The sequence below is a fragment of the uncultured Parvimonas sp. genome, from assembly GCF_963524015.1.
GTDB lineage: Bacteria > Bacillota > Clostridia > Tissierellales > Peptoniphilaceae > Parvimonas.
The window spans coordinates 1-57,671 of the sequence record NZ_CAURDT010000005.1; the positions used below are offsets into that span (position 1 = coordinate 1).

Genomic DNA, 57,671 nt, shown 5'->3' on the forward strand with positions numbered 1-57,671 from the left:
ACAGAAATATATTGAAAAAGAAAAAGTAAACAAACAAATAAATAAGTATGGCTGTGATGGCTAGGAGGATACACCTGTTCCCATCCCGAACACAGAAGTTAAGTTCCTAAACGTCGAAGGTACTAGTACATCTCGTACTGGGAGAATAGAAAACAGCCAAACAAACCACTCGAAAGAATGGTTTTTTGTTTATATAAATAATTAATTTTGTTTATTGTTGTGAAAGCTCAGAGCTTAACGGCAAAGAAAAGTAAATAAACAAGTATGGCTGTAATGGCTAGGAGGATACACCTGTTCCCATTCCGAACACAGAAGTTAATGACCTAACAGCAATCTGTGATTGCGTCGTAGGTCAGATACTAAGAAACTCCATTTGTGAAACAAATGGCAAGTTTCGACAGTGAAAGCTCAGAGCTTAACGGCAAAGAAAAGTAAATAAACAAGTATGGCTGTAATGGCTAGGAGGATACACCTGTTCCCATCCCGAACACAGAAGTTAAGCTCTTAAACGTCGAAGGTACTAGTACATCTCGTACTGGGAGAATAGAAAACAGCCAAACTCCTAGGTAGCTCAATGGTGGAGCACCCGGCTGTTAACCGGTAGGTTGTGGGTTCGAGCCCCACCCTGGGAGCCAATTGTGCCGGGGTGGCGGAACTGGCAGACGCACAGGACTTAAAATCCTGCGATGTTAACTCATCGTACCGGTTCGATTCCGGTCCTCGGCACCAGTTTTAGGCCCCATGGTCAAGCGGTTAAGACATCGCCCTTTCACGGCGGTAACCCGGGTTCGAATCCCGGTGGGGTCACCATTTAATTTTTATGTGGCGGAGTAGCTCAGTTGGCTAGAGCATGCGGTTCATACCCGCAGTGTCAGGGGTTCAAATCCCTTCTCCGCTACCATTTTTATATTAAGGTTATATTTGGGCGCATAGCTCAGTTGGGAGAGCATCTGCCTTACAAGCAGGGGGTCATAGGTTCGAGCCCTATTGTGCCCACCAAATATGGCCTGGTAGTTCAGTTGGTTAGAATGCTAGCCTGTCACGCTAGAGGTCGTGGGTTCGAGTCCCATCCAGGTCGCCAATAAATATGCTGGTGTAGCTCAATTGGTAGAGCAACTGACTTGTAATCAGTAGGTTAGGGGTTCAAGTCCTCCCACCAGCTCCATATTTGCGGGAGTGGCTCAGTGGTAGAGCATCGCCTTGCCAAGGCGAGGGTCGCGAGTTCGAATCTCGTCTTCCGCTCCAAGAACTCAGAATTTATTCTGAGTTTTCTATTATGTGCCATTAGCTCAGCTGGATAGAGCGTTTGGCTACGGACCAAAAGGCCAGGGGTTCGAATCCTCTATGGCACGCCAAACAAAGTGATTACAGTTTTGTGATTGCTAATTTTTAACTAAAGAATCAAATAAATTATATTTGACTCTTTTTTTTTGCAAAAATTGGGTATAAGGAAATTGATTAACATTATCTTAGAAGCAGAATTAGTACATTGATATTATTTAGATTTTTTTATTAATAAATGCCATTTTATATTGTATTTTAGTAGCTTTAGTGATATAATTGTTAAGACACTATTTAAGGAGGCGATTTTATGAAACCGATTATTGGAATTTCAGGTAGTATTTTGATTAATAAGGGTAATACTTTTTCAGGATATAGAAGATCTTATGTAAATCAAGATTATGTAGAAGCTATATTAAGAGCAGGTGCTATTCCTTTTATTATACCATTTAATGAAGATTTGGAAAGTACTAGAGAAATGGTTGAACAAGTTGATGGAATTATTTTATCAGGTGGACATGATGTAGATCCACATAATTATGGAGAAGAACCATTACTAAAAATTGGAGAAGTTTTTCCTGAAAGAGATGCTTTTGATATGGAAATATACAAAACTGCCATTAAGTTAAAGAAACCTATTTTTGGTATTTGTAGAGGTTATCAAATAATTAACGTTGTTAATGGAGGAACTTTATATCAAGATTTATCTTATGCAGATTTTGTTAAACTTAAACATAATCAAGGTGATAATCCAAGTCAGGCTACTCATTTGGTAGAATTAAAAGATGGAACATTTTTGAGAAATATTTTAGGTGAAGAATATAAAGTAAATAGTTTTCATCATCAAATAGTAAAAGATGTTGCACCTGGATTTAAGATTGTTGCAAAAAGTTCTGATGGAGTTGTTGAATCTATTGAAAAAATAACAGAAGATTGTTTTGTAATTGGGCTTCAATGGCATCCAGAAATGCTATCTTTAAATTGCAAAAAATCTCAAGAGATTTTTAATTCATTTGTCAAAAAAGTCATAGAATACAAAAAGTAGGAGGTGTATATTTTTATGACTAATAAAAATAAGATGGGCTTATTTAGTATTATTCTTTTAGGATTTAATGGTATTATAGGTTCTGGTATTTTCTTGTTACCTAATAAGGTTATGGCACAAGTTGGGCCAGCTGCTGTTTTAGTAACATTATTTGATGCATTATTAGTTATTAGTATTGCAGTATGTTTTGCCGAAGTTGGTGGAATGTTTAAAAAGAATGGAGGTCCTTATGTATATGCTAAGGAGGCCTTTGGTGAGTTTGTTGGTTTTGAAGTAGGTTTTATGAAATGGGCTATAGCTATTATTGCTTGGGCTACAATGACTGTTGGTTTTGCTGAAGCCTTAATGGGATTATTACCTAAGGGAACATTTGCTAATGAGAATATTGCAAAAGCTATTATAGTTACTATTATTGTTGTTTTACTTACTTTAGTGAATTTATCAGGTATTAAGACTTCAAAGATTTTAAATAATATTGTAACAACTGGAAAGTTATTACCACTTATTATTTTTATTGCAGTAGGTTTGTTCTTTATAAATGGATCAAACTTTACTCCGTTCTTTGTTCCTGGAAAAACTGCTAGTGGACAAACTATGTCAGCTGGTGCTGCTATTGGTGCTGCTGCATTAACAATATTCTACGCATTTACTGGGTTTGAAAGTATAGCTGTTGCTGCTGAAGACATGGACAATCCAGAAAAAGATGTGCCAAAAGCTATTTTATTGGTTATCTTTATTTGTTCGATTTTTTATGTGTTAATTATTGGAATAGCAATAGGAATTTTAGGAACAGATTTAGTTACTGCAAAAGCTCCTATTCAAGAAGCTTTCCAAAGAATTATTGGTAATGCTGGAAAATACTTAGTTGGTGCTGGTACATTAGTATCAATAGGTGGTATTAATTTAGCTGCATCTATAATGACACCAAGAAGTGGTTCAGCTCTTGCTGATGATGGTTTAATTCCTAGAGTTATTGCTAAAAAGAGCTCAAAGGATGTTCCATATATTGCAATAATTATTACAGGCGTTATAACTTTAGCTTTAGGCTTATATGGATCATTAATAGGTTCATTTGCAATATTAGCTGCTATAAGCGTTGTATCAAGATTTGTACAATATGTACCAACTTGTTTATCAGTAATTGTTTTAAGGAAGAAACGTCCGGATTTAAAACCATCATTTAGAGTTCCATTTGGACCAGTAATTCCAATTTTAGCAGTAGTTGTAAGTTTCTGGTTATTATATAATTCAGATATGCAAAAAATAGTAATTGGACTTGGTGGATTGGTTATTGGAGCTGTTGTTTATTTTTTAATGAAATTATTAAATAAAGAAAATGCATAGTAAAAATAAAAAATAGAGAGGAATTTATTTCTTCTCTATTTTTTATTTTTAGTTTATGGTAAAATATATCTAGAGGTGATTTTATGAAAAATACTTTTTTAAATATAAAATATATCATAGAAAAATTTTTAGTTTTATTTTTGATTTCAATCATAAGTTTTAGCTTTATTTCAAAAGTTTCATATGCAGATGATAATTTTGATAGGGCTAATAGAATTTATGATATGGATTATAGAAGTTTTTTTATAGGAAATATAACTGATGATTCTAATGGAAAATTTAAAATAAAAGTTACCACTATTTTCCTAGGCGAAAATCTTAATGAAATAGAAGTTCCTAAGTTTAAAGAATATAGCTATAGTAGATTAACTCCAGCAAAAGGAGATTATTTTGTAGGAATTTTGAAGAAAGATAATACTTTAGATTTGACTTGGATATTTAAAGCTACTTCTGGTAATTATAAAACACTATATTTAGCAAATGATAAAGATCCTGAAAATTCAGAAGTTAAATTATTCCAGAATATGATTAATAAAGGTGATTATGTACCTAATCTTGATGAAATTGAAAAAAATAAGAGATTAGAGGCTAATAAATATTCAAAACCAAAAGATGATTTTAGTAAAAATTATGATGAGTTGACTGAAGAAGAGAAACAAAACAGACTAGAGGCGGTAAATGAAAAGTCTGAGAAAGATTATAAAGAACGAATGGAAGCTATCTCTAATTTATTAAAAAATCCTGTTGTGCTTATTGTTCCGTCAATTCTGTTTTTATTAATTTTTTATGTTGTTCGTTCAAAAAGAAAATTTTTAAAAGAAATGGAAGAACGTATTGAAGATGAATACAATGACAAAGAATAATTCTATAAATAGTGATTATGAAGCTAAGAAATTATTGAATTTTAGTGTGAAATTTTCTTATTCTTTGCTTTATAATGGAGCTGAAGTTTATAGAGTAGAGGATAGTATAAATAGAATTTGTAAGTCTTTTGAAAACATAAAGGCTGTTAACACTTTTGCTTTAAGTAATATGGTAATTATTTCATTTGTATTTAATGGAACTACTTATACAAGTATGAGAAGATTAAATGATTCTGGAAAAAATTTGGAAAAAATAGCTTTGCTAAATGAGTTATCAAGAAATATAGTTTCTGGAAAAGTTGATATTGATGAAGCATTTAAAGAATTGAAAAATATAAAAAATAAAAGTTCATATAGTAATGTAGCTATTGTTTTGTTAGTTACTATATCTGCACCGTTTTTAGCTTTTATTTTTGGTGGAACTTTAAGCGATTTTATTCCAGCTTCTATGGCTATGCTTGTTGAAATGCTATTTTTGATTTATGTAGAAAAATTAAAGTTACCATCATTCTTGACAACTTTTTTATCTGCAAGTGCAGTAGCACTTTTTACAATGACTATGTCTAGGATTATTCATATTGAAAATGTATCAAGTATTTTGATTGCAGGAATTGTTCCACTGTTTCCAGGAATACAAATAACAAATTCAATGAGAGATATTTTATCAGGAGATATTTTGTCAGGAATAATTGGAATAATGTCTGCTATATTTACAGCAGTTTCTATTGCTGTTGGTGTAGTTCTAATTCTTAGACTTTTTGGATAGGTGATTTTATGGATTTATTTTTAAATATAATTTGTGCGGTTGTATCTAGTATTGCATTTTCAATATTTTTTATAGTACCAAAGAAAGCTATTATTTACTGTTCTATTACTGGAACTATCAGTTGGATTGTTTATTATTTTTGTAGTAAACATTTTGGAAATGCGGTTAGCAATTTGATTGCATCTATAGTTGTAGGGTTATTTGCAGAATACTTTTCTGTAAGGTTAAAAATGCCTTCTACAGTATTTTTATATGTTGGAATTGTAATGTTAGTTCCAGGGTATGGAATGTATCATACTATGGAATATTTTGCAAAAAATGAGTATTTATTAGCTTTAGATATTGGAATAAGCACAGTTGTGCATGCAGGTTCTATAGCAATTGGAGTTTTAGTTTCAGCGGTATTTTCCAAATCGATTAAGAGAGTAAAATTTGATAGAGTTAATAAAATTAACGAAATAACTGAAATAATAGGAGAGTTCTCAGAAAAACAATAAAGAAAGTTTAATTCGAATAGACTTTTTTATGAAAAATTTTTTTGTAAAAAGGTTGATTTTTTTAGTTAAATAATGTATAATACTTAATGTTGTTTTATGGGAGTAGATGAGTTCTGGTGTGCTCTCTGGTCTTCAAAACCAGCATGAGGAGTTTGTAGCTTCTTAGGTGGGTTCGATTCCCACATATTCCCGCCAGTTTTTTTAAAATACAATTTAGCACTTGACTATTCTTTTACGATGAAGTATAATTATGTTAAGCTGTTATTTGGTATAATTATGTTAAGATGTTATTTAATAAATGGAGGTGTGTTATGTCAAATTTAAAAAAATTGCAATCAAAACAATTAGACGAGTTTTTTGAAGCAATATTAATGTTAAAATCTAAAGATGATTGCTATGCTTTCTTTGAAGATGTATGTACTTTACGTGAATTAAATTCTATTTCACAAAGATTAGAAGTTGCTAAACTTTTAAAAATAAGAAAAACTTATAACGAAATAGAACTTGAAACTGGAGCATCAACTGCTACAATTAGTAGAGTAAATAGATCATTACAATTTGGTGCAGAAGGTTATGAATTAGTTCTTGATGCGTTAATTGCTAAAGATTTAAAAACTAAAAAATAATTGATTTTAAGTAAAATAGATACTATTTTAAAATAGTATCTATTTTTTTGTTATAGATTTTAAAATTTATTGAAATATTAAAGATACAATGCTATAATATAATTGTTAGTTTTAAATTTATAAGGGGGTATTGTCATTATGATTAATGAAAGAATTAGTAAATTGAGAAAGTTGATGGCTAAAAGAAATATAGACGCCTATATTGTACCTAGCTCAGATCCGCATCAATCAGAATATTTAGCGGATTATTACAAAACTAGAGAATTTATAACAGGTTTTACAGGTTCTGCAGGAACTGCTGTTATTACTACAAAGAAATCAGGTTTATGGACTGATGGTAGATATTTTATTCAAGCCGCTAAAGAATTAGCTGTTGGAGAAGTTGAACTTTATAAAATCGGTGTTCCTGATTCAATTTCTATTGAAGAATTCTTGTTAAAAGAGTTTCCAAGTAGAGGAGCAAAGATTGCTTTTGATGGTAATAATACTTCTGTTGCAGAATATGAAAATTTAATGAAAAAGTTACCTAATTTTGAGTTTATAACTGATGTTGATTATGTGGGAGATATTTGGAATGAAGAAGGTCGTCCTACAAAACCAGATAGTAAAGTTTATATTTTTGATGAAAAATATTCTGGAGAGTCAACTTCTAATAGAATAGCAAGACTTAGAGAAATGATGAAAGAAAAAGGAATAGATTATCATTTTATAGGCTCATTAGATGATATTGCTTATGTTTTAAATATTAGAGCTAATGATGTTCAATGTAATCCTGTAGTAATTTCATATTTATTAGTTTCTGAAAATGCTTGTAATTTATACATTGATAAATCTAAATTATCAGAAGAAGTTGCAAATTATTTAAAGGAAAATAATATTTCTATCAAAGCTTATGAAGTTATAGGAAGAGATATTTCTGATATTGAAGCTAAAAAGACTTTGTATTTAGAAACAAAAAAGACAAATGTAGCAGTTTATTCATCAATCGGAAGAGGAGTAAATGTTGTTACAGGCTTAAATCTTACTTCAATAATGAAATGTCATAAAAATGAAATTGAAATAAAAAATACTAAGAATGCATTCATTAAAGACGGAGTTGCACTAGTTAGATATTTAAATTGGTTGGAAACAGGTGTTTCAACAGGAACTATAACTGAAATGATTGCATCAGAAAAGTTATTTGAATTTAGAAAACAACAAGATTTGTTTATTGAAGACAGTTTTGAAGCAATTTCTGCTTATGGGGCAAATGCTTCAATGCCACATTACAAACCAAGTCATGAACATCCTGTAAAAGTTGAACCAAGAGGATTATATTTAATTGATAGTGGTGGACATTACTTAGATGGAACAACTGATATAACAAGAACAGTTGCACTTGGAGAATTAAAAGAAGAAGAAATTTATCATTATACATTAGTTTTAAAGGCACATATTGCTTTAATGGAAGCTAAGTTCTTAGAAGGAACTAATGGTGGATATTTAGATGCTTTCACAAGATATAATCTATGGAAGAATAGAATTAATTTCAATCATGGTACAGGACATGGAGTTGGTCATGTTTTAAATGTTCATGAAGGACCTCAAAGAATAGGTACTGCAGGAAATGAATATCCAATGGAAGTTGGAATGATAACTTCTGATGAACCAGGAATTTATATTAGTGGTAGTCATGGAATTAGAATTGAAAGCATTATGGTTTGTGTTAAAGATGAAATGACTGAATTTGGACAATTCTTAAAATTTGACAATTTAACAGTTGTGCCTATTGATACAAGACCTGTAGATAAATCATTAATGAGTGAAGAAGAAATTACTTGGTTAAATGATTATAATAAGATGTGCTATGAAAAATTATCTCCATATTTAAGTGGACATGATTTAGAATATTTAAGAGAACAATGCAAGGAAATTTAACGGAATTTGATATAAATTATGAATTAAAAAAACTACCTGATTTACCAGGGGTTTATATAATGTATGATAAGGATGATAACATTATCTATGTTGGGAAATCTGTCTCTTTAAAGAATAGAGTTAGGTCATATTTTACTACTAATCACAAATACAAAAAAGTTCAAGCTATGGTAGAACATATTCATAGATTTGAATATATAATTGTAAATAACGAAACGGAAAGCTTAGTTTTAGAAGCAAATTTGATTAAGAAAAATAGACCTAAGTATAATATAAATTTAAAGGATGATAAACAATATCCTTATATAAAAATTACAAATGAAAAATTTCCTAAAATTTTAAAAGTTAGAGATGTTAAGGAAGATAAGGCTCAATATTTTGGGCCTTTTCCTACAATTTCAGACTTAGAAAAATTGATGGAATTATCAATATTGATTTACAATATAAGAGATTGTAAGTTGAACTTTGATAAAGGAAAGTTTTTACAGAGACCTTGTATGAGCTATTATTTGGGAAGATGCTCAGCACCATGTACTCAAAATATAGATAGAGAAAATTATAATAATGATGTTAAAAGAGTTATTAAGTTTCTTTCAGGAGATACAACTGAGATAAAAGAAATTTTACTAAACAGAATGAAAAAAGCATCAGCAAAAGAAGAATATGAACTCGCAATGAAATATAGAGATTTTTTGAGTGAAATAGATTATTTATTTACTAAGCAGATTTTTAATATCAAGAAATTTAAGGAATATCATTTGATTTCTTATGCTTATGCTGAGAATATTTTGGTTGTTGCAATTTTTATTGTAAATGATGGACTTGTAGTTGATAGAAAACATTTCATTGTTGAAAATATTTTGGACTTGGAAGTTGAAGAGCTATTCTCAAATGTTATAAGACAATTTTACATAAGTCATCATAACAAGGTTAAAGAAGTATATATTGATTATTCGGACGAAAAATTTTTAAATGAAATTTCATTATTCTTAGCAAATATTTTTTCTGAAAAATCTATTTCTGTAAAAAATCCTAAAAAAGGTGTTAAATTTGATCAAATGAAAATTTTGCAAAAAAATGCAAATGAAATTTTAACTAAACAAATTTTTGACAGTAAAAATATAAATATAAAATATTTACAAGCTATTAATTATCTAAAAAATATTTTGGATATTGACAATCTAAACAGAATAGAATGTTATGATATTTCAAATATTTCAGGTGATTTTAATGTTGGGAGTATGGTAGTTTATAAAAATGGTTTTAAAAGCTCAAAAGATTATCGAAAGTTTAAGATAAAAACAGTTGTAGGGCAAGATGATTATTCAAGCCATAGAGAGATGCTCACAAGAAGATTTAATAGATTTTTAGATGAAAAAATAAATTCTGCTGGAAGCAGTTTTTCAGAAAAGCCGGACTTAATTTTAATGGATGGTGGAAAGGGACATGTTAATGTAGCAAAAGAAGTTCTTTTAGAAAAGAACTTGGATGTTCCTGTTATTGGACTTGTAAAAAATGACAAGCATAGAACTAAAGGAATAATTTTTGAAGACAATTATATCGAATTAGATATAAATACAAATATATATAGATTTTTATTTGACATACAAGAAGAAGTTCATAGATTTGCTATTAACTATCATAGAAGTTTACAGAATAAAAAATTACAAAATTCTGTTCTTGATGAGATAAAAGGTGTTGGAGAAATTAAAAAGATTAAACTATTATCTCATTTTGGAAGCATTTCTTCGATAAAAAAAGCAAGTGTTGAAGAACTTCTTATGGTTGATAAAATGGATAAGAAAACAGCAAAAAATATTTTTGAATTTTTTAATAATGAGGGATAATATGAAAAAAAGTGTTCTATTGAAAGACTTAGTTGAAAAACTTGGATTTGAGATTGTTTATAAAAGCGATGATTATGATAAAATAGAAATAGATATTAATGAAGTTAATAGACCTGGGCTTCAACTAAGTGGTTTTTTTGATACTTTTTCATATAAAAGAATTCAAATAATTGGACTTCCGGAGCATGAATATTATAACAAATATTTACCCTTTGATGAAAGAAGAAATATTTTTGATAAGTTCTTTTCATATCCGATTCCCGCTTTGATTTACAGTTATGGAATTAATATACCTTATGAAGTTTATTCTTTGGCAAAAAAACATAATAGAACAATTTTAAGAGTAGATTATGGAACTACAAAACTTATTTCCAAGTTGAATTTATTTTTAGAATATGCCTTAAGTGAAGAAATAAGAGTTCATGGTGGATTACTTGAAGTTTTTGGTATGGGAATTTTAATTCTTGGTAAAAGTAGTATAGGGAAAAGTGAAACTGCTCTTGAACTTATTGCTCGTGGACATAGATTGGTGGCAGATGATGCTGTAGATATAAGAAAAATAGATAATAAACTCTATGGGGAGTCACCTGAAAATATTCGACATTTTTTAGAGATTAGAGGGCTTGGAATATTGGATATTGAAAGGTTATATGGATCAGGGGCAATAAAAAGATCTACAGAGATTGATTTTGTTATTGAGCTTGAAAATTGGATAGATAACAAAGAATATGATAGATTAGGTCTTGATGATAAATACAAAAGTATCCTGGGTCTTGAACTTCCATATATTGTAATTCCTGTAAAACCGGGTAGAAATATAGCACTGATTGTTGAAGTTGCAGCAAGAAATATGCGTCAAAAAATGTATGGATATAATGCTGCAGAGGAATTAAATAAAAGAATAATGGAAGAAATAAAAAATAAATCAAATTAGGTGGTAAATATGTTATTTAGTAAATTAAATTGTATTGTAAGATATGACGAACCTTTAAAAAATCATACTACATTCAAAATTGGTGGAAATTGTATAGCTTTAATTGAACCAAGAGAAGTTTCCGATATAGTTGAAACTATAAAAATATGTAGAGAAAATAGTATTAAATTTTTTGTAATTGGAAATGGATCAAATTTACTTGTTCCAGATGAAGGCTATAATGGAGTTATAATAAAATTAAAGGGTGAATTTTCAACAATACAAGTTGAGGGCGAATATTTAATAGTAAATTCTGGTGCAAAATTATCAGAAGTTTATACTGTAGCTTATGAAAATTCTTTAACAGGATTTGAATTCGCTTCAGGAATTCCTGGAACAATAGGTGGAGCAATCTATATGAATGCAGGAGCCTATGGTGGTGAAATGAAAGATATAGTGGAATCCGTTCAAGTTTTGGACTTAGATAATTTTGAATTAAGAGAATTAAAAAATGAAGAGCTTGAATTTTCTTATAGAAAAAGCATAATTCAAAGGAAAAACTATATTGTAACTACTATTAAGTTGAAATTACAAAAAGGAAATAAAGAAGAAATAAATGCTGTCTATGAAGATTTAAGAGAAAGAAGAAATTCAAAACAACCTTTGAACTTCGGTTCTGCGGGAAGTACATTTAAAAGACCTGAAGGACATTTTGCTTCAAAATTAATCGAAGATGCTGGACTTAAAGGATATCATATAAATGATGCTTGGGTTTCCGAAAAACATTCAGGCTTTGTTGTTAATAAAGGAAATGCGAGTTATAAAGAGGTTATGGAGCTTATTGAATATGTTCAAAAAGTTGTTTTTGAAAAATTTGGAGTTAAGTTGGAAACAGAAGTAAGAATTTTAAAGGATTAGGTTATGGAAGCAGTTATAATTACAGGAATGAGTGGAGCAGGAAAAACATTGGCATTAAACCATTTTGAAGATATGGGTTATTATTGCATGGAAAATCTCCCTCCAAAATTTATTGTAGATTTTGTTGAATTAATAAATAATTCTACAAAGTCTATTGAAAAGTTGGCTATAGTTATTGACGTTAGAGCTAGGTTTTTTGAAGACTTATCAGAAACAATTCAAAATTTGAAAAAAATGGATTGTGAACTTAAAGTCTTATTTTTAGATGCAAGTAATAGAACTCTTATTAATAGATACAAGGAATTAAGACGTCCTCATCCTGTAAACCCGAATGGTGCACTTTCAGATTCCATAGAGCTAGAAAGGGAATTACTTAATGATATAAAAGATAAATCTGATATTATCATAGATACTACAAGACTTTCTGCTATAAGTTTTAAAAATAAATTGAATTCAATTTTTTTCAATGGTAATAAAAAAGATTTAGTTATAAATATAGAATCATTTGGATTTAAAAATGGAATTTTGGTTGAAGCTGATTTAGTTTTTGATGTTAGATTTTTACCTAATCCATATTATATTGAAGAACTAAAAGAACTTAACGGAAAAGATGATGAAATTCAAGATTATGTTATGGGTTTTGGTGACTCAAAGATATTTTTAAATAAGGTTGTTGATTTATTGGAGTTCTTAATACCTAAATATAAGGCTGAAGGAAAAAATATGCTTACTATTGGAGTTGGATGTACAGGTGGAAAGCATCGTTCTGTTTGTTTAGCTGAAAAAATTTATTCAGAACTTAAAAAAGAACATTCTAATGTTAATATTTCTCATAGGGATGAAAGACTATGGTAGATGATACTAGAATTGTAACCATAGGAGGAGGAACTGGAAGTTCTACTATTCTTAAAGGTTTAAAAAAATATTTTAAAGATATTACTGCAATTGTAACCGTCGCTGATGACGGTGGAAGTTCCGGAATGCTTAGAGATGATTTAGGAATTATTCCACCTGGAGATATTAGAGCTTGTTTGATTTCTTTAGCAAATACTGAAAAATCAATGGAAAGATTGATGAAATATAGATTTAAAGAGGGAAATCTTAAGGGACAAAGCTTTGGAAATTTATTTCTAGTTGCAATGGCAGATATTTATAAAGATTTTATGTTAGGTATCCAAGAAACTTCTAATATTTTAGCAATAACCGGTAAAGTTTTACCAGTTACTTTAGATAATATAAAATTATTTGCAGAGCTTGAAAATGGAGAAATAATTGAGGGAGAAAGTAATATAACAGCTTTAAACTTAGAAGATGAAAATAGTAGTAGAATAAATAGAGTTTTCATTTCTCCTAAATATGCTAAACCACTTAATGAAGTTGTTCATGAAATTTATAATTCTGATGTAATTTTAATAGGTCCTGGAAGTTTATATACTTCTGTAATTCCTAATTTGTTAATTTCTGAAATAAGTGAAGCATTAACAAATACTAAAGCAAAAATTTGCTTTATTTTAAATGTTGTTAATCAATCAACAGAAACCTTCGATTATAAGGTTACTGACCATTTAAACGCAATTTATAAGCATTGTGAAGGAATTAAAATTGACACAGTTATAGTAAATAATGAAATAATTCCTGAAGAAGTTGACTTAAAATATAAAAGAAAAAGTGCAAGTCAACTGTTACTAAGTGATGAAGAAAGAGAGTATTTAAAAAAATTAAAAATAAGGGTTTTAGAGGACAATTTAGTTAATAAATCTTCAGGCTATTCAAGACATAATGAAGATAAACTTGCAAGATTGATTTTAGAAAATTTTTAAATAATAGTTAAATTTAGAATATTTTAAATTTGTAAATTTTAGATTGGGTTTTCTCCCAATTTTAAACAAAAGTAATTATAAATTGATTATAGATGAGTTTGATAATTTTTTTGATTTGGGAGTACTTAACTTTTCCGTTAATTATTTTTTACCATCTGGTCGAGGTCGATTCTCAGACCTAAGATTATCATCAGAGGAAATGTTTTATACATATAAAAGTATTCTAGACAAATTGGCTAACAAATTAAAAAAAGATAATATATTGATATTTGAGAAAAATATGTATTATTTTATAAAAAAGATGATAACTAAAAAAATGCTTACATGTGTATGTCTTCCACTTGAGGAGCTGGAATTTCACAGTTTGCTTTGTCTAGCGATAGAAACGTTTATCCTTGTGCGGATTTTTGTGAAGATAAAAAATTTTCGTATGGAAGTGTTAAATAAGATTTTTGGGATAATATGTTAAATAATCAGACATGGAAAGAATTAAGGTATAATTATCAAAATAATATACTTGAATGGAAGTTATGTGAATTTAATAAAGAATGTTCAGCTTGTTGTTCTGCAAGAAGTTATTATAATAATTCAAAAATTAAATCTATAGATCCAGTATGTGAGTTTAACAAATTAATGATTGTTTTTTTGCGAGAAGAATTATCCAAAAAAGGAGATATTTACTTTTGGTGGAATAGTTTGAATACTACTTTAAGTTTGAGAGGAGATAAATTTGGAAAATATAATTAAAGTTAATAATCTTTCAAAGACTTATAGATATAATAATATATTTTTAAATGCTGTTAATGACATATCTTTTAATATAAAAAAAGGAGAGTGTGTTGGATACATAGGTAAAAATGGATCGGGGAAAACTACAACTTTAAGAATATTATCAGGTATAATACATCCTTCAGAAGGAAATGTTGTAGTTGATGGAAAAGTGCCGTATTTAGAGAGAGTTAATCATGTTAAAAATATAGGAATAATGTTTGGTAATAAGCCTCAACTTTGGCCGGAGCTTTCTCCTAATGAGGCTTTCCATATATTAAGGGATATATATGAAGTTGAAAAGAAGTTATTTAAACAAAATTTTGAAGAAATAGTTTTTATGTTAGGACTAGAAGAATTAGTAAATAAACCTTTAAGAAAAATGAGTTTAGGACAAAGAATAAAATGCGAAATAGCTTCAATATTTTTACATAATCCAAGTATAATTTTTTTAGATGAACCAACAATTGGACTTGATATAGAAACAAAAGAAAAAATAAAGAAGTTTATAAAATTTTTGAATTCAGAAAAAAATGTAACGGTATTATTTACATCTCATGATTTAAATGATATTTCAGACGTATGTAAAAGAATTATCATCATAGATTCTGGAAAAATAATAGAAGATAATACTACTGAGGGTATAGTTGAAAAATATGGTAAAAATAGAATTATAGAATTCAAAAATATACAGCATGAAACGAAATTAGAGATGATTTCAATAGTTAAAAAATTGGATTCATATTGTAAAATTATATACGAAGGTAAAAATGAATTACATATAACTATTAGAAACAGCAAAAATACTTCATTAGTTTTACATGATTTACTTTTTGACACAAATATAGAGATTAATTTTAGAGAATGTAGTTTTGAAGACTCTATTTATAAAATTTTTACTGGTAAGGAGAAATCAGAATGAATTTAAGAAAATACTTAGCTTTTGTAAAACTAATTTTTATTAGGCTATCTAAATACAAGTATGAAATTATATGGAATTTTTTAAGCTCTGTAATTTTGATAATTTTCTTGATATCATTTTGGAAAAGTGTGTATGTAAGTGGAGGTACAATAAATGGATATGATTTTAATGATATTTTAAAATATACATTATTGTCTCAAATTATATATGCATTGACTACTAATAGAATAGATAGAGTTATTTCTAAACAAATACAAGATGGAAGTATATTGAATTCATTAACAACACCAGTAAATTTATTTTTTAAGTTCTGGTTCATTAGAATTGGAGAGGTTGTGTGGGTTTTTTTAACTCAAATAATTTTATTCATTTTAACAATTTTTATATATTTTGATGTTAGTGTGAAAAAAGTTGAACATTTGGTTTTTTTTGTGATATTAATTTTTATATCTATATATTTGAATTTTGTTATAAATTATATAGTTGGACTTTTTTCGTGTTGGATAATTAGTGTTGAAGGAGTTACACATTTTAAAGACTTTTTATTTTCTATTTGTTCTGGATTACTTATTCCTTTAGAGTTCTTTGAAGATAAGTACAGGAATATAATTGAGTTTCTTCCTTTCAAATATATTATTTATATGCCTATAAATTCATTAAAAGTAAATTCAATTGAGAATTTTTATAGTATACTTTATGGAATTATTTGGTGTTTGGTGCTTTCCTATATACTATTTAAATTTCAAAATAGAGCTTTAGAAAAATTAAGTATCTTTGAGGGGTAGTTATGAAAACTTTTAAATTATTTATTTCAATTAGAAAATTAGAACTTAAATTAAGATTAAGTAATAAATTTGATTTTTTTATATTTATTTTATCAGATTTTTTTACACAACTACTTACTTTTATATTTATACATACTTTATTTGAAAATATACCTAATTTAAATGGGTGGAGTTACGAACAAATACTATTAATTTTTGGTTTATATCAATTTTCTTACGGATTATTTGGATTTTTATTTTGGCCACTTTATGACTTCTCATATATTTTGGTATCTGGGAATTTAGATGGTATTTTAGTTAAGCCGATAAATGAACTACTACAATTATATGGCAAAGGAATAGGTGATGTAGGAGGAGTTTTTCTAGGGTTAGTTATTATTATAAGATTCATAAATATTTCTCAAATAAGTATAATAAGACTTCTATTGATTATAATTCCAATGACATTTATGAATATATTAATATTTGTGTGTTTATTTACAATAGTAGCAAGTCTTTCATTTTGGTTTGAAAATATATCTAATTCATTAATTAGAATAATCCAATCATTGACAATATATTCAAAATATCCATTAAATATTTTTAATAAATTTATAAAAATTATTTTTACTTTTATTATTCCTTTTGGATTTATGGGATATTATCCTGTTGCTATTTTATATGGGAAAGAACAATTATATTATATTTGTATTGAGGTGCTAGTTTGTCTATTTTTAGTATTGTTTACTAAGTTTATTTGGAAAAAAGGAATAAAAAAATACAGTGGGGTGAACAGTTAGTGGATTTGTTAAAGTATATAGAAATTTTAAATGATTTTCAGGAATTACAAATTGCAAGAATAAGTTAGCCAATTGAAAAAACTTCAAAAGGTGTTTTATAGTTAAATAGTTTTTTTGGATAGTTATTTATCCAATCTTCAATAAATGCTACTCTTTCCTGAGTAGTATTTTTTATTCCTTTTGGTAAAAATCTTCTTATCAGTCTATTGTGGTTTTCATTACTTCCTCTTTCATAACTGCTATATGGATGTGCATGATATATTTTTTCATAGTCAAATACTTCATATAATCTTGAAAACTCTGAACCATTATCCGCTGTTATACTTTTTATTTCATAATCTTTTATTACTTCTTTTAAAGCCTTATTTACTGATTTAACTGTCTTATCTTCAATTAACCTTATTATTTCATATCTACTTTTCCTATCTGTTAATGTTAATAGGCATTGTCCTTTTTCCTTTCTTAATATTACTGTATCTATTTCATAATGTCCTACTTCTTCTCTATTATTTATCTCTTATGGTTTTTCTTCTATTGATTTGCCTAATATTCTTACTCTTTTTTCTTCATCTTTCCATTTTTCTATTAATTTTCATAAATCTATTGTTAAATGCTTATATTTTGTATTACAATTATTGTGCATCTCATTGAGGTTCCTTTCTTTAGTTTTTTGCTTAACTATTATTTTATCTCTTTGAGATGTTTTTTATTTGTTCATTTGTGGCTAATTTAATTTTACAATATACGTTGGGATCTACCCAATCTTTTTTTTGCATTTTTAAGTTATTATTTTTAATAACACAAGCCATAAAATAGATAAAAATAGTGGAAAGAAAGTTCATTTTATGGTAAAATTATATATTGAGTAATTATAAATTAATTATTTTAGGAGAGAGTATGAGAGATTTATATGAAATTTTAGGGGTTGAAAAAAATTGTAGTAAAGCAGAGTTAAAATCTGCATATAGAAAACTTGCAAAAAAATATCATCCGGATGTTAATCCTGATAATAAAGAAGCAGAAGAAAATTTCAAAGAGGTAAATTTCGCTTATGAAATTTTAAGTGATGATAATAGAAGACAAAAATATGATACTTATGGCGAAGCAAGCTTTAATGCTAATGCATCTGGAGGCGGAGGCTTTGCAGATATGGAAGATATTTTTGAAAGTATTTTCGGGAATTTTGGAGGATTTGGAGGTTTTGGTGGCTTTAGTTCGACTAGAAATTCCAATCGCCCAAGAAAGGGAGAAGATACTGAAGTTTATTTAGATTTAGATTTTTTTGAAGCTGTAAATGGTGTAGAAAAAGAAATTTTTGTAAATGTAAAAACTGTTTGTAATGTATGTTCAGGTACTGGTGCAAAACCAGGAACAAAGAAAGTTACTTGTAAAAAATGTAATGGACGTGGAAGTATTAGAGTTCAAAGACAAAGTTTCTTTGGAACAGTTGTTTCTGAAGAATTATGTAATGAATGTAATGGTACAGGAGAAATTGTAGAAGAAAAATGCGAAAAATGTAAAGGCAAAAAGTATGTTTTAGTCAGAAAGAAATTTACTGTTAAAGCTCCAAAGGGTGTAAATACAAATAACATAATGACTTTAAAAGGACAAGGTAATTGTGGAGAAAATGGTGGACCTAATGGAGATGTTTATGTTATTTTCAAAGTAAAATCTCATGAACTATTTGTAAGAAATGGTAATAATGTTTTTTATGAACTACCTATTTCATTTACAGAAGCAACTTTAGGGGCAGAAGTAGAAATTCCAACTTTAGAAGGAAAAGAAAATTATACTATTCCCGAGGGCACAGAGACTGGAACTGAATTTACTTTAAAAGGCAAAGGAATTTCTGATGTAAACGGCTATGGGAAAGGAAATTTAACCTTTAGAGTTAAAATTATTACTCCAAAGAATTTAACTGATAGACAAAAGGAACTTTTAAGAGAGTTTTCTAGTGAGAGAGAAGAACATTTGACAGAGCATAAGAAAAACTTTTTTGAAAAGGTAAAGGAGCTATTTGAATAATGGACTGGACTGAAATTGAGGTTGTAGTAAAAAATCAATTTGAAGACAATATAGTTGGAATACTTTATTTATTTGATATTGATGGAATAAATATAAAAGACTCAAGAGATTATGAGAAATTTGCAAAAGAAAAGCCTTATTGGGTAGTTTTAGATGAGGATGATTTTGAAAAAAGTGATTTTATTACTGTTAAGACTTATTTAAAAAATGACGATGAAATTGAAGAAAATTTGCAAATTTTACAAGAGAGAATTTCAGAATTTGAAAGAGAATACGACGAAAAAGTCATTTTAAAAATAGATTCTAAAATAAAAACTGAAGATTGGGCAAATGAGTGGAAAAAATATTATAAACCTACAAAAGTTGGGAAAAATTTTATTATAAAACCTACTTGGGAAGATTATAATTTAGCTGAAAATGAAATTATGATCGAATTAGATCCGGGTATGGCTTTTGGTACGGGAACTCATGAAACTACATCTTTATGTTTAGAAGCTATCGAAAAGATAGATTTAAAAGATAAAACTGTTTTTGATATAGGTTCAGGAAGTGGAATTTTATCTGTTGGAGCTTTGAAACTTGGAGCAAAAAAGGTTGAAGCTGTAGATATTGATATCTTAGGAGTTGAGGCAACTTTAGATAATGCTAAGCTAAATAAAGTTGAGGATAGAATCATTGTTCATCATGGAGATTTGTGTGAAAAATTAAATTCAAAAGCAGATGTAATTGTTGCTAATATTCTTGCACATATTTTAGTAAAATTATTGGATGATATAAGTAAATTTATAAAAGATGAAGGAATTTTTATTGGCTCCGGAATAATAGAAGAAAAATATTCCGATGTTGAAAACGCCTTGATAAAAAATAATTTTGAAATTTTGGAAGTAAACAAAAACAAAGATTGGGTTTGTGTAATTGCAAGGAGAAAGAATGCATAGATTTTTTACTGACGAGTCTATCTTAGATGGAAAAGTTAAAATATATGGAGATGACTATAATCATATAAAAAAAGTTCTTAGAATTGCAGAAGATGAAAAAATTGAGGTAGTAGTTTTAGGGGAGCTTTATATTGGGAATATAGAGATTTGTGATAAATATATTTCTGTTTATAATTTGGAAAAAATTTCAGAAAATACTGAATCAAAAATTAAAATTCATCTATTGCAATGTTTGGCAAAGGGTGAAAAAATGGATTTAATAGTTCAAAAAGCTGTTGAACTAGGAGTATACGATATTACTTTGGTTAATTCAAAAAGATGTATCGTAAAATTTGACGAAAAAAAAGAGAGTAAAAAAATTGAAAGATTACAAAAAATTTCTTATGAGGCATCAAAGCAATCAAAGAGATTAATTGTTCCGAAAATAAATGAATTAATACAAATTAAGGATATTATAAATTTTGTAGGAGATAATTACTTACTTGTAGCTTATGAAGAGGATAAAAATATTTCTTTAAGGGATGTAATTATGAAAATAAAAACAGAAAATTCTGGTAAGGATATATTTATTTTAATAGGTTCGGAGGGCGGTTTTGAAAGAGAAGAAGTTGAGTTTTTAATTAATAATGGAGCTTTCAGCATTGGCCTTGGAGCTAGAATATTGAGGACGGAGACTGCAGGCATAAATTTACTTTCAATTTTGCAATATGAATTTATGTAGGAGGTTTATGAATAAAGTTAGTTTTTTAACTCTGGGTTGCAAAGTTAATCAGTATGAAACTGAAGCTATGCAGGAGTTATTTAAGAAACGAGGGTATGAGATTTGTAATGAAAATGATATATGTGATGTCTATGTTATAAATACTTGTACAGTTACTAATTTGAGTGATAGGAAATCAAGACAATTTATTTCTAGAGCGAAAAAATTAAATAAAGATGCTATTTTAGCTGTTGTTGGTTGCTATTCGCAGGTTGCTCCTGATGAAATTTCTGCGATTGAGGATGTAGATGTAATAATCGGAACTAAAAATAGAGCTAGAATAGTTGAATTATGTGAAGAATCAAAGAAATCAAATTTAAAGTTTAATATTGTTTCAGAATTTACAAAGGATTGTGGTTTTGATGTATTGTCAATAGAAAATCAAGAAAGTAAAACAAGGGCATACATAAAAATTCAAGAGGGTTGTAATATGTTTTGTACATATTGTATAATCCCTTATGCAAGGGGACCTATCAAGTCAAGACCAATTGATGATATATATGAAGAAGCTGTAAAACTTGCGAATAATGGATATAAGGAAGTCATAATAACAGGGATTCATGTTGGTTCTTATGGACTTGATTTAGGAAATGATATTAGACTTATTGATGTTATAGAAAAATTATCTACAATAGAAAATCTTGACAGAATAAGACTTAGCTCCATAGAAGCGGGAATTATTTCTGAAGATTTCTTAATTAGATTAAAAAATTGTAAAAAAGTTTGTGAGCATTTTCATTTGTCTTTACAAAGCGGTTGCGATAAAATTTTAAAACTTATGAATAGAAGATATACAACTGATATGTATAGAAAAAAAGTTAGAATGATAAAAGAAATTTTTCCAAATGTTGCTCTTACAACTGATATTATTGTTGGATTTCCAGGAGAAAATGACGAGGATTTTCAAGAGACATTAAATTTTGTAAAAGAAATAGGATTTTCTAAAATTCATGTTTTTAAATATTCAAAGAGAAAGGGAACTCCTGCTTTTAATTTTAAGGAACAGGTTGATGGAAACGTAAAGAAATTTAGAAGTAATGAATTAATCCTATTAGCAAAGGATATGACGACAGAATTTTTGAAAAAAGAACTTTCAGAAAAACATGAAGTTTTATTTGAAGAAAATATTAATGGAAATAGACTTGTAGGTTATACAAGAAATTATATAAGATTTTCTGCTCCTTATAATGAAGATATGAAAAACAAAGTTGTTTATTGCAATGGTATTTCGGTTGAAGGAGAAGAAATATTTGGATTAGCAAGTAAAATAAAGATTTAAAAATTAGGAGGCTTATTTTGGAAAAGAAAAACTTTTATTTGACAACACCTATTTATTATCCAAATAGTAATTTACATTTAGGTCATACTTATACAACAATTGTTGCAGATGTGTTAAAGAAATATAAACAAGCTCAAGGTTTTGATGTATTTTTTACAACTGGAACTGATGAACATGGTCAAAAATTACAAGAATCCGCTATAAAAGCTGGTAAAGCTCCATTGGAATATATTGATCCCATTGTTGAAAGTGCAAAAGAACTTTGGAGAACTTTAGATATAGATTTTGATGCTTTTGTTAGAAGTACAGATAAAATTCACGAAAAAAATGTAAGTGAAATTTTTACAAAACTTTATGAAAAAGGAGAAATTTATAAGGGAAGTTATAAGGGAATGTATTGTGTTCCTTGTGAAGCCTTTTGGACTGAAAGCCAACTAGTTGAAGGAAATAAATGTCCTGACTGTGGTAGAGAAGTTTCTCCTAGTGAAGAAGAAACATACTTCTTTAGACTTTCTAAATATCAAGATAGACTTTTAAAATTATATGAAGAAAATCCTGATTTCATTCAACCGGAATCAAGAAAAAACGAGATGATAAGTTTCATTAATGAAGGTTTAACTGATTTATCCGTTACACGTTCAAGTTTTGATTGGGGTGTTAAAGTTCCCTTTGATGAAAAGCATGTTGTTTACGTTTGGATAGATGCCTTAAGTTGTTATTTAACTGGTATTGGTTATGGAATAGATGAAGAAAAGTTCAATAAATTTTGGCCTTGTGATGTTCATTTAATTGGCAAGGAAATCATGCGTTTCCATGCAATTATTTGGCCTGCAATTTTAATGGCATTAGATTTACCTCTTCCAAAGAAAATTTTTGGACATGGTTGGATTTTATTTGATGATGATAAGATGAGTAAAAGTAAAGGGAATATTGTTTATGCTGAACCGATTATAGAAAGATATGGAATGGACGCATTAAGATATTTTATGCTAAGAGAATTTACTTTTGGACAAGACGGTAATTTTACTTATACTAAAATGTTAAACAGAATTAATTCAGACCTTGTAAATGACTTAGGGAACTTAGTTTCAAGATCAGTGGCAATGTGTGAAAAGTATTTTGATGGTATTGTTCCTTCTCAAACAGAATTAACTGAACTAGATAATGATCTAATCGAAATTGCCACTACTACTAGAGATAGAGTTGCAGAGTTGATGGATAAACTTAATTTTTCAATGGCTCTTGAAGAAATATGGAAATTAGTTAGAAGAACTAATAAATATATTGATGAAACAACTCCTTGGGCTTTGATTAAAGAACAAAAAGAAGAAAGATTGAAAACTGTAATTTATAATTTACTTGAAAGTATAAGAATTATTTCAGGATTAATTAAACCTTTTATGAAAGAAACTTCATCTAAAATAAATGAACAAATAGGTTATTCAGATTATTCTTATGAAGACTTAACTAAATTTGGATTACTTGAAGTTGGTACTAAAGTTTGTAAAGGAAAGAATTTATTTGATAGGCTTGATGTTGACAAAGAATTAGAAATAATTATTCAAAAAAATTCTGAACTTATTGAGATGAGAAAGAAGAAAAATTCAGGAGTGGATGAAGTTAAAGAAGAGGTTAAAGAAAATGAACTAATAACAATAGATGATTTTACAAAAGTTGAACTTAAAGTAGGAAAAATCTTAGAATGCGAGCCTCATCCAAAAGCTGATAGACTTTTAGTTTCTAAAATTGATATTGGTGGAGAAGTTAGAACTATAGTTTCAGGAATAAGAAAATACTATTCTGAAAAAGACCTTATAGGTAAAAAAGTTATTGTTGTTACAAATTTAAAACCGGTTAATTTAAGAGGTGTGGAAAGTAATGGAATGATACTTGCTGCATCTGATGATGAGAATTTAAGTGTATTGACTGTTTTAAATGATGTTAAAGAAGGATCAAAGGTATCATAATGAAAATAGTAGATAGTCACTGTCATATTGATGATGAAAAATTTGATCAAGATAGAGAAATAGTGATTTCAAATTTTGAAGAAGATGGAATTGACTTTATAGTAGATCCTGCTTCTGATATATCATCAAGTGAAAAAATAATTGAAATTGTAAAAAAATATGATAGAGTATATGGAGCAGTAGGAATTCATCCTCATGAAGTCGAAGATGTAACTGATGAGGACTTAAAAAAAGTTTATGAAATGTCTTTTAGTGAAAAAATAGTTGCGATTGGAGAGATTGGACTAGATTACTATTATGACAATTCTCCAAGAGAAAAACAAAAAGAAATTTTTAGAAAACAACTTGAAATCGCTGAAAAGAGAAAACTACCGGTAATCATTCATACTAGAGATGCTATGGGAGATACTTATGATATTCTATCTGAATTTAAAGGTAAGGTAAAAGGCGTAATGCATTGTTACACAGGTTCAAGCGAGATGGCAAAAAGATTTATGGAGCTTGGTTACTATATTTCTATTTCAGGAACGGTAACTTTTAAAAATGCAGTTAATGTTAGAGAAATGGTAAAGACAATTCCACTAGACAATTTGATCGTGGAAACAGACAGTCCATATTTAACTCCTGAACCAAATCGTGGAAAGAGAAATGAACCGAAATTTGTAAGATTCACTGCTGAAAAAGTTGCGGAACTTAAAGAAATGGAATTGAATGATTTAATCTATAATACGAATAGTAATGTCAGAAATCTTTTTTCAATAGAGGATTAATATGAAAAAAATCAAAGAAATAATAGTAGTTGAAGGAAAAGACGATATTTCAAAAGTTAAGTCTGCCTTTGATTGTGATGTTATTGCAACAAATGGAACTCATTTTTCTAAAAATTTGCTAAAAAAATTAAAAGAGGCAAATGAAAAATGTGGAATAATAGTTTTTACCGATCCCGACTATGCAGGAGAAAAGATTAGAAAAAATATAAATAGAGTAATACCAAACTGTAAAAATGCATTTTTAAGTAGGAGTCTTGCACTTAAAGGAGATAATGTTGGAGTTGAAAATGCAAAAGTTGAAGATATTATCGAAGCTATTGAAAATGCAAAAGTAACGGTTTTGGAGAGAAAAGATGAAATAGACTTAACCCTTTTAACTACTTTAGGAATTAGTGGAACGGGGAATAGTAAAGAGCTTAGAGAAAAACTTTGTGATTATTTTAAAATTGGATATTGTAATTCAAAACAATTTGTAAAGAGATTAAATAGTTTTGGAATAACTGAAAGTGAATTAATTACAGCTGTTAAAAAATTTTTAGGAGAGGAAGTTTAAAATGGATTTATATAAATTATCGGTAATAAAAGAAATTTGTGATAAATTCGGATTTTCATTTTCTAAAAATTTTGGACAAAATTTTTTAACAGATAGAAATATCTTAGAAAAGATAGTTGAAGTTTCAGCTGTTGATAAAGATTATGGAGTAATCGAAATAGGTCCGGGTTTTGGAGTTCTTACAAAGTTTTTACTTGAAAAAGCTGGAAAAGTTGTTTCAATAGAGATTGATACAAGATTGAAAGAAGTTTTAGATTATACACTTAGTGAATATGATAATTTTGAATTTGTTCAATCCGACGCATTAAAAATAGATTTTAAAAAGCTTATTGAAGAAAAATTTACTCAAAAAAAAATAGTTGTGGTTGCGAATTTACCATATTATGTGACAACACCAATAATAACAAAACTTTTAGAGAGTGATTTAGATTTGGAATCCATAACTATAATGGTTCAAAAAGAAGTTGCTCAAAGACTTGTTGCAGATGAAAACAGTAAAGATAATTCAAGCATAAGTTTATTTGTAAAATATTATGCTGATGCTAATATAGCTTTCAATGTGTCAAGAAATGTATTCGTTCCTGCACCAAATGTAGATAGTGCTGTTGTAAATATGAAACTTAAAAAAGAAAAATTTGAGTATGAAAAAACGATGTTTAAACTTATAAAAAATGGCTTTGAAAATAGAAGAAAAACAGTTTTAAATTCATTTTGCAAGTCTGGTATAGAAAAAGAAAAAATTATTAAGGTTTTGGAAAAACTAGGTATAGATACCAGGACAAGGGCAGAAAAATTATCTCTAGAAGATTTTAAAAATATTGCTAGAGAATATGAAAATTTATAAATTGTTGAAAAACTAAGAAAAAATAAGTAATACTTTGTTTAAATAAAAAATCAAGGGGTATAAAATTACTGAATAAATATTACAAATATTTAAACTATCGAAAAAAATTTATTAGGGGGCAAAAAAATGGCAAAAGTAGTAGTATATTCAAGTGATTCTTGTACTTATTGTAAACAAGCAAAGGAATTCTTAAAGGCAAATAATATTGAATATGTTGAAAAAAATGTTTCAACAGATTTAGAAGCTAGAAAAGAATTAATGGCAAAAGGACATATGGGTGTTCCTGTAATCTGTGTTGATGATGTAGAAATGGTTGGTTTTAACAAAGCTGAATTATCAAAAGCATTAGGATTATAATATTAAAGTAATAAATTTAAGAGGTTCAGTAAAATTGCTGAACTTTTTTTGTGCTTATTTTTAAAAATATTAAAAATACTTATTTAATATATTACTAAATTATTTGAAAATAAATATATTTTCTAAAAAACTACTATTAAATTTTTGTAATTTTATAGTAGTTTTTTTGTTAAAAGATATTTAATATTTTGATTAATAATTCAATTTATGATATAATTATTTTGGTTTAGGAGGAAAAATGGAAAAATTAAAATTAAGACAATTTTTTGTTTTATTTTTTGCAGTTTTAATTTGTTGCATTATTTTTGGTTTCTTTCTAAAGAGTATAGAATTGACTAATAGTGTTGACTATAAAATTATGACTTTGGTTCAAAGTAATAATATTTTTAACAAAAATTATATACTCCTAAATTTTATTAAATTTATAACATCTTTGGGAGATGGAAAAACTTATTTTATTTTATTTGTTCCTTTTGGAGTATATTTTTATTATAACAATTTGAAGAAAGAGTTTTTACTTTTAATTGCTACATTACTATTAACGTATATGTTAAATGAGTTAATTAAACATATTGTTTTAAGAAAAAGACCTATTGAATTTTTTATTATAAATATGAGTGGTTTTAGTTATCCAAGTGGACATGCTATGAATTTTTCAGCTTTTTATTTAACTTTTAGATTTTTGTTACATGAAAAATTTAAGAGTAGAATTATAGATATAACTATTTATATTATGATTTTTTTAATAGCAATAAGTAGAGTTATTTTAGGAGTTCATTGGCCAACTGATGTTATTGTAGGACTTGTATTAGGATATTTTTGTTATAATTTGGCAAAATTGATATATCTTAATTTTTGGAGGGATTAATGTTATATCTTATTATCTTTACTGTTGTTGTATTTATTTTTACATCAATAGTTGGAAATAAATTAAAGAAACAGAATTTTTTAATAGATTTAAAGTTGAAGAATTTTTTTCAAAATAATAATTTAAGATTTTTAAAATCTTCAATGAAGCATATAACTTCAATGGGAGATGTTGTAACTTCACTTATTATTATTTTTCCTATCTTCTTTTATTCTGTTTCAGAAAAAAATTATGTGTTAGCAAGTGCGATTTTGAATTCATCGCTATTTAATATGATATTTTTAAATTCTTTTAAATTTTTATTTAGAAGAGAACGTCCAGTTTCACATTCTGATATAAAATACTGGGGATATAGCTTTCCGAGTGGACATTCTTGTATAGGATTGAGTTTTTATCCTACTGTAATGTATGTTTTGTTTAATGGTCATAGCTCATTTCCTTTTTGGATTACTGTAGGTATTTTGTTTGGACTTAGTATTGCAATAAGTAGAATTGTTGTTGGAGTTCATTGGTTTTCAGATGTTATTTTTGGTTCCTTAGTAGGAGTTGTATTTTTTAGTTGGACGATATATTTGTATAATATTGGATTTTATTATAAATTTTTGTTTTAATATTAGGAGGATTTATGGTTAAAGCAGTAGTTGGAGCAAATTGGGGAGACGAAGGAAAAGGAAAGATAACAGATATGTTAGCTGAAAATGCTGATATAATTGTTAGATTTCAAGGGGGTTCCAATGCAGGACATACTATCATAAATGAGTATGGAAGATTTGCATTACATTTACTACCTTCAGGTGTTTTTTATAAGCATACAACATCGGTAATCGGAAATGGTGTAGCTCTTAATATCCCTTATTTACTAAAAGAAATTGAATACTTAAAAGAAAAAAATGTTCCTGATATTAATATTTTAGTTTCAGATAGAGCACAACTTGTTATGCCTTATCATATAGATTTTGATGCATATGAAGAGGAAAGACTTGGAAAAAATTCTTTCGGCTCTACAAAATCTGGAATTGCACCTTGCTATTCAGATAAATACGCTAAAATAGGTTTTCAAGTAAATGAATTATTTGATGAAAATTTACTTGAAAAGGTTGAAAGGGTTGTTGAATATAAAAATGTAATTCTAGAAAATTTATATCATAAAGAAAGAATTAATGCTAAAGAATTATATGAACTTATGCTTAGCTGGAGAGATGCAATTAAACCTTATGTTTGTGATGTATCAAAATTCTTGAATGATGCTATAAAATCAGGAAAGAAAATATTACTTGAAGGACAACTTGGTTCTTTAAAAGATACAGATCATGGTATATATCCAATGGTAACTTCTTCATCAACCTTAGCAGGATATGGAGCAATTGGAGCTGGAATTCCACCTTATGCTATCAAAGACATTGTAACTGTAGTCAAGGCTTATTCTAGTGCAGTTGGTGCTGGTGCGTTTGTAAGTGAAATTTTCGGAGAAGAAGCTGAAGAACTAAGAAAACGCGGTGGAGATAAGGGAGAATATGGCGCTACAACAGGAAGACCTAGACGTGTTGGATATTTTGATGCAGTTGCTTCAAGATATGGGTGTAGGGTTCAAGGCAGTACTGAGGCTGTATTAACAGTTATTGATGCATTAGGATATTTAGAGGAAATTCCAATCTGTATTGGTTATGAAATTGATGGCGAAATTACTAGAGATTTTCCAACAACTGATAAGCTTGAAAAAGCAAAACCAGTTTGGAAAGTCTTAAAGGGATGGAATAGAGATATAAGGGGAATTAAAAATTACGAAGAATTACCAATTGAATGTAGAGAATATATAGAATTTATCGAAAAAGAATTGGAAGTTCCAGTTAAGATGATTTCTAATGGTCCAAAGAGAGAAGATATAATTTATAAAAATAGTAATATTTAATTTTATAAATTAGTTCTAATGGGTATTATATGAAGAAACGTAGAGGCATTTTACCTAATGCTAAAGAACATCTAGGTTTAGTTATTTTAATTATATTTGTAAGTTTATTTTTAGTAAAAAATATGTTTTTTAATAAAAATTTAAATAAAGATATAATGGTTTTAGAAAATCCAAAAACCTATGACTTAAACCTTTCATCTAAGGCATTAGTTATAAAAGATGAATACCTATATTATGTAGGAAAAAGCAATATTGAAGTAGATAATTCAAAAGTTGGAGTTGATAAAGAAATAGGTGAGGTTGATGTTTCAAAGGTTGATCAAAACTTTAAAGATTATTTAGCTGAAAAAGTTCAAGCATTGCAAGAACAAGAGGATAACAAAGAATCAAAAGTTGAAAATATTGACTTAGAGAATATCTTAAAATATGTTAGAGATAGAGATTTTTCAAAAACTTTTGATATACTTTCAAGTGATAAGAATAAAAATGCTTTTGGGAAAAAATATACTTCCGATAAATTATTTAGGTATTCTTTACTAAATGATACAATTAATTCTGGAAAGATTGTTTCAAAAAATTCTGGAGTTGTATTAAATAAAATTGATGGTCTAGAAAATGTTTATGATTTTTCTGTTATTGATTCTATAGATGAAAAGGACTTTAATTTTGATAATGCGAATAATATTTCAAATATTGATGGAATAAAAATTGTAGATAACTTGAAATATTATCTTTGTATCAGAGTTAAGTCTGATACTTTAGAAGATATAGATGTAAATAAAAGTATAAAAGTAAATGTTGGAAATTCTGTTGCTACTGGAATAATAAAGAAGGTAAAAAAAGGTTCTGAATATGATTTAATTGTTGCTCAGTTTTCATCTGCTTTTAATGAAATTGCAGATAAAAGATTCATTGACTTAAATGTAATAAAGACAGTTTCAAGTTCTTTTGAACTTCCATTAACTGCTCTTACTTCTAAAGATGGTGAAGATTATGTTTTAGTAGTTGATTCTTTTGATAATATAACAAGGGCAAAGGTCAAGGTTAAATTTATTGATAAGATAAATTCAAAAGTTTATATTGACTCAAAAAATAGTTCAGTTGGAATTTTTTCTAATATCTTAAAAGATGCCAGTAAAGTTAAAGAAGGTGCAATTTTAAAGTAATGAAAGAAAATATAAATAATATACTTGAAAAAATTTCTCTTGCTTGTAAAAAGTCAAATAGAGATAAAGAAGAAATATTTTTGTTACCAGTTTCAAAGACAGTTGATGTGGATAAAATTCAAGAAGCAATTGATTTAGGATTTTATACTTTTGGAGAAAACAAGGTTCAAGAAATACTAAAAAAGTACGAATACTTTGATGGAAAAGTTAAATTTCATATGATTGGACATCTCCAAACAAATAAGGTTAAACCCATTATAGATAAAGTTGAATTAATTCACTCTTTAGATAGAATTTCACTTTTAGATAAATTAGAATTGGAAGCTAAAAATAAAGGAATTACTGTAAATTGTTTAGTTGAAGTAAATATTGGGAAAGAAGATAGTAAATCAGGAATTTTCGAAGAAGATGTCCTAGATTTTATACAAGAAGTTTCAAAAAGAGATAATGTTTTAGTAAATGGACTTATGACAGTTGCACCTTATTGTGAGGATGCTGAAGATACTAGAATTTATTTCAAAAAGATGAAATCTTTGTTTGATGAAATTTCAAAACTTAAATTAAAAAATGTTGATATGAAGATTCTATCTATGGGAATGAGTAATGATTTTATGGTTGCCATAGAAGAAGGCTCAAATCTTATAAGGATTGGAACATCAATATTTGGTGCAAGAAATTATGGAGTACTTTCAAATTAATGAAAGTGTTAGGTAGATTGATTATAATTAGAAAATTTTAAATTTTCGTTTGTTATAAAATATATTAAAATATGAGGAGGAATATTATGGCAGGCTTTATGGACAAAATAAAGAAATTTGTTGGCAGTGATGACTTAGAAGATGAATATGATGATTATGAAGAAGAGGCAGTTGTTGAAAAACAACCTAAATCAGTTGGGGAAAGTTATGCTAGAAATAGTAGTAAACTATCATTAGAAAAGGAAAAATCTAATATCGTTACAATGCCTAACATCAGTAGATTTTTAATTTCTATAAGAGAACCAATAACTTTTGATGATGGAACTCAAGTTTTAGATGATGTTTTAAAGGGAAAAGTTGTTGTTTTAAATTTGGAAATGTTGGAAGTTGATAAGAAGAGACAAATTTTTGATTTTGTAAGTGGAGGTATTTATTCTCTATCAGGGAAAATACAAAAAGTTACTAAAGATATTTTTATCTTAGCTCCTAAGGGAATTGATATTGACGGAAAAGTTAAAGATCAAATTGAAAATAACGGATTTTATCAAATTTAATTAAATGAAATCATTTGATAAGATTAAGATTTTAGATAATATTAATAATATAGAAATTAAAAAGACCATCAATAAATTTTTAGATGGTCTTGTTTCTATGGAAAAAAACTATAAAGATGTATTTGTTTCTAACTTTTTTACTCCATTGGAATTTAAATATATAGAGAGAATTTTAAAAAATTTAGATTTAGATTATGATATTATCTTTGCTGGAGAAGATTATGAAAGAAAGTTTATAATCTTTTATAGGAATGAGTATGTACTAAATGATTATTTGGAAACTTTAAGATTTAAAGATATTTCGGGAATAGAACATAGAAATATCTTGGGAAGTATTCTTCATTTGGGAATAACTCGTGAGAAAGTAGGAGAAATATTAAAAGTTGATGAATATTGGTATGTTTATTGCTTAAAACCTATAGGAACATTTTTATTTTCTAATGGTTTAAAATTTTCAGGACAAGATTTAAAATTGGAAATTCTGAATGATAATTTTATACCTACTAATTTCAGAAAATACGAAGATGAAAAAATAATAGTCTCCAGTTTGAGATTAGACTGTTTTGTAAAAGAACTTTCAAGAACTTCAAGAGAGATTGCTCAAAAAGTTATTAAAAGTGGAAATGTAAATTTGAACTATGAGGAATGTAAAGATTTCGATAAAAAGATTAATGAAAATGATATAATTTCAATAAGAAAAGAAGGAAAATTTAAGGTTGACAGTTTTGACGGGTTAACAAAAAAGAACAAATTTATTGTCAATATTAAGAGGTATTCTATATGATATATGCAATTATAATTGTTGGATTAGCATTAGACCAACTTACAAAATATATTACAGTATCCAATTTAAAAGGTGCTGATTCAGTAGTTTTAATTAAAAATTGGCTAGAATTTACCTATGTAGAAAATACAGGGGTAGCTTTTGGCAGTTTTAGAGGATATAAATATTTCTTTATTTTTATTTCTTTGGTTGCATTTTTTGGAATTTTATTTTATATATATAAAAATAAAGATAAAATGTCTAAAATTGAACAAATATTATTTGCTTTAATTGCTTGTGGAGCATTAGGAAATTGTATTGATAGAATAAGGTATTCTTTTGTTGTAGATTTTATACATACAAGATTTGGTGGGCTATACGATTTTCCAGTTTTTAATTTTGCAGATATTTATATTTGTGTAGCTTGTTTCCTACTTATAGTTGTTTCATTTACTAAAAAGGAGAATTAAGATGATGTCTAATTATGTTGCTTGGAATGAATATTTAAAAGATGAATTTAAAAAAGATTATTTTGTTAAGATGAAAAATTTTTTAAATGAGGAATATAAAAATAAAACTATATTCCCTCCTAATGAATATGTTTTTACTATTTTTGATAAAATATCACCAAAAGACATTAAGGTAATTATCTTAGGGCAAGATCCATACCATGGAATTAATCAAGCAAATGGAATGAGTTTTTCGGTAAATAGAGGTGAAAAAATACCGCCTTCACTTAGAAATATATATCTTGAATTATATTCGGATTTAGGGATAACTCCCCCAAATCATGGAGATTTAACTGCTTGGGTTGAACAAGGTGTTTTTTTATTAAATGCTACACTTACTGTTGAAAAGTCAAAGCCAAATTCACATAAAGATATAGGTTGGCAACTTTTTACAGATAGAGTTATTGAAATAATTTCAAATTTTGATTATCCTAAAGTTTTTATTCTTTGGGGAAGTTTTGCTATTTCAAAGAGAAATTTGATAAAAAAAGATGAAAATAACTTTATAATTACAAGTACACATCCTTCTCCTTTTTCTGCTCATCGAGGATTCTTTGGCAGCAAGCCATTTTCTAAGGCTAATGAATTTTTGGTTAGCAAGGGAGTTAAACCGATAGATTGGAGAGTATAATTTTTGACAGAATTAAAATATATTAGTGATAAAAAAATTAGATGTGATGTTTTTTTATCTGAAAAAATTTCTAATTTATCAAGGACTTCAATTCAAAAATTGATAAAAGAGAAATTAGTTTTTGTTAATGGGAAAAATATAAAGCCTAATGTAATTTTAGAAATAGGAGATGAAATTACAGTTTCTATTCCCGATAAAAAAGAAATTACATTAGTTGCAGAAGATATAGCTTTAGATATTGTATATGAAGATGATTATATTATAATTATAAATAAACCTAGAAATATGGTTGTTCATCCGGCTGCAGGTAATGAAGAGCATACTTTGGTTAATGCTCTTTTAAATCATTGTAAATTATCAATGATTAATTCCGAAAGACCTGGGATTGTTCACAGACTTGATAAGGATACAACAGGTCTTATAGTCTGTGCAAAGGACGATGAAACACATTTAAAATTGGTTGAAATGTTTTCTAATAGAGAAATTAATAAAAAATATTTGGCAATCTGTAATGGAAGTTTTTCGAAAAAAAATGGATTTATAGATAAGCCTATTGGTAGAGATGAAAAAGATAGGAAGAAGATGAATGTAAAAAGTAAATCAGGAAAAGAAGCTCTTACAGAATATAATGTTTTAATTTCAAATTTAAAATATTCATTAGTAGATGTAACTCTTCATACTGGTCGAACTCATCAGATAAGAGTTCATTTTAGTAGTCTTAATCATCCTATAGTAGGAGATGAAACTTATGGGAATAAAAATGAAAAGATAAAAGCAAATGGACAGATGTTACATTCTTATTATCTTGAGTTTTTGCACCCAATCACAGAGGAAAATTTAAGTTTTACTGTTTTACCTGATGAATATTTTTTTAGTATTTTAAATAAAACAGGGTTGGAATTTAATGAGGAGTTATTATGCAAAGCGAAAGATTAATTTTTAGAAAATTCAATTTGGATGATATAGATGATGTTTTTGAGTTTGGAAATGATGATGAAACTTGTAAATTTGTTACTTGGAATAAGCATAAAAATATTCTAGAATCTGAAAAAGTAATTACAGATTATTTTATGAAAAATACTTATTGTTTTGCAATCGTTGAAAAAATTTCCAATAAATGTATTGGTTCTTTTGAATTTAAAGTGGATATAAAAAATAATTCCTTATCTTTAGGATATGTTTTAAATAAAACTTTTTGGAACAAAGGTTATATGACTGAGACTTTGAATTTTATGCTTGACTATGCTTTTAATACCTTAAAAGTTAATAGAGTTTATGGCGTTCATATTAAAGAAAATATTGCTTCAGGAAAAGTTATGGAAAAATGTGGACTTAAAGTCGAGGGTGAATTTGAAGATGAGGAATTTTTAAAAGGAAGATATATAACCTTAGTACATAGAGCAATTTTAAGAAAAAATTATTTAAAAGGAGAAAAGAGAATGAAACAATTAGAAATGCCTAAAAATGGTGAAAAAGTTTATATAATGAAAACAAATGTAGGAGAAATTTCTCTAAGATTATTTAATGAAGTTGCTCCTAAGGCTTGTGAAAATTTTATTACATTGGCTAAAAGAGGATATTATAATGGAGTTATTTTCCATAGGGTTATTAGAGATTTTATGATTCAAGGTGGAGATCCAACAGGTACTGGAATGGGTGGAGAAAGTATTTGGGGAGAATCCTTTGAAGATGAATTTGATGGTAATTTTAGAAATTATAGAGGTGCTTTGTCAATGGCAAATGCCGGACCAAATACTAATGGAAGTCAATTTTTTATAGTTCAAAATAGTAAAATTTCTGATGATTATGTAAATTATTTAAAAAATTCAGATAAAAAAGTTTATCCTGACGAAGTTGTTGAAACTTATGAAAAAAATGGTGGAGCTTTTTGGTTAGACTTTAAACATACTGTTTTTGGACAAGTGTTTAAAGGAATGGAAGTAGTTGATGAGATAGCAAATACTTACTGTTCAAATGATAAGCCGGTAGAAGATATTGTAATTTTATCAATTGAAGAAAAAGTTTTTGAGGGTTAATTATGCATCAATATAAAGGTAAATTAATTTTACATACAGGCAGTATGTTCTCTGGAAAGACTTCAAGTTTATGGAAGGACTTAAATAGATTTGAAATTGCAAAATATGAAACTGTAGTCTTTAAGCCAAAGTTTGATAATAGATATGCAGATAAAGAAATAGTTACTCATGATAATAATAAAATGAGAGCTATTCCGGTTGAAAATATTGATGATATTATAGAATATATGAAGACGAGTACTGCAAGTATTATAGGAATTGATGAAGTACAATTCATCAAGGGAGATATTAATAAGATTGTTGAAACTTTAAATTTATTTTTAGAAAATGAATTTACAGTCGTATTAGCTGGTCTTGATATGGACTTTAAAGCTGAACCTTTTGAGTTAGTAAAAGAGTTGATGCCACGAGCTGATTATTTATATAAACACCATGCAGTTTGTGCAAATTGTGGTGTTGATGCTTGGGTTAGTTATAGAAAAACACATGATGATGAAAGAATAAAGCTTGGAGCTGCAGAAAGTTATGAACCACTTTGTAGAAAATGTTACTATGAAAAAGAAAAAATCAGAAAGCAAATGGAAAATCAATTAAGTATGTTAGAAGATGAGTAAATTATACTTGCTTTATTCTTATAGATATGTTATAGTATGAAGGTAGTAATAATTTACTACATATTTCCTATAGTATTGGAGGATTAAAAGGATATGAAAGGAACTGTAAAATGGTTCAATGCAGCTAAAGGATTTGGATTTATTTCTACTGAAGATGGGGAAGATGTATTTGTACATTATTCAGCATTAGAAGAAACTGGTGAATTTAGAACTTTAGATGAAGGACAAGCTGTTGAATTCGAAATAGTTGAAGGCGCTAAAGGTCCTCAAGCTTCTGGTGTTGTTAAGTTATAAGATTGTTTTTTCTTAAATGGAAATTCAATTTAAACATACTTCAGTATGTTATGATATTAATATTAATCAAGAAGTAAAATCTCCTTTTTAGGAGATTTTTTAAATTTAACCAAAAGGAAATTTTATGAGTAAAAAATTAGATGAGATGAGTTTAGAGGAATTATGGGAAATTTTTCCTATATTTCTAGTTGAACATAATGATGAATGGGAAACTTGGTATGAGTATGAAAAATCAAATATTTTATCTTTAATTCCAAAAGAAAAAATTTACAGGATTTCGCATATAGGAAGTACATATATTCCTACAATATGGGCAAAAAATATTGTTGATATTCTTTTAGAGATTAGGAATAATGAAGATTTAAAATTTGTAAAAGAGATATTATTAAAAAATAATTGGCTTTGTATGAGTGAAGATGAAAAGAGAATCTCTATGAATAAAGGATATACTGAAAAAGGATTTGCAAAAAAAGTATTTCATTTGCATATAAGATTAGCTGGAGATAATGATGAGTTGTATTTTAGAGACTATTTATTTGAAAATTCTGAAATTGCAAAAGAGTATGAAAGATTAAAATTATCTCTGTGGAAAAAATTTGAACATAATCGAGATGCTTATACAGAATCAAAAGGAGAATTTATTAAAAAATATACTGAGATTGCAAAGAAAAAATATAGAAAAAGATATTAATTTATCAATTGATTTCTTTAAATTTTTAGTATATAATCTTTATATAAAATTAATGTTAAGGAGTCTTTATGGCAAAAATATTAAGATGTATTGATGAGCATAATTCTATGAGATTTTTCTTAGCTTTTACAGATGATATAGTAAAAGATTTTGAAAAATTACAAAAGAGTTCTATAAGTGCAAATATTGAAATGGGAAAAGTATTAACGATGAATGCTTTACTTTATTCCGATTTGAAAAATGATACTGATTCAATTGATTTAAAATTAAAAACTAATGGTGAATGTGGTCTTATAATTTCAAAATTATATAATAATTCTTATATAACAGGATATTTGGAAAATAAAAATATAAGTAAATATGATAAAATATATGAAAAAGGAAAATTTTCAAAAGATTTTATAGGGGATAAAGGAATACTTGTTTTGATAAAGGATTTAGGTCTTAAAGCTCCATATGTAGGACAAACAAGTATAATTTCTTCTGATATTAGTGAAAATTTTACTAATTATTTCAGTGCATCTAATCAAACTGTTACTTCTATTGATTTACAAGTAAAAAAAGTTGAAGACGATTATATTTCTTTTGGATTTATGATGGAACTTTTGCCGAACTATACTGAAAAAGATTCATCACAATTTACTATCTATTCAGATATGTTTAAAACTGAATTAGATAATTATTTAGCTTCAAAAACTGATGATATGAGTTTTTATGACTATATTGTTTCTATTTTGAAAATTTTTAATATTAGAATTATTGAAGAAAAAATTATTCATTACAGATGTAATTGTAGTGATGAAAAAATAGATAATATGTTGTTGGGTCTAGGCAAAAAAGAGCTCAATGATATAGTTGAAGAGGGGAAAGATATAGAAATTTCTTGTAATTTCTGCGATAAGAAATACAAGAAAAGTATTGAACATATAAAAAATTTATTAAAAAAACTTTAGGAATTATTTATGAAAAAAATTAATTTATTAGATAATAGGATTTATAGAAATTTAGTTATGCTTTCGCTTCCAATAATGACTACATCCTTTATTCAAATGTCTTATACATTGATGGATACTTTTTGGGTTGGAAAGTTAGGTACTGAAGCAATTGCTGGTGTCGGCATAGTCGCATTTATTATGTGGTTTGCAAATTCTTTAGTGTTAGTTTCCAAAACAGGAATTGAAATAGGAGTAGCTTATAGTATAGGTTCAAGGGATGATAAACAATTTAGAAAGTATATCGATACTTCAGTTGTGATAAATTTATTTATGTCCATAACCTTTGGAATATTATTATACATTTTTGGTATTGATATAATAAAATTTTTTAATATAAAAAGTGAAATGGTAAATTCTCTTGCTAATAGCTATTTAAAAATTGTATTATTAGGACTTCCATTTACTTTTTTAAATCCTCTATTTTCAGGAGTGTTTAATGGATCAGGAAATAGTAAAGTTCCTTTTATTGCAAATTCAGTTGGACTTATTATAAATATAGTTTTAGATCCAATACTGATTTATGGATACTTTGGACTACCGGAATTTGGTGTTAGTGGAGCAGCAATAGCTACAACTTTATCCCAAATTCTTGTTACATTCATTTTTATAATTTTCTCAATTTCAGATGGGAAAATTCTTAAAGGCTTCAATTTGGTTAAAAATTTTAACAATGCTACACTTAAGGAAGTTCTAAGACTTGGTATTCCAACTGCTTTTAAATCTTGTATATTTGCATTTATTTCTACTATTTTACTTAGAATAATAGCAAATTGGGGAGAAAATGCAGTTGCTGCAGAAAATGTCGCAGTTCAAATAGAAGCTATAAACTGGATGACTGTTGAGGGTTTTTCTATTGCTTTATGTGCTTTAATTGCTCAAAATTTCGGGGCAAAAAATTATGAAAACATACAATCCGGTTATAAAAAAGGACTTAGGATAATTTTAGGAATTGGAGTTTTCTGTTCATTCTTTCTGTTTTTTTCATCAGATTATATAATCAAATTATTTATAAGAGATGACTTAAATACAATTAGAATGGGTGTTAGTTATTTAAAAGTTTTAGCCTTTTCAGAGATATTTTTAGCACTTGAAATTGGAATTTCAGGAATGTTTAATGGGCTTAAAAATACAAAAACGCCTACAGTAATAAGCACCTTTTCAAATGCACTAAGAATTCCCCTTGCTTATTTAGTTTTATATCTAAAATTAGATATAGTTTATATATGGGCTGTAATTTCTTTTTGTACTTTTTTAAAGGGAATATTAAATTATATTTTCTTTAAACGATTCATCAAGAAAAACTTTGATTTTGAACTTTGATGTATTGAAAAGATTTTTTTATATTAAAGTTGATTTTAAATAAATTTAATACGTTGAACTATATAGTGCTACGTATTTTTTATATTAATTTAAAATGCAACGTGCATTTTTTTGTTTTTTTATGATATAATAAATAAAAATAAAATTGATTAAAGTAATATGTTTTAAATTTACAAGGGTGATTATATGCTTAGACTATCTAAATATTTTAGTTCGGTTAAATTGGATGATGATTTGTATGCGATTTTTAATAGATTATATTTTAAAATTTTGTATGTAAGAGAATTTGAACTTAAAAAAATATTAAATTATGACATCGATATGGAAATATTATCTTTAATGATAGATTATTATATATATTCTTCAGAAGAAATGGATAATTATATTTATGAAGAAATTATTAAGTCTTTTACAGAAGATAGTTCTATAAGAACTATATACATAATACCATCAGAGTTTTGTAATATGAATTGTAAATATTGTTTTATATATAATAATTCAAATAATAAAATAAAAACAATTATGGATATTAATATAGCTGAAAAAATAATATATAAAATTTCAAAATATATGAGATATATTAATAATGATAAAATTATGATTCAATTTTATGGAGGAGAACCAACTTTAAATTGGAATATTATAGAATATATTGTAAATAATTTAAAGAACTATAATATAGATTGGTCTATTATAACTAATGGAACAAATTTTAATAATAAAATGATTGATTATATCAAAAGAAATAATATATCGGTAGGTTTATCTTTAGACGGACCGAATTTTATTAATGATATAGATAGAATATATACTCAAAAAAGTATTAATTTTTCTAAAATTGTTGAAAATTTAGACAGATTGTTATGTAAAAATATTAATTTATCAATATCATTGACTTTAACTATGAATGTTATAAATAACAAAGAAAAAGTATTAAATTGGATTAAAACTTTAGGCGTAAAAGGTGTAAATTATAATTTATTACATTTTAGGAATGTAGAAACTGATTTTTTGAAAAAATATTATTCAGATTCTACTAATTTTATTATAGATAGTTATAATACAATAGGGGATAAAATCTATGAAGATAGAATTAATAGGAAAATTTTATCTTTTAATAATAGAATTTTTAAATATAGTGATTGTTCTGCAGGTGCCGGAAAACAAATAACTATTAATTCAAGTGGGGATATTGTATATTGTAATTGTGATTTTTTAAATAAAAATAAAATTATTGCAAATATAAAAGATGTGAATATAGAAGAAATAACAACTTTTAATTCTATAAAAGATGAATGGATAAATAAGTTACCTATATATAACAAAAAATGTATTGACTGTGATTCAATATTTATTTGTGGAGGTGGTTGTATTTCTCATCATAATAATTTTGGTATAGATGAAGGATTTTGCATTCATACACAAAAAATGTTGTATTGGTTATTGAAAGAAACATATAAAAAAATCTAAAAATATTTTATTATGAGGACTGTGTGTAATGTGGAGGTACTTTTATGAAAAAAATAGATTATTCAGATTTAAAAATTGATGAAAAAGAATCATATTTAGGTAATTGTTCATGTAATAATTGGTCTACTCATCCACCTATTTTTGGACGAATAGATGAAAGAAAAAGAATATTTAAAAACGAAGAAATGGAAAAAATAGATAAAATTAAGTAGTACTATAACATAGTGTATAGATATTTATAATAAAAAACACAGTCCTCAATAATAAAAAATAATAATTAGGAGGAAATTATGCTGAAATTATTATATAATAATATAAATTTTATGGATAAATTAAAGCTTGGAATATTAGTTTTATTTGGTGCTATATCTGAGCCTTTAATAGCTTATTCTTATATTTTACTCGGGGAAAAATTTTCTAATCCTTTAAAACTATACTCTTTTTGGAGTATATCTAAGATAATAATTATAATATTGATTTCCCTTATTATGGCTGGAATTAATTATTTATTTATGGATATATTATGTAATAATATTATTACTGATATTAGAAAAAAAGCTTTTTGTAAAATTTTAAATAAAAAATCTATAGAAATTTTAAAGAATGAAAGATCGGTTTATTATAATGATATTTTAAAAAAATTGGAAATTTGGAAATTTAGATACCTTAAAAGTGTCTTTGATGTTGTTGAAATTAGTTTACAATTAATATTTATTGCAATATTTATTTCTTTAATAGATTTTAGAATAACTCTTATTATGATAGTTTTTTTAATTCCACTCATAGTTAATAATATATTTTTTCCTAAGAAAATGGATATAGCATATGGAAAATATTTAGATAAAGATAATGAACAATTAGGAAGAATTAAAGAATATTTAGATGCAATTTTATTTATTAAAAATAATAGAGAAGAAAAAGAATATTCTAATAAAATTAATATTGTTTTTGATGAAACTAACTATGCTTGGAGAAAAGTTTCAATACTTGGTAATTTGAGTGCGTTTATTGCTAATAGTGGGGTTGTATTATCAAGAATAGCTGGCATTTTAGTAAGTTTAATATTTTATTTAAACGAATATATTTCTATAGGAACTTTTTTGGCTTTAGTACAATTGACAATGTTTGTTAATGAACCTATAATTAAATTAATTAATGCTGTTATTGGCATAAATTCAGTTAAAGATATTAATAATTATATAAAAGATTTATATGAATCTGAATTAGCTGAATGTACAGATTTTGATATAAATTTTGATAAATTTGAAATTAATAATTTAAATTTCAAGTATGATAAAGAAATAAGTGTTTTTAATCGTAATTTAAATATAAATTTTGAAAAAGGGAAAAAATATTTAATAGTAGGTAAAAGTGGATCAGGAAAAAGTACATTTGTAAAAATTCTTATGAAGTATTATACTGATTTTTTAGGAGAAATAAATATAGATGGAATATCTTTAAAAGAATTAGATGAAGAAATTTTAAATAAAAATATTTTTTATATTCCACAAGATATATTTGTTTTTAAAGATAGTATAAAGAATAATATAGATATAAAAAATAATTTTAATGATTCTGATATTATTAATACTTTAGAAAAATTAAATTTACAAGAAATTTTAATAGGTAATGGATTATATAATATTATTGGACAAGAAGTAAATTCTTTATCAGGTGGAGAGGCAGTACGTTTATATATAGCAAAAGCAATCTTATCAAATAAAAATATTATAATTGCTGATGAAATATTGGCAAATTTGGATAAGAATAATTCTATCAATGTTGAAAAATTATTATTATCTTTAAAAAATATTACTTTAATACATATTGCACATAATTATAATAAAGAATGTTATGAATTATATGATGAAGTTTTTAATTTGGAGGAATGATATATAATGAAAAATAAAAAATATCTATTTATAGATATAGATGATTATCATTATGAAAATAGAATATACCAAATTGATTCGGATTTATATGAACAATATATTACATTATTAAATGAATCTAAAAATTTTAAAATAGATGTTGATATTTTAAGGTTTTCGAAATTGTATGGTAAATTTGATTATAAAATATCTAATTTATTTAAAACGATAGATAAATTTGTTGTGTATATATTAAATTTAAAAAATTTAAAATTTTTAAATATACATATAAATTATAGAAACTTGTTATTTGCATTATTAATTGCTGAAAAAGTAAAAAATATAAATAAAAATATTTTTATTATATTTTCTGGTCAGTATATGAAAACTCTAGATTTTAGTGAAATAAAAATTGTGGATTATATAGATTTTGTATGTACTTCAAAATCATGTATACAAAGTTTTTGTAAATTAAATCGTAGTAAATTTTTAAAATTAAATAAAGTTGATACTTTAGAAAAAATAAAGTTTGAATATAAGGTTTTTGATAATATAAATTTATTAAGAGAAGTAGTTAATATAAAAGTAGGAGAGGGTTGTCTATTTAATTGTCATTACTGTACATTTAAAAATTTTTATTCTAGATATCATCAAATGAATTTTATAGAAATAATTGATATTATGAATAAATACAACTTGGTTTATGGAACAAATAGATTTATTTTTAACCATGAATTATTTATATGTGATAATTTTAAATTAAAGAATTTTTGCTATGAATTAATTAATAATAAATATATTTTTAAATGGTCTTGTAGTACAAGAATTGAATTTTTAAATTTTGAAAATATAAACTTATTAAAAAATAGTGGCTGTGATTGTCTTTTTATAGGATTAGAAAGTGGCTCGAAAGTAACTCAGAAAAAAATGAATAAAAATATAAAGATAGACAATATTTTATCTACTATTGAATTATTATCTAAAAGCAATATAAATGCAATTTTTTCATTTATATATAAATATCCAACTGAAACAAGAGAGGATCTTATAGAAACATTCAAACTTATGTTTAAGATAAAAACTATAGAAATTAAAAATAAAAAATCGATATTTATGTATGAATTGAGTAAAATAAATTTTTTTCCTAATACACTAATAACACATAAATATTATGATAGATTAAATTTTGATATATATAAAAATTACGATATATTATATTTCCCAAACGAAATAGTAAAGTTTATAGAAAATAACAAAAAAATATTTACAAATTATTTTAATCTATCTGAAAATATATCAGAATTATATGTTAGATTTGATGAATTTGTTTTATTTATTTTTAATGAATATATTTATATTTACTATAATAAAGTAAGAGAAATTTTTGAAAAATATAGTTATGATATTTTATTTTTATATGCTATTATTCTTGAAAATTACAGAGATGAGGTATATGAAATACTAGATAAAAATGACAATGTTAATATTGATAACGATAAAAATGAAAAATTTAATAAATTAGTTAATAAAATTTTATAATTAATTGAGATAAAAATTTAATGAATGTTTAATGGGCTTAAAAATACAAAAACGCCTACGATAATAAGTACCTTTTCAAATGCACTAAGAATTCCCCTTGCTTATTTAGTTTTATATCTAAAATTAGATATAGTTTATATATGGGCTGTAATTTCTTTTTGTACTTTTTTAAAGGGAATATTAAATTATATTTTCTTTAAGAAATTTATAAGGGAAAACTTTGATTTTAAGTTATAATGTATTGAAAAAAATTTAAAAATATGATATTATATTTTTGTTATATTTTATAAAATTTTTGATTGAAAGTAGTAAATATATTCAAATTTTTAGAGAGTTATTGTTTGGTGGAAAATAATATTTTGAAGTATTGAACTTGTTCATAAAATGCAAATGCCGTTGATTACGTTATAATCTTAGAGTGAGTTTAATACTAATTAGAGTGGTACCACGGAATTTATACTTTCGTCTCTTTATGAGGCGGAAGTTTTTTTATTACTTTATTACGAATGGAGGAATGTTATGAAAAATTATGATCCAAAAAATATCGAAAAAAAATGGCAAGATATTTGGGATGAAAAGAAACCTTTTAAATGTGAAATTAATGATAAAGAAAAATTCTATCCTTTAATAGAATTTCCATATCCATCAGGTCAAGGACTTCATGTAGGTCATCCAAGACCATATACTGCAATGGATGTTGTAAGTAGAAAAAGAAGACTTGAAGGACAAAATGTATTATTTACAATGGGTTGGGATGCTTTCGGTTTGCCAACTGAAAACTATGCGATGAAAAACAAAATTCATCCGGAAATTGTAACAAAAAATAATATTGCAAACTTTAAAAAACAATTAAAGCGTATTGGATTTTCTTTTGATTGGGATAGAGAAATAAATACAACAGATCCTGAGTACTATAAATGGACTCAATGGATTTTTATGAAGATGTTCGAAAAAGGGCTTGCTTATAAAATGGAAATGCCAATAAACTTCTGTACTTCTTGTAAAGTAGGTTTATCAAATGAAGAAGTAGTTGGCGGTTGTTGTGAAAGATGTGGTAGTGAAGTTATTCATAAAGTTAAAAATCAATGGATGTTAAAGATAACAGAATATGCAGATAGACTTATTGATGACCTTGATGAAGTTGGCTTTATTGACAGAGTTAAAACCCAACAAATTAATTGGATTGGTAGAAGTTATGGAATGGAAGTTAAATTCCAAATCAAAGATATTGATGATACTATTTTGGTATATACTACAAGACCTGATACAATTTTTGGTGCAACTTATATGGTTATATCCTGTGAGCATCCATTACTTAAAAAATATGAAGACAGAATAAAGAATAAAGAAGAAATAGAAAAATATATTTTAGAAGTTCAAAAGAAATCTGAATTTGAAAGAACTGAAATGAATAAAGATAAAACCGGGGTTAAAATTGATGGAATAACAGCAATTAATCCTTGTACTAAAAAAGAAATTCCTGTGTTTATTTCTGATTATGTTCTAATGACTTATGGTAGTGGAGCAATTATGGCAGTTCCTGCACATGATACTAGAGATTTTGATTTTGCTAAGAAATTTGGATTAGAAATAGTTGAAGTTGTTAGTGGTGGAGAAAATGTTCAAGAAAAAGCATATACGGATACTAATAATGGAATTATGGTTAATTCAGATTTTCTAAATGGACTTTCAGTTAAAGAAGCAAAAGAAAACATTTTTGAATATTTATCAAAACTTGGTATTGGAAATAAAAAGACAAACTTTAAACTTCGTGATTGGGTATTTTCAAGACAAAGATATTGGGGAGAACCGATTCCTTTGGTAAATTGTGAAAAATGTGGTTGGGTTGCAATTCCGGAAGAAGAACTACCTTTAAAACTTCCTGAACTTGAATCTTTTGAACCTACAGAAACAGGAGAATCTCCACTTTCAAAAATTGATGAATTCGTAAATTGTACTTGTCCTAAATGTGGAGGAAAGGCAAAGAGAGAAACTGATACAATGCCACAATGGGCTGGTTCTTCATGGTATTATTTAAGATATATGGATCCTAATAACAAAGAAAATCTTGTCGGAAAAGATGCTTTAAAATATTTCAATCAAGTTGACTGGTATAATGGTGGTATGGAACATACTACATTGCACTTGTTGTATTCAAGATTTTGGCATAAATTTCTTTATGATATAGGTGTAGTAAATACAAAAGAACCTTATTTAAAAAGAACATCACATGGAATGATTCTTGGAGAAAATGGAGAAAAAATGTCTAAGTCAAGAGGAAATGTTGTAAATCCTGATGAAATGATTGACAAATATGGGGCAGACGCATTGAGATGTTACGAAATGTTCTTAGGAGATTTTGAAAGAAGTGCGTCTTGGTCTGACGGTGGAATTAACGGTTGTAGAAAATTCTTAGATAGAGTTTGGAAATTACAAGAAATTACAAATTCATCCGAAGAAATGACAAAATCTTTGGAAAAATCAATCCATAAGACAATTAAAAAAGTATCAGAAGATTTTGAAAGTCTTAAATTTAATACTGCAATAGCAGCTCTTATGACTTTAATTAATGAATTTTATTCAGTGAAAGAAATTTCAAGAGAAGATTTAAGAATATTCTTGATTTTATTAAATCCAGTTTCTCCACATATTACTGAAGAAATATGGGAAGAAATGAATTTTGGTGGATATATCTTTGAACAAACTTGGCCAAAATATGATGAAGCTAAAACAATTGATTCTGAAGTTGAAATGCCTATTCAAATAAATGGAAAAGTAAGAACAACATTAATGATTCCAAAAGATGCAAAATTTGAAGATTTTAAAGAATCACTTTATGATAACGAAAATGTTAAAAAATTTATAGAAGGAAAAACTGTTGTAAAAGAAATTTTTGTTCCGGGAAAAATTTGTAATATAGTTGTTAAATAAAAATTTATAAATAATGGATATGATTTTAATTTATATTAATTAATAAATTTGTTTTCAAACTACAAAAAAGTAAGTTTAATAGGCTTACTTTTTTCGTATATTTTTTGATTTTATGGTAATATAAACAATACAATGTTGAAAATTCTTTAATTCTCAACGTTGTATTAATTATGTGTTATTTAAGCATAGCAGTTCAATTGTGATATAATTAATTTGCAAGATTAATGTGTTTATCACATCATTACAGATTAGTTTCTATCTTGTGGGGGCTTTTTTGTGGATATTATGATTATTATATATTTGATAATACTTAATATCCCTAATACAATACTAAATGAGCCAATTCCACTAAGTAATATACTTGATGAACATAATAATACTCCACAAAATATATTCAAAAATCCTGATAATAAGTATAATATATTATATTTTGATTTACTATAAGATTCGTATTCATCTTCTTCACTATTATCCATATCAATATCAATATTTATATCTTTAATAGATACAGTAGTTTTATTATATACTTTATTATAAATAGCTTTTTTAGGATTATTTACTATACCCATTCCTGATTTTCCATACAGTGGATTAAAAGAAGATTTTGCTTTTCTATTAATCATTCCAGTTGTTCTTGAGCTAGTCATCTTTTTAACACTTGGTGTTCTTACTCCAATCTTCATTTTTTCCTCCTAATTATCTATAAAAATAATATATAAAAGACAAATTTTCTTATAATTTTTGAGATTTCTATATTGTACAAATGGATAAGCACTTTATTTATGCCAATTGATTATACTGTAGTAAAATTATATCATATAAAATTATTCTAATCAAATAATTATTAAAAAAATTAAATTTACTTATAAAGATTGGATTATAAATAAAATTATAAATGAATTAATTGTTTAGATAAATTAAATATTTTAAAAATAATTTGAACTAAGAAAATATTATAAATTTGATATTTTGTTTGTTTGAGAAATTACTAAAAATATGGTAAAATAGTAAATATAATTAATAAGATGTGAGGTGTTTTATGAATAATAAAGTTGCATTGGTTATTGAAGGCGGAGCAATGAGAGGAGCTTTTTTAAAAGGAGTTTTAGATTGCTTTAAAGAAAATGAAATTAAATTTCCATATATTGTAGGAGTATCTGCAGGAGCTATTACAGGCTTTGAATTTTTTAGTGGAATAGAGTTTGATGTTAATAAATTGTTTCAAGAGTTTTTGAAAAATATGGAATTATTAAAGAATTCTTCTGAGCCTATTGATTTGAAATCAACAGTTAATAGTATTTTTAATTTTCCTGAATTTGATAAAAGTTTAGATGGAGATTTTGAAGCAGGGGTAACTTCTTTAATTGATGGCAGTTATAAATTCTTTTCAGCAAAAGATGCAAAAAACACTTCAGATATGGTTGATAAGATAATAGCTTCATCTTCTCTTCCAGATATGGCAAAATTTGTAGTGATTGATGGAATTCCTTATTTTGATGGAGGAATGTATAATAGCAATCCACTTGAAAGAGCAATTGAAAAAGGTTATGAAAAGTACGTAATTTTACTAACTAGAAATAGAGGTTATAGAAGAGAGGATTCTGATGTTAGTGATAGAGTAAAGTATGCTTATAAAGATTATCCTAAATTTATTGAATCAATGAAAAATGAAAAATATAAATATAACGAAACTATGGATTTAGTAGATAAACTAGAAGCAGAAGATAAAGCATTAGTTTTTGCACCTATTAATCCTTTAAAATTTAAGTCGTTTACAACTAATATGCAAGATGTTGTAGATTTATATAAGGAAGGATATATGATTGCAAGTCAAAGTATTGAAAATGTTAAAAAATTTGTTTAGGAGTTATAATGATATACGGTTTATCTGATTTGCATTTAGATTATACTGGAGATAAGTCAATGGAGGTTTTTGGATCCGCTTGGGAAAACTATGAAGAAAGAATGTTTAAAGCTTGGAAAGAAATTGTAAAAGATGACGATTATGTCATTGTGCCTGGTGATATTTCTTGGGCATTAAAAATTGATGAGGCCTACAATGATTTAAAGAGAATTGAAAGTCTTCCAGGAAAGAAAATTTTTTTAAAAGGCAATCATGATTTATGGTGGAGTAGTCTTAATAAAATAAAAGAATTAGATTTAAAAAATATGTTCTTTTTACAAAACAATAGTTTTGAAACTGAAAAATATGTATTTATTGGAACAAGAGGTTGGATTTCTCCAAAATCTTCTGAATTTTCCGAAGATACAGATAGAAAAATCTACAATAGAGAACTTATGCGATTAAAATTAAGTTATAATTCTGTTAAAAATAAAGAAAAGGAAATAATTTGTCTTTTTCATTATCCACCAGTAGAAAAAGATAGGACTTTAAATGACTTTGGATTATTTGTTAAGGAACATAATATAAAAATTGTATTATATGGACATCTACATGCATATTCTTTAAATAATGTTGTGGATGAAGTAGTCGACGGAATAGAATTCCATTGTATTTCCGCGGATTACTTAAAATTTATCCCAAGACTTATTAGGAGATAAAATGGAGAAAGAGTTAGAAGTTAAAATTTTAAATATAGATGTTGAAGAAGTTAAAGCAAAATTGGAAAATTTAGGGGCAAAATTTTTGAAAAGTGAAAATCAAGAAAATATAAGGTTTACATCTTCAAAATTTGATTATATTCCCAAGGGAAGTTTTTTGAGAATTCGAAAATTTTTAGATAAAAATGGAAAAGAAATTAATTCAGAGTTAACATATAAAGAGCATAAAGAAAATAAGTTGTTGAAGGAATTTAATGAATATAATGTTTCTTTAGAAAATAGTGAAGATATGCTAAAAATTTTAAATTTTTTAGGATATGATAAACTTGAAATAGAGAAAAAATTTAGAACATCATATAAATTAAAAAATGCTCATATTGACATTGATATATGGGATAAAGAAGTTTATCCTGATCCATATATGGAAATTGAAGTTTCGAATTATGGTGATTTGTGTGAAGTTTTAAATTTATTAGAAATAAGTGAAGGTGATGTTTGCCTTAAATCTTTGCCTGAGCTTAAAGAAGAATTAAAAAGTAGGAGTTAATATGAAAGAGTTATTAGGAATTTTGGTGAAAAAAAGAACATCAGTGCTTATAGTTTTACTTGCAATATTTATAGGAATGTTAGTAACATATTTGCTTAGTAGACTAAAAAATAGATTTGTTAAATTTATTCCTGCATTTGTTTTAATAATTGTTGGAACAATATTCTTAGCTGACGGTTGGACAAACATTTTAACTGCAAGAGGTATAAATTCATTATACTATGCTATGATTATAGGTACTAGTGGTGTTGTTTCACTATTCTATGCTTTAATACTAATGAATTTTAAGAGAAAGTAGGTGTGTATATGGGTAATATAGCCGCATTTTTTGACATTGACGGAACTATTGCAAGAGAATCACTTATGATTGAACATTTTAAAAGACTTATAAAGTATGAAATTTTGGATGAAAGTGTTTGGGTTGATGATGTAAAACAATTATATATGGAATATGTTAATAGATATGGGGCGTATGACGCCTATATTGAAGCACTTTCTGAAAAATATAGAAGTGATTTAAGAGGTTTTGATATAAGATATAATAAATTTATTGCAGAACAATCTATAAAAAAAGTATTTGAAAGAGTTTATGTTTTCTCAAGAAATCAATTAGAATTCCATAAAGCAAATGGACATTTAATATTTTTTATTTCAGGAAGTCCTGATTTTTTGGTTAAAGAAATGGCTGAAAAATATGATGTTACAGAATTTAGAGCAACAAAATATTTGTTTGATGAAAATGGTAAGTTTACTGGTGAAATTGTACCTATGTGGCATAGCGAGGGAAAAGATGAAGTATGTAATGAGATTATAGAAAAATATAATATAGATGTTGAGAAATCTTATGCCTATGGAGACACCACTGGGGATTTATCAATGCTTAGAAGATTTGGTAATGCTTATACAATAAATCCTTCAAATAAATTATTACAAAGAATAAAAAATGATGAAGAACTTTCAAAAAAAGTAAATATAATAGTAGAGAGAAAAGATGTTATTTATAAATTAAAGGCAGATGTAACAACTTTATAATTTTTAATATTAAGAACATAAAAAAAGTAGCCATTGGGCTACTTTTGTTTTTTTGTATAACTATGCTTTAGCAATCTTTTCTCCGAATGCTACACAATCATCTTCATCTTCTGGTGTAGGACAATCATATACGCAAAGTGGTTCAGCTACAATTTTAGCTCCAACTCCTTCGCATCTAACTTTCCAGTCTTTCATCCATTTTTGTCCTTCATTCCATTCGTAAGATCCGAATAAAGCAATTTTTCTTCCATTTAATTCTTCTTCAACTTCTTCGAACATCGGTTCAAAGCTTGATTCTTCAAGAACTTCATCTCCCATTGCTGGGCAACCAAATGCAACTAAGTCATAATCATTTAACATATCTGCGCCAAAATCGTCACAGAAGATTACTTCTACTTCAGAACCTGCATTTTCAATACCTTCGGCGATACAATCAGCCATTTTTTCAGTATTACCTGTACCTGACCAATATACAACTGCTACTTTCATTTAAAAGTCCTCCTTAAATTTTGAATAACAAAATAAAAATTTATTGTATTTATATAATATACAATATAAATTATAATTAAATTTAAAATATTGATTTTAAACTTAATAACAATTTCTACAAGATAATAATAACAATAATATAAAATTTTGTCAACTATTTACAAAATTTTTACATTTTATTTTATACAATGAATAGATTAGTTTACTATAAAACTTAGAAAAATATCTTTAAATTATTAAAAAAATAATCGGTAAAAAAATTTTTTTAATAAAAATGTTTTAAATCTTGACATAGGGGAATAATAGTAATATAATATTGTTAGCAGTCTAAGAGATTGAGTGCTAAAAAGAGGTGATAAAATGCTTGATGATAGAAAATTGAAGATTTTATATGCCATAATAGATAGTTATATCAGCACATCTGAGCCAATTGGTTCCCGAACGATTTCAAAACAATATGATATGGGAGTCAGTTCGGCAACGGTAAGAAATGAAATGAGTGACTTGGAAGAATTAGGATTTTTAAATAAAGCTTATTCATCTTCTGGCAGAATTCCATCAGATAAGGCTTATAGACATTATGTTAACTATTTGTTGTCTTCACATTTTGATGAGATTTCAAAAAATATGTATGGAATTGACATTTTATCAAAACATATTAATGAAAAAAATAAAATTTTTAAAGAATCCGCAAAGATAATTTCTGAGGTAACAGAATGTATCACAGCGACTATGATTACGGATTATATGGATTGCTCTGTTAAGAGTATTGATGTCATTAATATAAGCGGAAATTGTTATGTTTTGGTATTGGTTTTTGATAATGGAAAAGTTATAAATACAGTATTTGATTCGAAAACAGAACTTAGTGGAGATATATTACAAGATTTGATATTTTACTTGAAGAAGTATTTGATAAATGTTAAAGTATCAGATTTAAATGAAAGACTAGAGTATTTGAAACTTACCTTTGTTTCAAAAATCCCTTTTATAACAGAAATTTCTGATTTAATTGGTAAAGAGATTTCAAAGAATGAAAAATCCAGTATTGAACTAGAAGGAATTTCTAATATATTTAATTTCCCAGAATATCGAGATTTAAATAAAGCTAAAGAACTTATTCATTTCTTAGAAGATAAAAATGAGCTTGAAGATTTATTTTTAAGTTATAGTGGAGATAAAATATATGTAAGTATAGGAAGTGAAAATAACAAAGACTTTTTAAATGAAAATACAATAGTTGCAACATCCTATAATCTTGGGGACGGTAGCAAAGGAAAGATTGCTGTTATTGGACCTACTAGGATGGATTATGAAAAAATAATATCAGCTATGTTAAGTATAAATGATAGAATTAAAGATATTTTAAAATGATGGGAGGCGAAATAGTTGAAAGAAGATAAAAAGGAAATGGAAGAAGAGCTAAAAGAAGAAACTACTGAAGAAGTAGAAAAAAAAGACTTAGAACAAAACTCTTCTGATGAAGTTGAAGAAAAATTAAATTCAGAAATTGAGGAATTAAAAAATCAACTTTTAAGACTTCAAGCTGATTTTGTAAATTATAAAAACAGAACGGAAAGAGAAAAGTCAAATTCTATTATCTTAGCAAATGAAGGTTTAATATTAAAATTGTTGCCTGTTTTGGATAATTTTAATAGAGCTTTTACTCATGTAAATATAGAAGATGAGACGATTAAAGGTTTTGTTATGATTAAAGAACAGTTTGAGTCAATTTTGAAAACTGAAATGGTTGAGGAAATAGAAAGTGATGGTGCTGTTTTTGATCCAAATCTACATAATGCAGTTATGACTGAAAGTAAAGATGGAGTAGAAAGTGGCATTGTATTAGAAACTTTTGAAAAAGGATATAAAATTAAAGATAAAGTAATAAGACCAAGTATGGTTAAAGTTAGTGAATAATTAGGAGGAAAAAGATATGTCAAAAATTATAGGTATTGATTTAGGTACAACAAACTCAGCAGTTGCTGTTATGGAAGGTGGAGAACCAACAATTATTGCAAACGTAGAAGGAAATAGAACTACTCCTTCAGTTGTTGCTTTTACAAAAAATGGAGAAAGATTAGTAGGAGAAACTGCAAAAAGACAAGCAATAACAAATGCAGGAAGAACTATAACTTCTATTAAGAGAGAAATGGGTACAGACTACAAAGTAAAAATCGATGATAAAGAATATAGCCCAGAAGAAATTTCAGCAATGATTTTACAAAAAATTAAATCAGATGTTGAAAGTTATTTAGGAGAAACTGTCTCAGAAGCTGTAATAACAGTTCCTGCTTACTTTACAGATAGCCAAAGACAAGCTACAAAAGACGCTGGAAAGATTGCTGGCTTAGATGTTAAAAGAATTATTAATGAACCAACAGCAGCAGCTTTGGCTTATGGAATGGATAAAGATACTGAACAACATAAAATAATGGTATTCGACCTTGGTGGTGGTACATTCGACGTTTCTATTTTGGAAATTGGAGATGGAGTTTTTGAAGTTTTAGCTACAAGAGGTAACAATAGACTTGGTGGAGATGATTTCGACGAAGTTTTAATGAAATATATGATTTCAGAATTCAAAAAAGAAAATGGTATTGACTTAAGTAAAGATGTAACAGCAATGCAAAGATTAAAAGATGCTGCCGAAAAAGCTAAGAAAGAACTTTCAACAACAATGACTACTAATGTGAACTTACCATTCATTACAGCTGTTGATGGAGCTCCAGTTCATTTAAATATGGACATTAAGAGAGCAAAATTTGAAGAACTATCTTCAGACTTAGTTGATAAAACTTTAGTTCCAGTTAGAGAAGCATTAAATGATGCGGGACTTACTGCATCTGAAATTGATAAAGTTCTTTTGGTTGGTGGTTCAACAAGAATTCCGGCAGTACAAGAAGCAGTTAAAAAATTAATCGGAAAAGAACCACAAAAAGATATTAACCCTGATGAATGTGTTGCCATTGGTGCTGCAATTCAAGGTGGTGTTTTAACAGGAGAAGTTAAAGATTTGTTATTATTAGACGTAACTCCATTGTCATTAGGTATCGAAACAATGGGTGGTGTAATGACAAGATTAATCGAAAGAAATACAACTATTCCTGCAAAGAAGAGTCAAATATTCTCAACAGCTGCAGATGGACAAACAGCAGTAGATATTCATGTTTTACAAGGTGAAAGAGAATTTGCTCATGATAATACAACACTTGGAAGATTCCAATTAACAGGTATTCCAGCTGCTCCAAGAGGAGTTCCACAAATTGAAGTTACTTTTGATATTGATGCTAATGGTATTGTAAATGTTCATGCTAAAGACTTAGGATCAGGAAATGAACAAAAGATTACAATTACTGCTTCAACTAAATTGTCTGAAGATGAAATTAACAAGAAAGTTAGAGAAGCAGAACAATTTGCTCAAGAAGATAAAAAGAAAAAAGAAGTTGTAGAAACTAAAAATAATGCTGAATCTTTAATCTATCAAACTGAAAAAACTTTGAAAGATTTAGAAGGAAAAATTTCTGAAGAAGAAAAATCAAGCATTAATGCAAAATTAGAAGATTTAAAATCTGCATTAACAACTGACAATGTAGATGACATTAAAGCAAAGAACGATGCTTTAACTCAAGAATTCTATAAAATTTCAGAAAAATTATATCAAAATGCTAATCCTCAAGGACAAGGAGCAGAACAAAAGAAAGATGATGTAGTTGATGCTGACTATGAAGTAGTTGATGAAGACGAAAATAAATAGAATAAAAATGCTAAAAGGTAGTGTGTGATGCACTACCTTTTCTATTGAAAAAAAATGTATTTATTGATATAATAAGTTCGTTAAGTTTATTTAAAAAATAATATATTTAAGTGAGGGAATGATATGGAAATTAAGAATTTATGTATTAATACTATGAGAACATTAAGTGCCGATGCCATTCAAAAGGCAAAGTCAGGACATCCTGGACTTCCACTTGGAGCATCACCAATGGCATTTACTTTATTTAATGATTGTATGAAGATTTCTCCTAAAAATCCAAATTGGTTTGATAGAGATAGATTTATTTTATCAGCAGGACATGGTTCTATGCTTTTATATTCATTACTTCATTTATTTGATTATGGTGTTAGTATTGAAGATATAAAGAATTTTAGACAAATTGATAGTTTAACTCCAGGTCATCCTGAATATGGACATACTGCAGGAATAGATGCAACAACTGGTCCGCTTGGACAAGGTGTTTCAATGGCTGTTGGTATGGCACTTGCTGAAAGTCATTTGGCTTCAATTTTCAATACTGATGATTGTAAAATAGTAGATCACTATACTTATTCAATTGTTGGAGACGGTTGTCTTATGGAAGGCATCAGCAATGAAGCATCTTCACTTGCAGGTACATTAAAGCTTGGAAAACTTATAGTTTTATATGATAGTAATAATATTACTATTGAAGGGGATACTTCAACTGCTTTTAGTGAAAATGTAAGAGGTAGATATGAAGCTCTAGGTTGGGATACTTATTTTGTTGCAGATGGTAATAATATTAAAGAAATTAAAGAAGCAATAGAAAGAGCAAAGCTAACTGATAAACCTTCATTAATAGAAATAAAGACAAAAATTGGATATGGTTCAACTAAACAAGGAAGTGCTTCAGCACATGGAGAACCTTTAGGAGAAGATAATATTCCAACATTTAAGAAAAATATTGGTTGGGAATATGAAGAAAGTTTTTACGTTCCAGAAGAAGTTAAAAAATATATGAAAGAAGTTGTTGAAAGAAAAAATAATTTTGTTGATGAATGGGAAAAACAACTTGAAGAATATAAAGCTAAATATCCTGAAAAATATGATTTATTCCAAAAATTTATGAAAGAGGAAATTGACGAAGAAATCTTAAATGATTCATCAATTACTGAATTTGATAAAGACATGGCATCAAGAGAATCAAGTGGAATTGTATTAAACAGATTTTCTAGATTATTACCAAATCTTTTTGGAGGTTCAGCAGATTTAGGTCCTTCAAATAAATCAACAATGAAAGAATTTGACTACTATTCACCTGAAAATAGAAGTGGAAAGAATATTCATTTTGGAGTAAGAGAACATGCAATGGCTGCAATATGTAATGGTATTTCATTACATGGAGGACTTTTACCATATTGTGCAACATTCTTTGTTTTTAGCGACTATTTAAAACCTGCTGTAAGACTTTCTGCGCTTATGAATCAAGGCGTTATCTATGTTTTAACTCACGATAGCATTGGAGTTGGGGAAGATGGACCTACACATGAACCAATTGAACATTTGGCAATGTTTAGATCTACACCAAATGTTTCAATGTATAGACCTTGTGATGCAAAAGAAACAGCTTATGCCTGGATATCTGCATTAAAGAATAGAAAAACTCCAAGCTGTTTAGCACTTACAAGACAAAAATTGACTAATTTAGAAGAAACTTCAGCAGAATCTCTAAAAGGTGGATATGTCCTAAAAGACTTTGGGAAAGACTTTGAAATGATTATAATTGCATCAGGTTCAGAAGTTGGCTTGGCTTACAAAGTTTGTGAAAAACTTTTAGAAGAAAATATTTGCACAAGACT

The 57,671-nt window shown here is 27.0% G+C and carries 57 protein-coding genes, 10 tRNA genes, 2 rRNA genes and 2 pseudogenes (1 of these 71 running past the window's edge); 68 read left to right on the plus strand and 3 right to left on the minus strand.

Annotated elements, in window-relative coordinates; translation table 11 throughout:
* Positions 1-46 precede the first annotated feature (46 nt).
* From rrf (RWJ08_RS05865) to RWJ08_RS06000, 28 genes are all read left to right on the plus strand, one after another.
* Positions 47-162: ribosomal RNA gene (gene rrf, locus RWJ08_RS05865) — 5S ribosomal RNA — on the plus strand.
* A 282-nt stretch (positions 163-444) separates the two neighbouring features.
* Positions 445-560: ribosomal RNA gene (rrf, locus tag RWJ08_RS05870) — 5S ribosomal RNA — on the plus strand.
* Positions 561-635, plus strand: a tRNA-Asn gene (locus tag RWJ08_RS05875). It abuts the rRNA gene before it with no gap.
* A 5-nt stretch (positions 636-640) separates the two neighbouring features.
* A tRNA-Leu gene (locus RWJ08_RS05880) sits at positions 641-729 on the plus strand.
* Positions 730-735: 6 nt separating this feature from the next.
* Positions 736-810 (plus strand) — tRNA-Glu (locus RWJ08_RS05885).
* Between the two features lie 14 nt (positions 811-824).
* Positions 825-901 (plus strand) — tRNA-Met (locus RWJ08_RS05890).
* A 22-nt stretch (positions 902-923) separates the two neighbouring features.
* Positions 924-999, plus strand: a tRNA-Val gene (locus RWJ08_RS05895).
* A 5-nt stretch (positions 1,000-1,004) separates the two neighbouring features.
* Positions 1,005-1,081, plus strand: a tRNA-Asp gene (locus RWJ08_RS05900).
* An 8-nt stretch (positions 1,082-1,089) separates the two neighbouring features.
* Positions 1,090-1,165 (plus strand) — tRNA-Thr (locus RWJ08_RS05905).
* Between the two features lie 5 nt (positions 1,166-1,170).
* Positions 1,171-1,245: transfer RNA gene (locus RWJ08_RS05910), tRNA-Gly, on the plus strand.
* Between the two features lie 33 nt (positions 1,246-1,278).
* A tRNA-Arg gene (locus RWJ08_RS05915) sits at positions 1,279-1,355 on the plus strand.
* A gap of 236 nt (positions 1,356-1,591) precedes the next feature.
* A complete protein-coding gene (locus tag RWJ08_RS05920; protein ID WP_313961417.1) occupies positions 1,592-2,326 on the plus strand; it encodes a gamma-glutamyl-gamma-aminobutyrate hydrolase family protein in 735 nt (244 codons plus the stop codon).
* A 15-nt stretch (positions 2,327-2,341) separates the two neighbouring features.
* Positions 2,342-3,670 (plus strand): APC family permease, encoded by a 1,329-nt coding sequence (locus RWJ08_RS05925; protein ID WP_009354252.1) that lies wholly within the window; start codon positions 2,342-2,344, stop codon positions 3,668-3,670.
* An 83-nt stretch (positions 3,671-3,753) separates the two neighbouring features.
* A complete protein-coding gene (locus tag RWJ08_RS05930) occupies positions 3,754-4,533 on the plus strand; it encodes a hypothetical protein (protein WP_009372491.1) in 780 nt (259 codons plus the stop codon).
* Entirely contained in the window at positions 4,511-5,299 is a 789-nt protein-coding gene (locus RWJ08_RS05935; RefSeq protein WP_009372842.1) for a threonine/serine exporter ThrE family protein, read from the plus strand. The genes RWJ08_RS05930 and RWJ08_RS05935 overlap by 23 nt, the downstream gene beginning before the upstream one ends.
* A gap of 8 nt (positions 5,300-5,307) precedes the next feature.
* Positions 5,308-5,796 (plus strand): threonine/serine exporter family protein, encoded by a 489-nt coding sequence (locus tag RWJ08_RS05940; protein ID WP_009372326.1) that lies wholly within the window; start codon positions 5,308-5,310, stop codon positions 5,794-5,796.
* A 98-nt stretch (positions 5,797-5,894) separates the two neighbouring features.
* Positions 5,895-5,991, plus strand: a tRNA-Sec gene (locus RWJ08_RS05945).
* 116 nt (positions 5,992-6,107) lie between these two features.
* The gene (locus RWJ08_RS05950; RefSeq protein WP_293440602.1) at positions 6,108-6,422 is read left to right on the plus strand and encodes a YerC/YecD family TrpR-related protein; all 315 of its coding nucleotides are present in this window, start codon (positions 6,108-6,110) and stop codon (positions 6,420-6,422) included.
* Between the two features lie 138 nt (positions 6,423-6,560).
* Entirely contained in the window at positions 6,561-8,339 is a 1,779-nt protein-coding gene (locus RWJ08_RS05955) for an aminopeptidase P family protein (protein ID WP_313961418.1), read from the plus strand.
* On the plus strand, positions 8,324-10,186 hold the full coding sequence (gene uvrC / locus RWJ08_RS05960) for an excinuclease ABC subunit UvrC (protein WP_313961419.1): 1,863 nt from the start codon (positions 8,324-8,326) through the stop codon (positions 10,184-10,186). The genes RWJ08_RS05955 and uvrC overlap by 16 nt, the downstream gene beginning before the upstream one ends.
* Position 10,187: 1 nt before the next feature.
* Entirely contained in the window at positions 10,188-11,120 is a 933-nt protein-coding gene (gene hprK / locus RWJ08_RS05965; protein WP_009372562.1) for an HPr(Ser) kinase/phosphatase, read from the plus strand.
* 9 nt (positions 11,121-11,129) lie between these two features.
* The gene (gene murB / locus RWJ08_RS05970; RefSeq protein ID WP_313961420.1) at positions 11,130-12,017 is read left to right on the plus strand and encodes a UDP-N-acetylmuramate dehydrogenase; all 888 of its coding nucleotides are present in this window, start codon (positions 11,130-11,132) and stop codon (positions 12,015-12,017) included.
* A 3-nt stretch (positions 12,018-12,020) separates the two neighbouring features.
* A complete protein-coding gene (gene rapZ / locus RWJ08_RS05975; RefSeq protein ID WP_313961421.1) occupies positions 12,021-12,872 on the plus strand; it encodes an RNase adapter RapZ in 852 nt (283 codons plus the stop codon).
* Positions 12,866-13,837 carry a YvcK family protein gene (locus RWJ08_RS05980; RefSeq protein ID WP_313961422.1) on the plus strand — a complete coding sequence of 324 codons (972 nt, stop codon included), beginning with the start codon at positions 12,866-12,868 and terminating at the stop codon, positions 13,835-13,837. The genes rapZ and RWJ08_RS05980 overlap by 7 nt, the downstream gene beginning before the upstream one ends.
* A 462-nt stretch (positions 13,838-14,299) precedes the next feature.
* Positions 14,300-14,584 carry a hypothetical protein gene (locus RWJ08_RS05985; protein ID WP_313961423.1) on the plus strand — a complete coding sequence of 95 codons (285 nt, stop codon included), beginning with the start codon at positions 14,300-14,302 and terminating at the stop codon, positions 14,582-14,584.
* Entirely contained in the window at positions 14,568-15,527 is a 960-nt protein-coding gene (locus RWJ08_RS05990) for an ATP-binding cassette domain-containing protein (RefSeq protein ID WP_313961424.1), read from the plus strand. The genes RWJ08_RS05985 and RWJ08_RS05990 overlap by 17 nt, the downstream gene beginning before the upstream one ends.
* Positions 15,524-16,312, plus strand: coding sequence for an ABC-2 family transporter protein (locus RWJ08_RS05995; protein ID WP_004833714.1), 789 nt, complete (start codon positions 15,524-15,526; stop codon positions 16,310-16,312). The genes RWJ08_RS05990 and RWJ08_RS05995 overlap by 4 nt, the downstream gene beginning before the upstream one ends.
* 2 nt (positions 16,313-16,314) lie before the next feature.
* Positions 16,315-17,091, plus strand: a complete 777-nt coding sequence (locus tag RWJ08_RS06000; RefSeq protein WP_248109406.1) for an ABC-2 family transporter protein — start codon at positions 16,315-16,317, stop codon at positions 17,089-17,091.
* A gap of 64 nt (positions 17,092-17,155) precedes the next feature.
* Here RWJ08_RS06000 and RWJ08_RS06005 read toward each other — a convergent pair.
* Positions 17,156-17,635, minus strand: a pseudogene (locus tag RWJ08_RS06005) (IS30 family transposase); the annotation flags it as partial.
* A gap of 353 nt (positions 17,636-17,988) precedes the next feature.
* Here RWJ08_RS06005 and dnaJ point away from each other — a divergent pair.
* From dnaJ to leuS, 31 genes and pseudogenes are all read left to right on the plus strand, one after another.
* Positions 17,989-19,116 (plus strand): molecular chaperone DnaJ, encoded by a 1,128-nt coding sequence (dnaJ, locus tag RWJ08_RS06010; protein WP_313961425.1) that lies wholly within the window; start codon positions 17,989-17,991, stop codon positions 19,114-19,116.
* Positions 19,116-20,054: a 50S ribosomal protein L11 methyltransferase gene (prmA, locus tag RWJ08_RS06015; RefSeq protein WP_313961426.1), complete on the plus strand. Its 939-nt coding sequence runs from the start codon at positions 19,116-19,118 to the stop codon at positions 20,052-20,054. The genes dnaJ and prmA overlap by 1 nt, the downstream gene beginning before the upstream one ends.
* Entirely contained in the window at positions 20,047-20,775 is a 729-nt protein-coding gene (locus RWJ08_RS06020; protein WP_248109409.1) for a 16S rRNA (uracil(1498)-N(3))-methyltransferase, read from the plus strand. Before prmA ends, RWJ08_RS06020 begins: the two co-directional genes overlap by 8 nt.
* A 7-nt stretch (positions 20,776-20,782) precedes the next feature.
* A complete protein-coding gene (gene mtaB / locus RWJ08_RS06025; RefSeq protein WP_313961427.1) occupies positions 20,783-22,093 on the plus strand; it encodes a tRNA (N(6)-L-threonylcarbamoyladenosine(37)-C(2))-methylthiotransferase MtaB in 1,311 nt (436 codons plus the stop codon).
* Between the two features lie 17 nt (positions 22,094-22,110).
* Positions 22,111-24,060 (plus strand): methionine--tRNA ligase, encoded by a 1,950-nt coding sequence (gene metG, locus RWJ08_RS06030; RefSeq protein ID WP_313961428.1) that lies wholly within the window; start codon positions 22,111-22,113, stop codon positions 24,058-24,060.
* Positions 24,060-24,830, plus strand: a complete 771-nt coding sequence (locus RWJ08_RS06035; RefSeq protein WP_313961429.1) for a TatD family hydrolase — start codon at positions 24,060-24,062, stop codon at positions 24,828-24,830. Before metG ends, RWJ08_RS06035 begins: the two co-directional genes overlap by 1 nt.
* 1 nt (position 24,831) lies before the next feature.
* Positions 24,832-25,383: a ribonuclease M5 gene (gene rnmV / locus RWJ08_RS06040; protein ID WP_313961430.1), complete on the plus strand. Its 552-nt coding sequence runs from the start codon at positions 24,832-24,834 to the stop codon at positions 25,381-25,383.
* A 1-nt stretch (position 25,384) separates the two neighbouring features.
* Positions 25,385-26,227 (plus strand): 16S rRNA (adenine(1518)-N(6)/adenine(1519)-N(6))-dimethyltransferase RsmA, encoded by an 843-nt coding sequence (gene rsmA / locus RWJ08_RS06045; protein WP_313961431.1) that lies wholly within the window; start codon positions 25,385-25,387, stop codon positions 26,225-26,227.
* Between the two features lie 126 nt (positions 26,228-26,353).
* Entirely contained in the window at positions 26,354-26,584 is a 231-nt protein-coding gene (locus RWJ08_RS06050) for a glutaredoxin family protein (RefSeq protein WP_004833693.1), read from the plus strand.
* A 238-nt stretch (positions 26,585-26,822) separates the two neighbouring features.
* Positions 26,823-27,452 carry a phosphatase PAP2 family protein gene (locus tag RWJ08_RS06055; protein ID WP_313961432.1) on the plus strand — a complete coding sequence of 210 codons (630 nt, stop codon included), beginning with the start codon at positions 26,823-26,825 and terminating at the stop codon, positions 27,450-27,452.
* A complete protein-coding gene (locus RWJ08_RS06060; protein ID WP_313961433.1) occupies positions 27,452-28,063 on the plus strand; it encodes a phosphatase PAP2 family protein in 612 nt (203 codons plus the stop codon). The genes RWJ08_RS06055 and RWJ08_RS06060 overlap by 1 nt, the downstream gene beginning before the upstream one ends.
* Positions 28,064-28,077: 14 nt before the next feature.
* The gene (locus tag RWJ08_RS06065) at positions 28,078-29,361 is read left to right on the plus strand and encodes an adenylosuccinate synthase (RefSeq protein WP_009372454.1); all 1,284 of its coding nucleotides are present in this window, start codon (positions 28,078-28,080) and stop codon (positions 29,359-29,361) included.
* 29 nt (positions 29,362-29,390) lie between these two features.
* Complete coding sequence (locus RWJ08_RS06070; protein WP_313961434.1) at positions 29,391-30,527, plus strand: HlyD family efflux transporter periplasmic adaptor subunit; 1,137 nt, start codon at positions 29,391-29,393, stop codon at positions 30,525-30,527.
* Positions 30,527-31,225 carry a YggS family pyridoxal phosphate-dependent enzyme gene (locus tag RWJ08_RS06075; protein WP_313961435.1) on the plus strand — a complete coding sequence of 233 codons (699 nt, stop codon included), beginning with the start codon at positions 30,527-30,529 and terminating at the stop codon, positions 31,223-31,225. The genes RWJ08_RS06070 and RWJ08_RS06075 overlap by 1 nt, the downstream gene beginning before the upstream one ends.
* 86 nt (positions 31,226-31,311) lie before the next feature.
* Positions 31,312-31,779, plus strand: coding sequence for a cell division protein SepF (locus RWJ08_RS06080; protein WP_009732786.1), 468 nt, complete (start codon positions 31,312-31,314; stop codon positions 31,777-31,779).
* 4 nt (positions 31,780-31,783) lie between these two features.
* The gene (locus RWJ08_RS06085) at positions 31,784-32,563 is read left to right on the plus strand and encodes a YlmH/Sll1252 family protein (protein ID WP_313961436.1); all 780 of its coding nucleotides are present in this window, start codon (positions 31,784-31,786) and stop codon (positions 32,561-32,563) included.
* A complete protein-coding gene (gene lspA / locus RWJ08_RS06090) occupies positions 32,560-33,012 on the plus strand; it encodes a signal peptidase II (protein WP_313961437.1) in 453 nt (150 codons plus the stop codon). Before RWJ08_RS06085 ends, lspA begins: the two co-directional genes overlap by 4 nt.
* Before the next feature lies 1 nt (position 33,013).
* Positions 33,014-33,682 (plus strand): uracil-DNA glycosylase, encoded by a 669-nt coding sequence (locus tag RWJ08_RS06095; protein WP_313961438.1) that lies wholly within the window; start codon positions 33,014-33,016, stop codon positions 33,680-33,682.
* Positions 33,683-33,685: 3 nt separating this feature from the next.
* Entirely contained in the window at positions 33,686-34,618 is a 933-nt protein-coding gene (locus RWJ08_RS06100; protein ID WP_313961439.1) for an RluA family pseudouridine synthase, read from the plus strand.
* Positions 34,600-35,055, plus strand: a pseudogene (locus RWJ08_RS06105) (GNAT family N-acetyltransferase); the annotation flags it as partial. The gene RWJ08_RS06100 and the pseudogene RWJ08_RS06105, both read left to right, overlap by 19 nt.
* A 66-nt stretch (positions 35,056-35,121) precedes the next feature.
* Entirely contained in the window at positions 35,122-35,718 is a 597-nt protein-coding gene (locus RWJ08_RS06110) for a peptidylprolyl isomerase (RefSeq protein WP_039868387.1), read from the plus strand.
* A 2-nt stretch (positions 35,719-35,720) separates the two neighbouring features.
* Complete coding sequence (locus RWJ08_RS06115; protein ID WP_313961440.1) at positions 35,721-36,332, plus strand: thymidine kinase; 612 nt, start codon at positions 35,721-35,723, stop codon at positions 36,330-36,332.
* A 93-nt stretch (positions 36,333-36,425) separates the two neighbouring features.
* Positions 36,426-36,626, plus strand: coding sequence for a cold shock domain-containing protein (locus RWJ08_RS06120; RefSeq protein WP_004833677.1), 201 nt, complete (start codon positions 36,426-36,428; stop codon positions 36,624-36,626).
* 124 nt (positions 36,627-36,750) lie between these two features.
* Positions 36,751-37,317, plus strand: coding sequence for a GrpB family protein (locus tag RWJ08_RS06125; RefSeq protein ID WP_313961441.1), 567 nt, complete (start codon positions 36,751-36,753; stop codon positions 37,315-37,317).
* 68 nt (positions 37,318-37,385) lie between these two features.
* Complete coding sequence (locus RWJ08_RS06130) at positions 37,386-38,270, plus strand: Hsp33 family molecular chaperone HslO (RefSeq protein ID WP_313961442.1); 885 nt, start codon at positions 37,386-37,388, stop codon at positions 38,268-38,270.
* Between the two features lie 9 nt (positions 38,271-38,279).
* The gene (locus RWJ08_RS06135; protein WP_313961443.1) at positions 38,280-39,632 is read left to right on the plus strand and encodes an MATE family efflux transporter; all 1,353 of its coding nucleotides are present in this window, start codon (positions 38,280-38,282) and stop codon (positions 39,630-39,632) included.
* 186 nt (positions 39,633-39,818) lie between these two features.
* Positions 39,819-41,102 carry a radical SAM/SPASM domain-containing protein gene (locus RWJ08_RS06140; protein WP_029948852.1) on the plus strand — a complete coding sequence of 428 codons (1,284 nt, stop codon included), beginning with the start codon at positions 39,819-39,821 and terminating at the stop codon, positions 41,100-41,102.
* Between the two features lie 44 nt (positions 41,103-41,146).
* A complete protein-coding gene (locus RWJ08_RS06145) occupies positions 41,147-41,314 on the plus strand; it encodes a hypothetical protein (protein ID WP_160164734.1) in 168 nt (55 codons plus the stop codon).
* Positions 41,315-41,392: 78 nt separating this feature from the next.
* Positions 41,393-42,994 carry an ABC transporter ATP-binding protein gene (locus RWJ08_RS06150; RefSeq protein WP_029948853.1) on the plus strand — a complete coding sequence of 534 codons (1,602 nt, stop codon included), beginning with the start codon at positions 41,393-41,395 and terminating at the stop codon, positions 42,992-42,994.
* A 6-nt stretch (positions 42,995-43,000) separates the two neighbouring features.
* On the plus strand, positions 43,001-44,512 hold the full coding sequence (locus RWJ08_RS06155) for a radical SAM protein (protein WP_029948854.1): 1,512 nt from the start codon (positions 43,001-43,003) through the stop codon (positions 44,510-44,512).
* Between the two features lie 519 nt (positions 44,513-45,031).
* Positions 45,032-47,443, plus strand: coding sequence for a leucine--tRNA ligase (gene leuS, locus RWJ08_RS06160; protein WP_313961444.1), 2,412 nt, complete (start codon positions 45,032-45,034; stop codon positions 47,441-47,443).
* Positions 47,444-47,691: 248 nt separating this feature from the next.
* Here the strand turns inward: leuS and RWJ08_RS06165 are convergent, their stop codons facing one another.
* A complete protein-coding gene (locus RWJ08_RS06165) occupies positions 47,692-48,126 on the minus strand; it encodes a hypothetical protein (protein WP_004833669.1) in 435 nt (144 codons plus the stop codon).
* A gap of 356 nt (positions 48,127-48,482) precedes the next feature.
* Here RWJ08_RS06165 and RWJ08_RS06170 point away from each other — a divergent pair, with 356 nt between their 5' ends.
* The 5 genes from RWJ08_RS06170 to RWJ08_RS06190 are packed head-to-tail and all read left to right on the plus strand — an operon-like array spanning position 48,483 to position 51,584.
* Positions 48,483-49,307, plus strand: coding sequence for a patatin family protein (locus RWJ08_RS06170; RefSeq protein ID WP_313961445.1), 825 nt, complete (start codon positions 48,483-48,485; stop codon positions 49,305-49,307).
* Between the two features lie 8 nt (positions 49,308-49,315).
* Positions 49,316-50,005, plus strand: a complete 690-nt coding sequence (locus RWJ08_RS06175) for a metallophosphoesterase (RefSeq protein WP_009372545.1) — start codon at positions 49,316-49,318, stop codon at positions 50,003-50,005.
* A 1-nt stretch (position 50,006) separates the two neighbouring features.
* Positions 50,007-50,552: a class IV adenylate cyclase gene (locus RWJ08_RS06180; RefSeq protein ID WP_313961446.1), complete on the plus strand. Its 546-nt coding sequence runs from the start codon at positions 50,007-50,009 to the stop codon at positions 50,550-50,552.
* A gap of 1 nt (position 50,553) precedes the next feature.
* On the plus strand, positions 50,554-50,850 hold the full coding sequence (locus RWJ08_RS06185; protein WP_009372771.1) for a hypothetical protein: 297 nt from the start codon (positions 50,554-50,556) through the stop codon (positions 50,848-50,850).
* A gap of 8 nt (positions 50,851-50,858) precedes the next feature.
* The gene (locus tag RWJ08_RS06190) at positions 50,859-51,584 is read left to right on the plus strand and encodes an HAD family phosphatase (protein WP_039868293.1); all 726 of its coding nucleotides are present in this window, start codon (positions 50,859-50,861) and stop codon (positions 51,582-51,584) included.
* A gap of 60 nt (positions 51,585-51,644) precedes the next feature.
* Here the strand turns inward: RWJ08_RS06190 and RWJ08_RS06195 are convergent, their stop codons facing one another.
* Positions 51,645-52,073 (minus strand): flavodoxin, encoded by a 429-nt coding sequence (locus RWJ08_RS06195; protein ID WP_004833660.1) that lies wholly within the window; start codon positions 52,071-52,073, stop codon positions 51,645-51,647.
* 360 nt (positions 52,074-52,433) lie between these two features.
* Between RWJ08_RS06195 and hrcA the strand changes: the two genes are divergently transcribed.
* The 4 genes from hrcA to tkt all read left to right on the plus strand — a co-directional run.
* The gene (gene hrcA, locus RWJ08_RS06200) at positions 52,434-53,447 is read left to right on the plus strand and encodes a heat-inducible transcriptional repressor HrcA (RefSeq protein ID WP_009354297.1); all 1,014 of its coding nucleotides are present in this window, start codon (positions 52,434-52,436) and stop codon (positions 53,445-53,447) included.
* A 15-nt stretch (positions 53,448-53,462) separates the two neighbouring features.
* Positions 53,463-53,993: a nucleotide exchange factor GrpE gene (grpE, locus tag RWJ08_RS06205; protein ID WP_009372727.1), complete on the plus strand. Its 531-nt coding sequence runs from the start codon at positions 53,463-53,465 to the stop codon at positions 53,991-53,993.
* A gap of 16 nt (positions 53,994-54,009) precedes the next feature.
* On the plus strand, positions 54,010-55,830 hold the full coding sequence (dnaK, locus tag RWJ08_RS06210) for a molecular chaperone DnaK (RefSeq protein ID WP_313961447.1): 1,821 nt from the start codon (positions 54,010-54,012) through the stop codon (positions 55,828-55,830).
* Positions 55,831-55,953: 123 nt separating this feature from the next.
* On the plus strand, positions 55,954-57,671 hold the 5' portion of the coding sequence (tkt, locus tag RWJ08_RS06215) for a transketolase (RefSeq protein WP_313961448.1). The gene runs 256 nt beyond the window's last position; the window shows 1,718 of its 1,974 coding nt (coding positions 1-1,718); its start codon is at positions 55,954-55,956; its stop codon lies beyond the right edge, outside the window.

Coding starts and splice junctions, on each gene's coding strand:
- RWJ08_RS05920 (WP_313961417.1), top strand. CDS start 1,592: ATGAAACCGATTATTGGAATTTCAGGTAGTATTTTGATTAATAAGGGT.
- RWJ08_RS05925 (WP_009354252.1), top strand. CDS start 2,342: ATGACTAATAAAAATAAGATGGGCTTATTTAGTATTATTCTTTTAGGA.
- RWJ08_RS05930 (WP_009372491.1), top strand. CDS start 3,754: ATGAAAAATACTTTTTTAAATATAAAATATATCATAGAAAAATTTTTA.
- RWJ08_RS05935 (WP_009372842.1), top strand. CDS start 4,511: ATGAATACAATGACAAAGAATAATTCTATAAATAGTGATTATGAAGCT.
- RWJ08_RS05940 (WP_009372326.1), top strand. CDS start 5,308: ATGGATTTATTTTTAAATATAATTTGTGCGGTTGTATCTAGTATTGCA.
- RWJ08_RS05950 (WP_293440602.1), top strand. CDS start 6,108: ATGTCAAATTTAAAAAAATTGCAATCAAAACAATTAGACGAGTTTTTT.
- RWJ08_RS05955 (WP_313961418.1), top strand. CDS start 6,561: ATGATTAATGAAAGAATTAGTAAATTGAGAAAGTTGATGGCTAAAAGA.
- uvrC (WP_313961419.1), top strand. CDS start 8,324: ATGCAAGGAAATTTAACGGAATTTGATATAAATTATGAATTAAAAAAA.
- hprK (WP_009372562.1), top strand. CDS start 10,188: ATGAAAAAAAGTGTTCTATTGAAAGACTTAGTTGAAAAACTTGGATTT.
- murB (WP_313961420.1), top strand. CDS start 11,130: ATGTTATTTAGTAAATTAAATTGTATTGTAAGATATGACGAACCTTTA.
- rapZ (WP_313961421.1), top strand. CDS start 12,021: ATGGAAGCAGTTATAATTACAGGAATGAGTGGAGCAGGAAAAACATTG.
- RWJ08_RS05980 (WP_313961422.1), top strand. CDS start 12,866: ATGGTAGATGATACTAGAATTGTAACCATAGGAGGAGGAACTGGAAGT.
- RWJ08_RS05985 (WP_313961423.1), top strand. CDS start 14,300: ATGTTAAATAATCAGACATGGAAAGAATTAAGGTATAATTATCAAAAT.
- RWJ08_RS05995 (WP_004833714.1), top strand. CDS start 15,524: ATGAATTTAAGAAAATACTTAGCTTTTGTAAAACTAATTTTTATTAGG.
- RWJ08_RS06000 (WP_248109406.1), top strand. CDS start 16,315: ATGAAAACTTTTAAATTATTTATTTCAATTAGAAAATTAGAACTTAAA.
- dnaJ (WP_313961425.1), top strand. CDS start 17,989: ATGAGAGATTTATATGAAATTTTAGGGGTTGAAAAAAATTGTAGTAAA.
- prmA (WP_313961426.1), top strand. CDS start 19,116: ATGGACTGGACTGAAATTGAGGTTGTAGTAAAAAATCAATTTGAAGAC.
- RWJ08_RS06020 (WP_248109409.1), top strand. CDS start 20,047: ATGCATAGATTTTTTACTGACGAGTCTATCTTAGATGGAAAAGTTAAA.
- mtaB (WP_313961427.1), top strand. CDS start 20,783: ATGAATAAAGTTAGTTTTTTAACTCTGGGTTGCAAAGTTAATCAGTAT.
- RWJ08_RS06035 (WP_313961429.1), top strand. CDS start 24,060: ATGAAAATAGTAGATAGTCACTGTCATATTGATGATGAAAAATTTGAT.
- rnmV (WP_313961430.1), top strand. CDS start 24,832: ATGAAAAAAATCAAAGAAATAATAGTAGTTGAAGGAAAAGACGATATT.
- rsmA (WP_313961431.1), top strand. CDS start 25,385: ATGGATTTATATAAATTATCGGTAATAAAAGAAATTTGTGATAAATTC.
- RWJ08_RS06050 (WP_004833693.1), top strand. CDS start 26,354: ATGGCAAAAGTAGTAGTATATTCAAGTGATTCTTGTACTTATTGTAAA.
- RWJ08_RS06055 (WP_313961432.1), top strand. CDS start 26,823: ATGGAAAAATTAAAATTAAGACAATTTTTTGTTTTATTTTTTGCAGTT.
- RWJ08_RS06060 (WP_313961433.1), top strand. CDS start 27,452: ATGTTATATCTTATTATCTTTACTGTTGTTGTATTTATTTTTACATCA.
- RWJ08_RS06065 (WP_009372454.1), top strand. CDS start 28,078: ATGGTTAAAGCAGTAGTTGGAGCAAATTGGGGAGACGAAGGAAAAGGA.
- RWJ08_RS06070 (WP_313961434.1), top strand. CDS start 29,391: ATGAAGAAACGTAGAGGCATTTTACCTAATGCTAAAGAACATCTAGGT.
- RWJ08_RS06075 (WP_313961435.1), top strand. CDS start 30,527: ATGAAAGAAAATATAAATAATATACTTGAAAAAATTTCTCTTGCTTGT.
- RWJ08_RS06080 (WP_009732786.1), top strand. CDS start 31,312: ATGGCAGGCTTTATGGACAAAATAAAGAAATTTGTTGGCAGTGATGAC.
- RWJ08_RS06085 (WP_313961436.1), top strand. CDS start 31,784: ATGAAATCATTTGATAAGATTAAGATTTTAGATAATATTAATAATATA.
- lspA (WP_313961437.1), top strand. CDS start 32,560: ATGATATATGCAATTATAATTGTTGGATTAGCATTAGACCAACTTACA.
- RWJ08_RS06095 (WP_313961438.1), top strand. CDS start 33,014: ATGATGTCTAATTATGTTGCTTGGAATGAATATTTAAAAGATGAATTT.
- RWJ08_RS06110 (WP_039868387.1), top strand. CDS start 35,122: ATGAAACAATTAGAAATGCCTAAAAATGGTGAAAAAGTTTATATAATG.
- RWJ08_RS06115 (WP_313961440.1), top strand. CDS start 35,721: ATGCATCAATATAAAGGTAAATTAATTTTACATACAGGCAGTATGTTC.
- RWJ08_RS06120 (WP_004833677.1), top strand. CDS start 36,426: ATGAAAGGAACTGTAAAATGGTTCAATGCAGCTAAAGGATTTGGATTT.
- RWJ08_RS06125 (WP_313961441.1), top strand. CDS start 36,751: ATGAGTAAAAAATTAGATGAGATGAGTTTAGAGGAATTATGGGAAATT.
- RWJ08_RS06130 (WP_313961442.1), top strand. CDS start 37,386: ATGGCAAAAATATTAAGATGTATTGATGAGCATAATTCTATGAGATTT.
- RWJ08_RS06135 (WP_313961443.1), top strand. CDS start 38,280: ATGAAAAAAATTAATTTATTAGATAATAGGATTTATAGAAATTTAGTT.
- RWJ08_RS06140 (WP_029948852.1), top strand. CDS start 39,819: ATGCTTAGACTATCTAAATATTTTAGTTCGGTTAAATTGGATGATGAT.
- RWJ08_RS06145 (WP_160164734.1), top strand. CDS start 41,147: ATGAAAAAAATAGATTATTCAGATTTAAAAATTGATGAAAAAGAATCA.
- RWJ08_RS06150 (WP_029948853.1), top strand. CDS start 41,393: ATGCTGAAATTATTATATAATAATATAAATTTTATGGATAAATTAAAG.
- RWJ08_RS06155 (WP_029948854.1), top strand. CDS start 43,001: ATGAAAAATAAAAAATATCTATTTATAGATATAGATGATTATCATTAT.
- leuS (WP_313961444.1), top strand. CDS start 45,032: ATGAAAAATTATGATCCAAAAAATATCGAAAAAAAATGGCAAGATATT.
- RWJ08_RS06165 (WP_004833669.1), bottom strand. CDS start 48,126: ATGAAGATTGGAGTAAGAACACCAAGTGTTAAAAAGATGACTAGCTCA.
- RWJ08_RS06170 (WP_313961445.1), top strand. CDS start 48,483: ATGAATAATAAAGTTGCATTGGTTATTGAAGGCGGAGCAATGAGAGGA.
- RWJ08_RS06175 (WP_009372545.1), top strand. CDS start 49,316: ATGATATACGGTTTATCTGATTTGCATTTAGATTATACTGGAGATAAG.
- RWJ08_RS06180 (WP_313961446.1), top strand. CDS start 50,007: ATGGAGAAAGAGTTAGAAGTTAAAATTTTAAATATAGATGTTGAAGAA.
- RWJ08_RS06185 (WP_009372771.1), top strand. CDS start 50,554: ATGAAAGAGTTATTAGGAATTTTGGTGAAAAAAAGAACATCAGTGCTT.
- RWJ08_RS06190 (WP_039868293.1), top strand. CDS start 50,859: ATGGGTAATATAGCCGCATTTTTTGACATTGACGGAACTATTGCAAGA.
- RWJ08_RS06195 (WP_004833660.1), bottom strand. CDS start 52,073: ATGAAAGTAGCAGTTGTATATTGGTCAGGTACAGGTAATACTGAAAAA.
- hrcA (WP_009354297.1), top strand. CDS start 52,434: ATGCTTGATGATAGAAAATTGAAGATTTTATATGCCATAATAGATAGT.
- dnaK (WP_313961447.1), top strand. CDS start 54,010: ATGTCAAAAATTATAGGTATTGATTTAGGTACAACAAACTCAGCAGTT.